Below are 56298 nucleotides of genomic sequence, written 5' to 3' on the forward strand. Positions count from 1 at the left end.
GCCCCCTTCCCGCGGGCTTACACTTCGCGCATCCCCGCCTCTCGAAGAGGGCGAACCGGTCGTTCCGTTTTGCGGGCGGGGTGCGGAGGCCTTGGCGGGCGGGTGTCACGAGCCCTTTCGCCGGGGCGGCCAAGTCTGAGGCGCCGGTCCGGTACACGCCGGGCAGCGGCGGCGTCCGGCGCGTTTGCCGGGCGTGGTCTTCGCCGTGGGGTGGCTGAAAGCAACGGGAACACCCAGGGTCCCTCAGGAAGACGCCGTCAAACCTTCGCGCGCGGGGCGCCGGACGCCATCATGGGCGGTTCGGGCCTTTCCATTCACACTCTTTGCCGGCGCGCCGCCCGTGCGCCGACGCGCCGTGCGTCCCGCGCACCTCTCATTGCCTCGGCCGCGCGCGGCCGGGGCCGCAGGCGTTGCGTGCCGCGACTGGCGATGATCTGCCGGCGACCGTTCGGCCGCCTATTCCGGATAGGCTTCGGCCCCGCTGGCGGAATCCTGATGAAACAGGATGAACACCAGCGGATTGCCGGGCTCGGCCATCGCGTCGCTGCGCTGGCCCGTCACCACGCCGGCGACGCCGCTCGTATACTCCGCGACGGCTTCGCCGAAGCTGTTGCGCTGGATGGCAACCCTCTGGCCGGGCTGCACCCTCTCGTTGAGCTTGACCAGATGCTCGACGAGCCCGCCCTCGGTGGCGAGGATCGGAAAGGCGCTGTTGCCGGTGAAGACGTTCACGTCCTTGCCGGTCCGCCCCATCGGGCCGGGCAGGATGCCGTGATGCTTGAGGACGTTCAGCGTGCCTTCGATGAACAGCGCGATCATGTCCGAGTCGAGCACGCGCGCGGCGCCGATCTCCGGCGTGAAGGCGGGGATGCCCTCGTCCATGAAGGCGTTGTGCAGCACGCCCGGATAGACGTGATTGTCGTAGATCTGGTCGACGGGATAGAGCTCGATCATCGCCTTGACCGCCGGCACATCCATGCCGCCGATATTGAAGGCCGCGACCTCGAAGCCGGTCGTTCCGGTGTGAAAATCGATCGCGGCATCGGCGTTCGGCCGCAGCAGGCGGCCAAACAGCAGCCCGGCATGGCGGCTAGGAGCGGTCAGGCCGTTCTCGTTGCCCGGCCATTCGCGGTTCAAGTCGATCAGGTCGGCGCCCCGGCCGGAATTCGGCCATCGGCGCTGCATGCCTTCGATCGCCGCGCGGGCAATGTCCGTCACGGCCATCACCGTGCCGGACATCGTCGCCGGATCGAGCGCGTTCATCACGGTCTGGACCGTGTGCACCGAGCTCATCTCGTCGCCATGCACGCCGCTGGTCAGCACGATGCGCTTGCCGGGCTTCGCACCCTTCGCGACGATGACCGACACATACCAATGCTGGCCGGTCGGCATCTCGACGCCCTGGAAATAGAAGAGATGCTTCCGCCCCGGCTCGAGATCGCCGACATCGAGGGCGCTGACGACCTTGCGCCCCTGAATGACGTCGCCGGTATAGACCGTGGCCGAGGATGGGCTGGGCGCGGACGTGGCGGTGGCCGTCGCGGCGCTCTCGGCGCCGGCGGAAGGAGCATAGGCGGTGAGCCCGGCCGACGCGCCGATCGTCGCGACGGAAGCGATCATGAAGTCTCGGCGACCGAGGCGCTCGTCCAGCTTGTCAGACATGCCGCAGATCCTTTCCGCCTCACCGGCCCAGCGTTCCGCTGCCGGCCGCATGAACAGTCCCGGCAGAGGCGGTCCGCTGCATCGGCGGCGAAGGTCGTCGCCTCTGCCCGCAGTAAACCGTCGCTACGACGGCAGCATCACCACCTTGGTGCCGACAGGGGTCTTGTCGTAGAGGTCGATCATGTCCTGCGTGAGCAGGCCCGTGCAGCCCGAGGTGACGCCCTTCCCGATCGATTCGGGATGGATCGTCGCGTAAATCGTGTAGAGCGTGTAGACGCCGTCCTGGTAGAGATAGAGCGTGCGCGCGCCGAGCGGATTGCCGAGGCCGCCGGGCATGCCCTTGGCATATTTGGCTGCTTCCGGCTGGCGCGCGATCATCTCCTTCGGCGGCGTCCAGGTCGCCCATTCGCCCTTGCGGCCGACGATGACGTCGCCATTCCAGCGGAAACCGTCGCGGCCCACATTGGCGCCATAGCGCGTCGCCATGCCGCCCTCCTCGATCCGGTAGACATAGTGGTTCTTGGGATCGATGATGATCGTGCCGGGCACTTCCTTGGTCTCGTAGTGCACGGTGCGGCGGTAATATTTCGGGTCCACCTTCTGGATGGCGACCGCCGGTACAGGGAACTTCTCGTTCGGCAGCGGGCCGTAGACGCGCTGCGCTTCGGCCAGGCTCATGCCGCCGGACATGCAGCCGGCGAGCGACAGGGCCGCAAGGCTCGCGCCCGCGCCAATCAGGAGCGAGCGGCGGCTGACGAAGCCGACCGGACGCTGCGAGACGAGGTCCATGGTGCCGGCGTCGGCATTAAGGCCGTTGATGTTCATGCGTATGGACCTTCCGAATCGTGCGAACCGGCGGGAGAATTACTCGAAATTGCGGCCGCTCTGCGTCTTTTCGCGGGCGAGATTGCCGACAGCGAACGCGGCTGGCAAGACGTGAGCGGCGCGGGCATCCGGCTGCGGCCGGCCCGATCAAATTCTGCCATTATTGCCGGCCGATGTCACATGACAGCCTTAAGCCCTTGGTTGTCATCATTGATCTTGAGGCAGCCGTCATCGTGGCCGCGACGGGCCCGATGGCAACGGGGAAGCTGGGGGACGATCATGACGTTGAGAATTGCGATTTCGGCTGTAGCCGGAACGATGGCGGCTGGGCTTTTCGGCCTGTCCGCAGCCAAAGCGGCGGATGTGTCCGCGGCGCCGCCGGGACCGGCGGAGGTCGCGAAGCCGGCTCCGTTGATGCCGAGCGAGGCGTTCTTCGGCGGTCTCGGCCTTGGCCTCGGCTTCCTGTCGGTCACGGACCAGAGCCTCTATGCGCAGGGTGTTTCGCATATGTACGAAGGCGGCGTCCCCTATGCCTATGGCGCGGCGGCCGGCACCACCTATCCGCCTTCCGGCTCGGACGCGACGCTCTCCGGCTTCGCGCAGCTCGGCTATTACAAGCAGTTCTCGGGCACAGACTGGCTCTGGGGCGCCAAGCTCGCTTATGCCTATCTCGGCGCCTCCAGCTCGGCGAATGGCGTCGCCGTGCCGCAGAACGGGCGCTACTACGGCACCACCAACGGCACGGTCAGCGGTCATGTCGTCTTCGGGTCCTACGAGACGGAGGTCAACCAGCAGATCGCGCTGATGCCCTTCATCGGCCGCAGCTTCGGCCGCGGCTTCATCTATGGCGGCGCCGGCCCGTCGCTGTCGCAGACGACCACCAATCTGAACAATGTCGTTGGCCTCGCCCGCATGAGCGGCAAGACTTACGACATGACAGGCCCGGCGGATGACTTCTCCAGCTCGGACTGGGTCTGGGGCGCGTCGCTGACCCTCGGCGGCACCTACTTCCTCACCCGCGACTGGTTCATCGACGCGAGCTATGCGGTGAATTTCACAGAGGGCGCCAGCGGCGACTTCTCCAGCCCCTTCGTTCGCAACGCCTATGGCTGGCAGGAGACGGGGATTCTCAGCGGCGACTTCTCCAATACCATCACGACGCAGACGCTGTCTGTTTCGATCAACCGCGCCTTCTGAGGCCGGCTCACGCCTTGCCTTCGCCATCAGGGACGGCTAGCCGTCTTCGCGTTTGATGAGGGCGCGCGATGGCGGATGGTGAGGTGAGCGGCGAGAACGAAGGGCGGCGCGCGGCGCGTGCGCCGACCCGTGAACCGCTGCTGTGGGTCGCCCTCTATCTGCTCGGCTGCTCGGCCGTGTTTGTCGCCTTCCCAGCGATCGATATGGCGGTGGCCGGCTGGTTCCACGATCAGAGCGGCTTCCCGGCGACGCAGGTCGCCTCGCTGATGGCGCTTCGTCGGCTCGGCGACCAACTGGTCATCCTCATGCTCGTGGTGCTCGCGGCGAGCGTCATCGGAAAACTGGTCTGGCCGACGCGGCCGATCGCAATCCGGCCGCGCTCGACCATCTTCCTGCTCGCGAGCCTCGCGCTTGGCCCCGGCCTCGTGGTCAACGCGCTGTTCAAGACGTATTCGGGGCGGCCGCGCCCCTATCAGACCGATCTCTTCGGCGGCACATGGACCTTCGAGCCGGCCTGGCATTTCGGCGGCGCCTGCATCTCGAACTGCTCGTTCATCTCGGGCGAGGCCTCGACCGCGATCTGGCTGCTCGCGCCCGTGCTGCTGCTGCCGCGGACGCTGCGGCTGCCGGTCGGCATTCCCGTGGCGCTGGTCGGCCTCGCGCTGTCGTTGAACCGCATCGCCTTCGGCGGCCATTACCTCTCCGACGTGATGCTGTCCTGGGGCATCACGCTCGCCATCGTTCTGGTGCTGCACCGCCTCATCGTCGTGAGCCCGCTCGGCGACCGGATCGATGCGGCGATCGAGCCGGCGCTCGGCCGCGGCGGGCGCAAGCTGCGCGGGATCAGCGGGCGGAAATGAGCTGCGGTTGCCGGCCGGAAGCGCGCATATTATAAGCCGGCCAGCGCAAAACCTCCGAAAGCGGCCCGTTCCATGTCCGACATCAAGAAGATCGTGCTCTCCTATTCCGGCGGGCTCGACACCTCGATCATCCTCAAATGGCTTCAGCAGCAATATCAGGCCGAAATCATCACCTTCACGGCCGATCTCGGCCAGGGCGAGGAGCTCGAGCCGGCCCGCAAGAAGGCCGAGATGATGGGCGTCAAGCAGATCTATATCGATGATCTGCGCGAGGAATTCGTGCGCGACTTCGTGTTCCCGATGTTCCGCGCCAACACGCTCTATGAGGGCACCTATCTGCTCGGCACCTCGATCGCGCGGCCGCTGATCGCCAAGCGCCTCGTCGAGATCGCGCATGAGACGGGCGCCGACGCGATCGCCCATGGCGCCACCGGCAAGGGCAACGATCAGGTGCGCTTCGAGCTCGCCGTCGCGGCGCTCGATCCGAAGCTTGAGGTGATCGCGCCCTGGCGCATCTGGGATTTCAAGTCGCGCACCGATCTGATCGATTTCGCCGAAAAGAACCAGATCCCGGTCGCCAAGGACAAGCGCGGCGAAGCGCCGTTCTCGGTCGACGCCAACCTGCTGCACTCGTCATCCGAGGGCAAGGTGCTGGAAGATCCGGCGGTCGAGCCGCCGCCTTACGTCTATATGCGCACCATCGCGCCGGAGGATGCGCCCGACGCCGCCACCTATGTCGAGATCGGCTTCGAGAAGGGTGATCCCGTCTCGATCGACGGCGTGCATCTCTCGCCGGCAGAACTGCTGACCAAGCTCAACGATCTCGGCCGCGACAATGGCATCGGCCGGCTCGATCTCGTCGAAAACCGCTATGTCGGCATGAAGTCGCGCGGCGTCTACGAGACGCCCGGCGGCACGATCCTCATCGCCGCCCACCGCGCGATTGAGAGCCTGACGCTCGACCGCGAGGCGGCGCATCTCAAGGATTCCATCATGCCCCGCTATGCGGAGCTGATCTACTACGGCTTCTGGTTCGCGCCCGAGCGGCTGATGCTGCAGGCGCTGATCGACAAGAGCCAGGAGCATGTCGAGGGCACGGTCCGGCTGAAGCTCTACAAGGGCAATGTCATCGTCGTCGGCCGCGCCTCGCCGAATTCGCTTTATTCGGACACGCTCGTCACCTTCGAGGACGATCGCGGCGCCTATGACCAGAAGGACGCGGCCGGCTTCATCCGCCTGAACGCGCTCCGCCTCCGCACCCTCGCCGCGCGCGACCACAAGCGCGACTAAAGCGTTTCCAAGCGAAGTGGATGCCGGTTCGCGTGAAGGAAACGCGACAAGGCAAAAGCTCTGATCCTTCGCCGGCGCGTCATCGCTTGGTCACGCGCCGGCCAACCCTCTGTCACCGCAAGGCGGCATGCTGGAAGCATTCCAATCGAAGGGGAATGCACCATGGGCCTCCGCCTCACTGAAAACCGCCTGTCCCGACGGGCCTTCCTGCGATCCACGACGGCAACCGGCCTGCTTGCGCTCGGCGGCGGCCTTGCAATGCCTGGCATCAGCCGCGCAGCCGACCGTCCGGTCGCGACGCATGGCGTCCAGTCGGGCGATGTCGCAGCCGATCGTGCGGTGCTCTGGTCGCGGACCGACCGTCCGTCGCGGGCCGTCTTCGAGTGGTCGACGACGGAGAGCTTCGCCAACCCGACGCGCCTGCCGACGCTGACCGCCCTGCCCGAAAACGACTATGCGGTAAAGATCCTCGCCGAGGGCCTGCCCTCGGATCAGGAGATCTTCTATCGCGTGCTGTTCGCGGATCTCGCCGACCCGAACGTCGTCGCCGAGCCGGTCATCGGGCATCTCCGCACCGCGCCGGCCGGCCTTCGCGACGTCTCCTTCGTGTGGTCTGGCGATACTGTCGGCCAGGGCTGGGGCATCAATCCGGATGCTGGCGGCATGAAGGGCTACGCGACCATGCTGAAGCATGATCCGGACTTCTTCATCCATTCCGGCGACAACATCTATGCCGACGGCGTCATCAAGGCCGAGGTCGACCTGCCCGACGGCACCAAGTGGAAGAACGTCACGACGCCAGAGAAATCCAAGGTCGCCGAGACGCTTGACGAGTTCCGCGGCCAATATCGCTACAACTTCATGGACGAGAATGTCCGCGCCATGTATGCGGCCGTCCCCGTCTTCACCCAGTGGGACGACCACGAGGTCAGCAACAACTGGTCGGATTCGAAGGTGCTCGGCGACGCCTATACCGAGAAGAACATCCATGTCCTCGCGGCACGCGCCGCCAAGGCCTTCCATGAATGGATGCCGATCGCCACGACGCTGGCCGAGCCGCAGCGCGTCTATCGCAAGATCCCGTACGGCCCGCTGCTCGACGTCTTCATGCTCGACATGCGCACCTATCGCGGCCCCAATGGCGACAATCTGGAGCCGGTCGAGGGTGGCGTTGCGGCCTTCCTCGGTGCCGAGCAGCTTGCCTGGCTGAAGCGCTCGCTGCTCGAATCCAAGGCGACGTGGAAGGTGATCGCCGCCGACATGCCGCTGTCGATCGTCGTCTGGAACACCTTCACCGACAACAAGGGCAGCGGCTTCGAGGCCGTGTCCAACAACAATGCCGGCAAGCCGCTCGGCCGCGAACTCGAATTCGCCGACCTGCTGCGCTTCATCAAGGCGGCGGGTATCCGCAACACAGTCTGGCTGACCGCCGACGTGCACTATACCGCCGCCCACTATTACAATCCCGACAAGGCGGCCTTCCAGGACTTCGAGCCGTTCTGGGAATTCGTCTCGGGGCCGATCCATGCCGGCACCTTCGGCCCCAATGATCTCGATATGACCTTCGGGCCAGAACTCAAATTCGTGAAGGCGCCGCCAGCCGGGCAGCAGAACCTGCCGCCCTCGGCCGGTCTGCAGTTCTTCGGTCACGTCAAGATTGATGCGCAGTCCCGCGTGATGACCGTGACGCTGATGGACACGGCCGATACCGCGCTCTGGTCGGTCGATCTGGAGCCGAAGCACGCCTGATCCATCGTCAACCGCTAATCCGGACGGCCGCCAGAGCAATCCGGCGGCCGTTTGCGTTTGCCCGTTTCAACGCGGTTGCTAAACCTGCGTAAGAAAGTTAGGTTAGCGCAGATTGGCTCAAACCCGCGCCATAGAGCCCCTGGCTCACGGCCGCGGACAGACAGATGGACGGCTTTTGATGCGTGTGGATCTGGCGAGGCGTGCAATTCGCACCGACAAGAAGGCGTCGGAGGTGCGGACCGTATTGCGCCATGCCGGCCTGCGGCCGACGCGCCAGCGTCTGGCTCTTGCCGAGATCCTGTTCGGCGAGGGACATCGGCATATTTCGGCCGAAGGGCTGCATGAAGAAGCAATGGGCCATCGCGTGCCCGTCTCGCTGGCCACCGTCTACAACACGCTGCACCAATTCACCGAGGCCGGGCTGCTGCGCGAAGTGGCCGTCGACGGCTCGAAGACCTATTTCGACACCAACACCGACGATCACCACCACTTCTTCATCGAAGGCGAGAACCGGATCGTCGATATCCCCTCCTCCGGGCTTCGCGTCGAAGAACTGCCCGATCCGCTCGCCGGCATGGAAATTTCCCGCGTCGATATCATTGTGCGCCTGCGCAGCAAGGAAAGCTGAGCGGCATTAATCGCGCGGTCTCTCGACGAGAGCTGAAGGCGCGGCAAAGCCCATGCCTTTTTCGTCTGTATGGGCGCGAACCGTCGCCAAACCTAACGCCACGCCCATGTCGGTCGTCCGATGCTGAAGCGATAGATCGTCTCGTCGGCGGCATCGATCCGCTCGACGGCTTTCGCGCCCGCCTCCGCAATCGCCTTCGGCCAGAACCGTTGCGCGGGTTCGTTTCGCGACATGATGCCGAGCTCCCAGATGCCGGGATGCATGCGGAAGATCTTCACCGCGGCGTCCCGCCCGCTTCCGGTTCGCCGCGCAACTGGCGCGATAAAGAATTCCGCCATCGCAAAGTCGGTGCCTTTGCCGGATGGCGACCAGGCATTCACGAGGGCGAAGCCGAAGATCACGTCCCCTTGCCGCAGGAGATAGGGCCAGCGGCGCTCGCGCGGGTCCCAATAGGCATCGAGATAGGGATAGGCGAGATCGACCTCGCCATATGCGGCGAGCTCGGAAAGGCAGTCCGTCAGCAGACCCCGCAGCTGTGCCTTATCCTCCGCAGCGGCTGGTGTGATCCGCAGCGCCATGCGGCCCCCTTCGCAACGTGCTGACCGCGCCTCTCTACGCCGAGCGGCTCTTCGTCAGTCGATCGTCTCGTCGGGGTAGACTCCCCAGAGCCGATCCTGGCGGATCCAACCCCGGAAGCGCGGATCGGCGAGCTGGCACCAGCCCGCCTGGCACTCATTCACCTTCGCGACGACCTTCGGCTGCAAATAGGCCGTGATCTCACCGGTATCATCCGGCTGGGCACGGATCGGCAGCGGATCGCCGGACTGCCAGGGGGCGACAACGGCATTGCGTTTCATGCCGAGCAGGCTGTGGAAAACCCAGCCCTCGGTGCCGTCCGAATCGCGGATGCGGCGCCAGTTGTCGAACTCCTGAATCACTTCGACCGGCAGGCCCGAACGGGTGAACACCCAGGCAATGCGGTAATCGTTGCCCGGCCCGACGCGAACATTGACGCGGCCGGCCTTGAGCGAAACGAAGCGCGGCAAGGGCAGGCCGCTCGGGCCGAGCTTCGGCGCCGCGCCCGCTGCGCCCTGCGCATGAGCGTCGCGACTGCCGGAAAGCGGCAGCACGACGAGGGCCATGACCAGCAACGCCGCGGACGCGCCCTTCCAGAAGGCGCGCCGGCCCGCTGCTGCGAAGTCTCGGAGGTCGTGGTGGTACATGTCGATGCTCATCCCGCGCTCGCCGGGGCCCCTCTCTCCGCTGGCCAGCCGTGCGGCGGACTTGTCGTCCGGTCGCGTCGGGTAGAAGCTTCCGCGGAGGATTTGCCGTGCCCGGCTGTCGGGGACAAATGTGATGGGTCCGTGGTTAACGGGCCCTCAACGGGAAGGGATGAGCGATGAAGAAGAGGCCGCATGTTGTCGTGACGCGCCGCCTGCCCGACGCGATCGAAACGCGCATGCGCGAATTATTCGACACCGAGCTCAACATCGACGACACACCAATGTCGGCCGAGGCGCTCGGCGCGGCCATGAAGCGCGCGGACGTGCTCGTGGCGACGGTCACCGATCGCATCGACGCAGCGCTGATCGCGACCGCCGGACCGCAGCTCAAATTGATCGCAAGCTTTTCCAACGGTTTCGATCACATCGATGTCGAGGCGGCCCTGAAGCGCGGGATCACGGTGACCAACACGCCCGGCGTCCTCACCGAGGATACGGCCGACATGACGATGGCGCTCATCCTCGCCGTTCCGCGCCGCCTGGTCGAAGGCGCGCGCGTGCTGAGCCTCGACCACGACTGGGCAGGCTGGACACCGACCTGGATGCTCGGCCGCCGCGTGACCGGAAAGCGGCTCGGCATCGTCGGCATGGGCCGGATCGGCCAGGCTGTCGCCCGGCGCGCCAAGGCGTTCGGTGTCGCGATCCATTATCACAACCGCCACCGCGTCGCGCAGGCGACCGAAGAGGCGCTCGAGGCAACCTATTGGGACAGTCTCGACCAGATGCTGGCCCGGATGGACATCATCTCGATCAATTGCCCGCGCACGCCCGGCACCTATCATCTGCTTTCGGAGCGCCGTCTGAAGCTGATGCGACCGGAGGCCTATCTCGTCAACACGGCGCGCGGTGAAATCGTCGACGAGGCGGCGCTGATTCGCCTCATCGCGGGCGGATCAATCGCGGGGGCCGGTCTCGACGTCTATGAGCACGAACCGATGGTGAACCCGAAGCTCATCCGCCTGGCGGAAACCGGCAAGGTCGTCCTGCTGCCGCATATGGGATCGGCAACCATCGAGGGCAGGCTGGAAATGGGTGAAAAGGTGCTGATCAACATCCGCGCCTTCTTCGACGGCCACAAGCCGCCCGACCGCGTGCTGCCTTCGATGCTTTGAGCGGGCCGGCTAGGGGCAACCGGTCGTGCAAAAAGTCCAGCGACCAGCGGCCAAGTCGATCCTTGGAGGCCGCCGCGCCTGATGTCGGGCGATGTGGCGGAACAGGCCGGACGCCCGCCGGAAACGAACTCAGGTCTGGATAGACTTAGGCGCAACGTCCGGTGCCTAGTCGTTCAGAATCTTCGCCATGGAGGCGCCAATCTGCCCGCCAGCATAGGCGTCGCCATAATCCTTACGGGCCTTCCCCGACAGTTTGGCGAGCGGCGGTAGTGCAGAAACGCGCAGGCAGAGAGCCGCCGTCATCGGCGCTGTGGTCTCGAAAAGATCGTGAATTTTGCTGAAGCGGTCGACCATCGTGGTCCAGAGCGTAGCGGTGATAACATCAGCAAGGCCAGCCGCCTCGCCGCCCAGAATGTGGCCGGCGTCCTTGTCCAAGCCATAACGTCGGCCAGTCTCTTCCCAAATGCTCATCCACTTTGCGAGCCGGGGCTTATACTCTTCCCAGCGCTTGTGGCTCCACATGTGGTCGCCGCCATTCAGCGTGATTTCGTCGATGACGTCATTCGCATCATTGACGATCTTCATCGTCATGGCGCGCAGCTCAGGCGTGTCCGGCATGAGGTCCAGCGTTTCGCCCAGATAGAGGATGATGGCGGGCATTTCCGCCATAGCCATGTCTGCCTTGTGGTCGATCAGGACCGGCGGCCCCATGAACGGCACGGGCATGGCGTCCACTGGACCAGCCAAAAGCCGCGATATTTTCGCATCCCCACCCTCAGTCCAGCTTTTGCCCGCAAAAGCCAGCACAGCGCGCACAAACTGACCGCGGAAAGGCGCGGACCAGTACAGAAGTTCATAGTCAGCCAAGGTTCATCTCCGTCTCGGTTGGTTGAACAGGAAACGTGCCGGCGGCTGATCGGTCGCGAGGCTCTATGCAGATTTTAACAGCCGCAGCGCGCGTCATCTCGGATGAAATCGTCATCCCGCTTGGCGGAAAATGATCAAGGTCATGGTTGCCACCCCGACGACCGGGCAAGTTGGCAATGAAAGCGCTGATACCGCTTCATCGCCAAACCGCGGAGCTTCCCCCGTGCGACGTTTCAGGCCGCTCTTCCTGGCTTTTTGCCTCTCAACTGCGATAGGCGCTCATCCAGGTCCGACTTTCGCCGCCGACCAGAACGGCATTGGATCGATGCTGCAGGGCCTTATTCAGAAGCTCGGCGGCAAGCGCTTGCCGACCGGCATCGCCGCCGCCAATGGCCGCATCGAGGCCGATCAAATTCTCGTCTCGGCGAAATTCGCCGGCCGCGTCGCCGATGTGCTTGTCAGCGAAGGCGACACGGTCGACGCCGGAGCCATCATTGCGCGCATGGATACGACCGAGCTTGAGGCACAGCTCGCCGGCGCAAAGGCGCAGGTACGCCGCGCCGAGACCGCGATCATCTCGGCCGAGGCAGCGATCGAGCAGCGCAAGAGCGAACTGGCTCTCGCCAAGCAGGAGCTCGACCGCGCCGCGCAGCTGAAGGACAAGGGCTTCGGCACGCAGCAGACGCTCGATCTGAAGCGGTCGACGCTGAATGTCGCGATAGCAGCCACGAATGCCGCCAATGCAAGCCGCGACGATGCCGAGGCCGCTGCCGATGTGGCGCGCGCGGATGTGGCGCGCCTCGAGGCGCAACTGGACGACGCGGTGCTGAAGGCGACGCGGCGCGGACGCGTCGAATACAAGCTCGTGCAATCGGGCGAGGTGGTTGCCGCCGGTGCGCCGATCGTAACGCTGCCCGATCTCGAGAGCGTCTACATGACGGTTTTCGTCCCGGCCAAGGTCGCCGGTCTCCTCGCCGTCGGCAGCGCGACGCGCATCGTGCTCGATCCGGCGCCCGACTATGTGGTGCCGGCGACCGTTTCCTTTGTCGCCGGCAGCGCGCAGTTCACGCCGAAGACGGTGGAAACGAGTGACGAGCGCGAGAAACTCATGTTCCGCGTCAAGCTCGCCATCGCGCCGGCGCTGCTGCGCCAATATGAGAGCTATGTGAAAACAGGCGTGCGCGGCGTCGCCTATATGGCAACCGATGCGGGGCTGGTCTGGCCGGCCGAACTCGATGTGAAACTGCCGCAATGAGCGACCCGGCGATCCGTTTCGCCGGGGTCGAGCATCGCTATGGCAAGCGCGTCGCACTTGCCGGCGTCGATCTCGATGTTCCCTCGGGCATCATGGCCGGGCTCATCGGTCCTGATGGCGTTGGCAAGTCGACGCTGCTCGGCATTGTCGCCGGCGCGACGCGCATCCAGTCCGGCGCGGTGACTGTGCTTGGCGTCGACATGCGCAAAAGTTCCGAGCGGCGGCGCACCGGGGCGCGCATCGCCTATATGCCGCAGGGGCTCGGCCGCAATCTTTATCCGACGCTCTCTATCGCCGAAAACCTCGATTTTTTCGGTCGGCTCTTCGGGCAGGACGAGGCCGAGCGCAAGGCGCGCACCGCCGAACTCCTGGCGGCGACCGATCTCGCGCCGTTCAGCGACCGTCCGGCCGGCAAGCTCTCCGGCGGCATGAAGCAAAAGCTCGGCATCTGCGCCGCGCTCATTCACGATCCCGATCTTCTCATTCTCGACGAGCCGACAACCGGCATCGACCCCATGTCGCGTCGCCAGTTCTGGGAGCTCATCGAAGGCATCCGCGCACGCCGTCCGGGCATGAGCGTCATCGTCGCCACAGCCTATATGGACGAGGCGGAGCGCTTCGACTGGCTGGCGGCCATGCATGACGGGCGCATCATCGCCAGCGGCGCGCCGGACGAAATCCGCGCCCGGACCGGCGAGACGACGCTGGAGCGCGCCTTCGTCGTGCTGCTGCCGGAGGACATCCGTGCCGCCGATACGCCGCTGCCCGATCTGCCGCGCATCGCCGACGACGGCACCCCGGCCATCGAGGCGGAAGGGCTAACACGCCGCTTCGGCACCTTCACGGCTGTCGACCATGTCTCCTTCCGCATCGAGCGGGGCGAGATCTTCGGCTTCCTCGGCTCCAACGGCTCGGGCAAGAGCACGACCATGCGCATGCTCACGGGCCTGCTGCCCGCGAGCGAGGGCGAGGCGAAGCTCTTCGGCCAGGTGCTCGATGCCAACGACATGGAGACGAGGCGGCGCGTCGGCTTCATGTCTCAGGCCTTCTCGCTCTATGGCGAACTGACGGTGCGGCAGAACCTGAAGCTCCACGCCGAGCTGTTCCAACTGCCCATGGAGGCGATCGGCCCGCGCGTCGCCGAGATGCTGGCGCGCTTCGCGCTCGTCGATGTCGCCGACCAGCGGCCGGACAGCCTGCCGCTCGGCATGCGCCAGCGGCTCCAGCTCGCGGTCGCGCTCGTGCACCGGCCCGAGATTCTCATTCTCGACGAGCCGACCTCCGGGGTCGACCCCGTGGCCCGCGATGGTTTCTGGCGCATTCTGCTCGACCTCTCGCGGCGGGAAGGCGTCACGATCTTCCTCTCGACCCATTTCATGAACGAGGCGGAGCGCTGCGACCGGATCTCGTTGATGCATGCCGGCAAGGTGCTGGCCGTCGGCAGCCCCGCCGAGCTCAAGACCGCGCGGGGCATGACCTCGCTCGAGGACGTCTTCATCGCCGTGCTCGAAGAGGCCGGCATGGGGCAAGGCGCGGGCCAGGGCGTGGCAGCAGCGGCCCCCGAGACCTTCATCGTGGAAACGCCTCGCCGCTTCGATCTGCGCCGCCTCTCCGCCTATTTCTGGCGTGAGGCGCTGGAGATCGCGCGCGATCCGGCTCGGCTGGTCTTCGCCTTTCTCGGTCCGCTGCTGCTCCTTCTCACGTTCGGTTTCGGCATCTCCTTCGATGTCGAACATCTGCGCTTCGCCGCCTTCGACCAGGACAAGAGCACCGAAAGCCGCCAGTTGCTCGAGAGCTTCCAGGGCTCGCGCTATTTCGACGAGCAGTCGCCGATCACCGCGCCCGAGGGCATCGATCAGCGCCTCAAGAGCGGCGATATCGCGCTCGCCATCGAGATCCCTCCGGATTTCGGCCGGGATCTCGTGCGCGGGCTTTCGCCTGAGGTCGGTATCTGGATCGATGGCGCGATGCCTTTCCGCGCGGAGACGATGCGCGGCTATGTGAACGGCCTCGCGCAATCCTATCTCGCCGATGCGACGACGCGGCAGAAGGGCACCGAGAGCTCGGCCTATCCGATCTCTCTCGAAACACGCTTTCGCTACAACCAGGCCTTCAAGAGCACCAATGCCATCGTGCCGAGCGTCATCGTGCTCGTGCTGGTGCTCATTCCCGCCATCATGACGGCGATCGGTATCGTCAAGGAGAAGGAGACGGGCTCGATCACCAATTTCCAGTCGATGCCGGTCACCAAGGTCGAATTCCTGCTGGGCAAGCAACTACCCTATGTCGTCATCGCCTTCCTGAACTTCCTCATGCTGGTCCTGCTCGCGCGCTTCATCTTCGCCGTGCCCGTGACCGGCTCCTTCGCGATGCTCTCGGCCTCTACGCTCGCCTATGTTTTGGCGACGACCGGGTTCGGGCTCCTCGTCTCGTCCTTTGTCTCGAGCCAGGTGGCGGCGATCTTCGCCACAGCCATCATCGCGATCATTCCGGCCGTCAACTTCTCGGGCCTCCTCGTGCCCGTCTCCTCACTGTCGGGCAGCGGACGCCTCATCGGCCTTGCCTTCCCGGCGGCCTGGTATCAACCGATCAGCGTCGGAGTCGTCGTCAAGGGGCTCGGTTTCGCGGAGCTCTGGCCAAACCTTCTTGTGCTCGTTCTTTCGGCCTCGTCTTCATCGGCGCCTCCATCGTGGCGCTTCGCAAGCAGGGGGCCTGAAATGAAGCTTGCGGCATCACCCCAGCGACGTTCGATGGCGAGCTTTTCGGCGCGTCTTGCGCGGGTGTTCCGCCTCGGCGTGAAGGAACTCTACAGCCTCAAGGCCGATCCGGATCTCGTCTTCCTCATCGTCTATGCCTTCTCCTTCGCCATCTACGCGGTTTCGACCGGCGCGAAGATGGAAGTCGAGAACGCCTCGGTGGCGATTGTCGACGAGGACCAGTCGACCTTGTCGCAACGGCTCACCGACGCGATCCTGCCACCCTATTTCAAGGCGCCGCAGGCGATCAGCGCCTACGAGATCGACGAAGCGATGGACAAGGGCTACTTCGTCTTCGTCATCGAGATCCCGCCGAAGTTCGAGCATGACGCGATCGCAGGACGCAAGCCGGCGCTGCAGATCAATGTCGACGCAACAGCCATGTCGCAGGCCGGCAACGGTGCCTCCTATCTGCAGTCGATCCTGCTCCAAGAGGCGGTGGCGGTGCTCGGCAGCGGCAACATCCAGCCAATCGATCTGGTCGTCAGGGCAAAGTTCAACCCGAACCTGCAATCCGCCTGGTTCACCGCGCTGATGCAAGTCATCAACAATATCACCATGCTATCCGTGATCCTGACGGGGGCTGCGCTCATTCGCGAGCGCGAGCACGGCACGATCGAGCATCTCCTCGTGATGCCGGTGACGCCGGCGGAAATTATGCTCGCCAAGATCTGGGCGAATGGCGCCGTCATCATCGTGGCGGCAGCGCTCTCGCTCTTTGCCGTCGTCGAGCGGCTGCTTGGCGTCCCGGTCGCCGGCTCGATACCGCTCTTCCTCGGTTCGGCAACGCTCTATCTGTTCTCGGTCACGGCCCTCGGCATCCTCATCGCGACGGCTTCCACCTCGATGGCACAGTTCGGCCTCATCGTCATGCCGGTCCTGATCGTCATGAACCTGCTCTCCGGCAGCACGACGCCGCTCGAATCCATGCCACGATGGCTGCAGACCGCGATGCAGGGCTCGCCCTCGACGCATTTCGTGGCGCTGTCGCAAGCAACCCTCTATCGCGGCGCTGGCCTCGACATCATCTGGCCCCGTCTCGCCGCGCTCGTCGCAATCGGTGCTGTGTTCTTCGCGGTCGCGCTGATGCGCTTTCGCAAGGCGCTGCTCGCCGCGGGCTGATCTGCCCCGCTCGCCGCTGATCCGCCACTACCTGCAGCGGTAATGGGCCAGACAGGCGGGATAGGATCGCCCTCCCTTCCACCATCAGTTATGTCGGCAACAAGGTTGAGGAGTAAGATGCCGGCGGCAGACGTCGGTGGTGACGAACACGGCGCGGGTCGGCGCCTCGGGCGCGATCCATCGAGTACGGGGCGGCTGGCCGAGCCATCCCACGGGACTGTCGATCAAGCTTCACGAAGCACGTTTTTAGAGACCCGATTGCGGAGTTTGCGCTGCACCGGCTTTCTGCTTCGGATCTGCACGCATAGCGTGACCGGATGCGTGCGAAGCTGCTAGCGCCAGCGACAGTGCGCAGAATTGTCAGCGATCTTCAGTCGGCTCTCAATGAGGCGGCCCGGACTCAGAGCGCAATGGCGAGGACGATCGTGCAGAGCCAAAGAAGCGGTAGGTGCCGCGTCCAGAAGCGCCGGATAGCGGTGGCGACGAGCAACAGGGCGATCAGCTCCGTCGCGCTCGCCGCCTGTCAGTCATAGTCGTTAGGATACATGCCGAAGGTGATGAAGCGCGCCTTCTCGCCAAGAAGCGCCCAGCAGGCGACCGATCGCGCGGCACAGTCTTTCGCGGTTCCGGTGGATACCCAATCAATGTCTGTCGGAGTTCAGCGGTATCTGCCGGAATCGGCCGGTCTTAACTGGATTGTGCCGGACGACGCTGGATTGCCGTCGTACGGTATGGACACTCCGTCGACCGAGCCCTGAAGCGCGGTCTTGAGTGAAAGCCTCTGGCGAATTCGGGACGGCAGCTTCAAGCTCCGCAAGCCATCGCTAAGCCTTTCGTCCCCGAGGAGACGCCCAATGCTGCATGCGCGGATGCTGCGCTATCTGGACGAGGTCGCCCGTTGTGGCTCGATCCGCAAGGCTGCGGCCAAGCTCAATGTTGCGTCTTCTGCGGTCAACCGGCAGATCATCGCTTTCGAGGAAGAGCTTGGCACGCCGCTCTTCGCACGACTCTCGCATGGCCTGCGCCTAACGGCGGCCGGCGAGATCATGATCGCCCACGTCCGGAAAACGCTGAAGGAATACCAGTGGAGCTCGGAGCGCATCGACCGCCTGCGCGATTATCAATTCCCGGCTGCCTCAATCGCGACCGTTGGTGGACTCGCATGCGACTTGCTCGCCAAAGCACTGATGGAGCTTCGGCTGGAGCGGCCCTTCACACGCCTCTTCGTTAGCGTGATGGACGCCGACGACATCATGGGCGTCGTCGCCTCCGGCGATTTCGATCTTGGGTTTGCCTTCGACCTGCCGGACTTTGGCGGTGTCACCCGCGCTGCATCGCTGAAGACGCGCTACGGCGCCGTGATGGTTCCAGACCATCCGCTGGCGCACGAGCCGGTTCTGCGCCTGAATGCGCTGCAGGAGTATCCGCTCATAGCCCCGCATGTTGGCGTGCTGATACGTGACCAGTTCGACGATGCCTGCCTGCGCAATGGCATCAAGATCGACCCAGTCGTCGAGTCGGACTCCTTCGAGTTCCTTCGGCAGTTCGCCCTTTCCAACAAGGGGGTCGCACTGCTGAACGAACTTGATATCGATGAGGGATTGCGAACGGGCCTGCTGGTCTTCGTACCGATCGTCGAACTTAAGGGTAAGACGCAGACCATCTCCGTCGTCCATCGAACGCGGGGGGCCCTGGATCCGCTTCCGGGATTGATCGTCGAACGCCTTTCGATGCTGCTCGACGACCGCCGAGGCAGCAGCTGATGCCTTTTGGGTCCAGGGCTGCGCTCGAAACGATGCTTTGAGAACGGCCGGGAAGTGCGCACCATTCCTTCGACGGCAATAAGCCGCGGCGGGGATGCAGGGTGCGAACATGACTTTCGAGACACAGCCACCAAGGGTCATCAAGGTAACGGGCGGCGTGTCGATCGGCGGGGCGCCGGTCTCGTACACGGCCTTCATGGCGGCGCTGGTTGCCATCCTCGCTTTTGTCCCTGCATCCATCGTCGTCGGCGGGATGGGCGGAGGCTGGCCGCTTCATGACGTCATTCATCCACTGCTTGGCCTGCTGCTAGGGCCGATCGCCGGCCCGATCGCTTCTGCCATCGGCATCCTGATCGGCGGCGTCATCGCGCCCTACACCAATCTTGGGCCCTGGGCGCCGCTGATGGGCGCCATGAGCGCATTCGCCGTCGGCATGGTCATGCAGCCGAACCGGTCGCTGTGGTTCGTGCCATGGGTCATCACACTGGCCGCCAACCTCATTTATCTCTGGCAGGCGCTTTCCTTCGGCATCAGCTTTCCGCTGTGGCTCAGCAATGTCATCACCATCGATATAGCGCTCATCCTGATCGCCATTCCGCAGATTCGGAATTGGAGCATCGAGCGGATCCGCACAGGCGGTGTTGGCCTCAAGACCTATATCGGCTTCTTCGTCGTGTTCTTCTTCGGGTCGACGGCCGGCATCCAGCTCAACTGGGTGCCATCCTTTGCCACCAATCCTTGGCCGGCTGAAGTCTGGCCGGTGCTGATCCCGATCATCGCGGTCGAGCGCCTCGCCTTCAGCGCGATCGGCGCCCTGATCGGCTTCGGCGTGGTCAGCGCGCTGCGCCGTTCGCCGCTCGCCAAGGCGACGATGGCTGGCTACTGAGCATGACGTTCGGCGGGATCGAACAGAGGAACGAGCGGCATCCGCCGCTCGTCGCCTTCGAGCAGGTCGGCTACGCTTATCCGGGCGCCGACCGTAGGGCGCTGGACGGACTCGATCTGACGATCGCGCGCGGCGCGTTCGTCGGCATTGTCGGGGCTACCGGCGCCGGAAAATCGACCCTTTGCCTCACGCTCAACGGCATCGTGCCGCAATTCTTCGGCGGGTCCTTCTTCGGCACCGTGACGATCGGCGGACACGATACGCTGGAGACAGCCACCAGCCGGCTCGCCGGCACGGTCGGGATGGTGTTCGAGGATCCGGAAACGCAGATCACCGCGACCACCGTCGAGGGGGAAGTCGCCTTTGCGCTTGAGAACCTCAAAGTGCCGACCGCGGATATGCAGGTGCGCGTCGCCGAGGCTTTGCGGGCGGTCGGGCTCGCCGGGCTCGAACGCAAGCATCCGGCCCGCCTCTCCGGCGGACAGAAGCAGCGCCTCGCCATCGCGTCGGCGCTTGCCCTATCTCCCGACCTCATCGTTCTCGACGAGCCGACCTCGCAGCTCGACCCGATCGGGACGAGCGAGGTTTTCGCGCTCCTTTCGCACCTCAACCGTGAGCGCGGCATCACGATCATCGTCGCGAGCCATGCCAGCGAGGAACTGGCGGCTGTGGCGAGCCGTGTCCTGTTACTCTCCGGCGGCCGCATCGTCCGTGACGGAAGTTCGCAGCAGGTTTTGGGTGACGTCGCGCTGCTACAGCGTCATGACGTCAGGCCGCCCGACATCGCCCAGGCTTTCGCAGCCGTCGCGGTGCGGCTCAGCCCCGGCGCGCCGCCGCTGGCACCGGTCACGCTGGCAGAGGCGCCGCGCGCCTTTGCCCGTTTTCGCGAGGCCTTCGCCGCCACTGAAACGGAGCAGCCGGTAATTCTGCCAAGAGGCGGGGCGCCTGTGCTGGAGGCGGTCGGCGTTTCACATGTCTATCCCGACGGGACAGCCGCACTGCGCGGCGTCGACCTTTCGATCCGCCGCGGCGAATTCGTTGCGCTCGGCGGCCGCAATGGCTGCGGCAAGTCCACTCTGATCCGGCATTTCATGCACTTGCTCGCGCCATCATCCGGCACGGTGCGGGTCGACGGCGCCGATGTCGCCGGGTTCAAGATCAGCGATCTTGCCCGCCGCATTGGCTATGTCTCTCAGAATGCGCATCAGCAGCTCTTTTGCGACAGCGTTCGCGAGGAAGTCGCCTTCGCATTGCAGCTGATGAAGCGCCCGAAGGGTGAAGTCGACGCGGCGGTCGATTATGCGCTGGACGCGATGCGGCTCACCGATCTCGCAGACCGCCATCCCGCATCGCTGAGCCGCGGCGATCGGCTCCGTCTCGCGATCGCTGCGACGCTGGCCCCGGGACCCGACATGCTGATCTTCGATGAGCCGACGACCGGTCAGGACTGGGCGGGAGCGCTCGCCATCCTCGATATCTGCCGGGCCCTGAACGCCCGCGGCAAGACCGTGCTACTGGTCACGCATCACCTCTATCTACTTGCGGGCTATGCCGAACGCCTCGTCGTGATGGCGCAAGGGCGCGTCGTGCTCGACGGGCCTCTCGTCGACGTTCTCTATGCGGGACCGGCGTTGGAGGCTGCGTCTCTCGCTCCGCCCCAGACGGTCAGCTTCGCAGCCGGTATCAGCAACCTCGCGGCGGCGGGGCGGCGTCCGCTGTCGCCGGCCTCCCTGGCCGCGTTGGTGGATTCGCGATCCGGAGTCGCTCTGTGATCGCAACGGAGACACTTGTCCAGTTGCCGGCGGGGCGGTTCGCCGGCATCGATTTCCGCGTCAAGCTGGTTCTGCTGCTGCTCGCCAGCACGCTGATCTTCGTCTGGAACAATCTCATCGCCCAAGGGCTATTGTTGGCCTTCGTGGTCGGGCTGATGCTCGCCGCGGGCACGCCGCTCGCGACGCTCTGGCGGCTCGTGAGGATCACCCTGCCGGCTCTGGTGCTCATCGTGGTGATCCAAGGCTTGTGGAGCCCGTTCGGCGTCCATCCGGTCTTCACGCTTCCCCCCAATTTTCCGCTTCTCGGCGGGGCCCATGTCTTCACGGTCGAGGGGCTACTCTTCGGCCTCGTCGTCTCGTGCCGCATCCTCGTGCCGCTGCTTGCGTTCCAGCTCGTCTTCATGACGACGGAGGCCAACGATATCGTCCTCGGGCTCACCCGGCTGCGCGTGCCTTATCGCGTGGCGCTGCTCTTCTCGACAACGTTTCGCTTCGTGCCGCTGCTGCTCGAAGAATTTCAGGCAATCAAGGACGCGCAGCGGCTCCGCGGCATCGATCTCGACAGTTTCGGCATGGTGCGCAAGCTCGTTGCCATGGGGCGCATGCTGGTTCCGCTGATCACCGGCTGCCTCAGCAAGGCCCAGTCGATGGAGATCGCGCTGCAGGCCCGCGCCTTCACCGGCTCGCCGGACCGAACGCAGCTGCATCCTGGACGCGAGAAGCTCACGCTCGCCGAGCGCCTGATGATCGGCCTCGGCCTTCTTTTCTGGTTCGGCGCGATCATCGCGCGGATCGCTTTCGGTATCGGAGGATCGGTTCTTTGATCGAGGATGGTTTCGCTGACCAGGCCGCGCTCCTGGCAATGCTGGAGCGCCAGGCTGACGCCTGGAAGACGGGCGATTTCACGCTCGCGAGTGAGGACTGGCATCCCGACGGCGTGCTCACCGCTCCCGGCAACCGCGTACCCTTTGCCGCTCTCGCAGAGACGATCACCCGCTTCCACGCCGATTTCGTCGACCTCGAGGTGACGATCACCAACGCGTTCGCTTCTGCGGACGGCAAGAAGATTGCCTTCGAATGGTTGTGGACAGTCTCGCGCCGCCGCGACGGCGCCCGCAGCGCGACGCCGGACGCCATCATCGTCGATCTTGCAGATGGCAAGATCCTCGAATGGCGCGAATACTTCGACACCGCGGCGGCGGTGGAGGACTATCACGCCAAGGACGATGACCATGGCGCAGCGGAAGGTTCGCCCAAGCGCGATGCAACCCCGTGAACGTGCTCGTCGTCTATTGTCATCCCTGTAGCGACAGCTTCACGGCCGCAGTGCGCGATACCGTGGTGTCCGCGCTCGGGCAAGCCGGCCATGCCGTTGCGATGATCGATCTCTATGGAGAGCGCTTCGACCCTGTGATGGGGGCAGAGGAGCGTCGCGGTTATCACGACGAGGCAACCAATCTCGTGCCGTTCGAGCACCACGCGCGTCACCTGCGCTGGGCGGAAATGGTTATCTTTGTCTATCCCACATGGTGGTACGGACTACCCGCCATGCTCAAGGGGTGGTTGGAGCGGGTTATGGTGCCTGGCTTTGCCTTCCAGATGCCGACCAAGCATCGCGGCTCACGGCCTAATCTCACAAATATCCAACGCCTTTTGGTCTTCACGACGTGCGGTGCAACGCCCTTTTTGAGCTGGATTATGGGACAGCCGGGCCGGCGCACGCTGTTGCGCGGTTTCCGCTCGGTTTGCCATGTGCGATGCCGAACAGGGTTTAGGGCACTCTACAAGATGGACAGCGCCAGCGAAGAGGCGCGCAAGCGCCACCTCGCGAGGATTCGGAGCGCGGTGCTCGGCATCAGGTCCTGATTGGGTGCTGAGGCGACCGCCTCTGTGCCCGCGAAGCATGCGATCGACGCGTTCAACCGGCGGGGGGCTTCCGACTATGGCCGTCGTGATGCAGGAGCCGGCAGCCGCGGTGCGGGAGGCCTGTGTGCTGCGGCCTTAAGTGATCGGATCGGGCTGCGATGGAGTCACGTGATCGAGGATCAGTACGCCGTCGAGATGGTCGATCTCGTGCTGGATCACCATGGCGAGCATTCCGTCCAGCTCCGTGACACGGTCGACGCCGTTGCGGTCGAGATAGCTCACTTTCACGCGCTCCGGCCGCTTGACGGTCCTCGGCTGGTTGGGAATCGACAGGCAGCCTTCTTCGCGGGCCGTCATTGTCTCGGAGGACCATGTGATGGTCGGATTGACGAAGAAGAGCGGGTTCCTCTCGCCTTGCTTCCAGTCGGTGTCGACGACGGCGACGCGTTGCAGCACGCCGATCTGGACCGCCGCAAGCCCGCGTCCCTCGGCCTGATACATCGTCTCCAGCATGTCATCGAGCAGCGCCAGCGTCGCCTCGGTGACGGCGGGCACAGGGATGGAGATTTCGCGTAGGATCGGATCGGGATGAGTGAGAATGGGGCGGATCATGATCGCTCCGTGCGTGGGTTCGAGGCAGGTAATTGCGAGTGTTGTCTTGCCGGTCAGACCGACTTCTCGGCTCCTGCGCCGCCAATTCGGTGTGCGAGTTCCTCGACAAGCACGGCTTCGGGTAGGAGCTCCATGCCGCCATAGGTCAGCATCATGGCTTGGCCCTCAGCGTCCAGCGTCCGCACCGCCAGCTCGCCATGGCTGGCGAAGCCGTTGGCCTTTCTGATGCGGGCCTCGGTAGGGCTCGTGACGGCGAGCTCGACGGCATCGGTGAACGGGGCCATCAGGTCGGGCATCACGGCATAGACCTTCGAACCGATCGGGACGAGATCGAGAGCCGTCCAGTAGCTCCACCAGCGCCCCTTCCAGTCGGCGACATCGGCACTGGCCGGCCCGCCCTCGGCAAAGCGATGCATGATGGACAGCACCCCCTCGACCCAGGGATTGGCCAGGCCGTCGATGCAGTTGGTGACGATCGAGACGGTGACGCCCCAGTCCGGCACGCAGGCAGTGCGGCTGATGAAGCCCTGGAAAGCACCGGAATGGCCGAACCAGGCATGACCCTCGGTGGTGCCTGCGATCGTGCCGAGCCCATAGTGCCGCCCGAGGCTGTCGTCAGGGACCACCCAGTGGCGGCGCGTCATCTCGCGGCGGCTGGCAGGCGAAAGGACGCTCGACGGTGCAGCCGGGTCGAGGCTGCCGATGAAGCGGGCCAGATCGCCCGCGGTACTGACGAAGCCGGTTGCCGAGGCCAGGGCATTGGTCGGATTGTGCCCTGGGATGGCGACCCGCCGTCCCAACGGCCGCTTGCCGCTATGACCGGTCGCCAGCGGTGCCGGCGAAGGTAACGGCATGTCGGCTGCGGTGGCGTTGAGGCCCGAAGGCGTCACGATCTCGCGTTCGATCCAGCGCCGGTAGGGTTCGCCCGTGACGGCCTCGATGACGAGTCCGGCGAGGCCGAAGCCGACATTCGAATATTTGAAGCGCGTATTGGCCGCGAGGGTGAGAGGCGCGGCCAATTCGGCCCGCAGCGCCGCCTCGTCGAAGAACGGCTGGCGATCCTGCCAGTGCACGGCCCGCAAGCCGTCGCGCAGCAGGCCGGCGCTGTGCGAAAGCAACTGGCTAATCGTAACCGCCACATTGTCGGCGGGCAGGCCCGTAACATAGCGGCCGACAGGATCGTCTAGGTGCAGCAGACCGGCCTCGTGCAGCTTCATGATCGCCGCTGCCGTGAAGGTCTTCGAATGCGAAGCGACGCGGAACCGGTGCGCCGGCGTCAGCGGCGTGCGGCTGGCGAGGTCAGCAATGCCGAACGCGCGTTCCGCCACTACCGCGCCGCCTTCCGCGACCGCCAGGACGCAGCCCGGCTGTTCGCTCGCGCGCATCTGATGGCCGAGCCAGTCTTCGGCATAGGCGATCGCCTCGGGCAGCCAGTCATGCATGGACGTCATCTCCTCGTCTCTGATGGCCGAGGCCGCCGCCTCGTTCGTCACGCCGCGGTCTCAGCCAGGAATTCGCGCAGGACCGCCAGATAGCGACCGGGCTGGTCTCGCCCGACGCCGTGACCGGCGCCGATGAAGCGCTCGTAGCGCACCAGCGCGGGTGGCAGCGCCGCGGCGATATCATCGGAATCGGCAATCGGCGTGACCGGGTCGAGATCGCCGCCGAGGACCAGGGTCGGGCATCGGATCAGCTTCAGCCGGTCACGGAAGTCAAACCGGAATCCCTCGCCGTCGGCGTTGAAGAAATGCTCGAGCATTGCCGGATTGAAGGTCGAACGCTTATCGGTATCGGCCGGCCGCGGCGTCGGATTGTAGAGCGGGAAGCACTCGTCCAAATAAGCCTGCACCTTGCCCACATCGCCCGGATCCGTCCAAAAGGCTTCGGCGACCGAATGGGCTCGGGTGCCGTGCAGCCGCATGAAGGTGTCCAGGCAGCGGTCGAGCCGAAACTTGCCCGCAGTGCTCGAAAGGACCAACCCGGAGAGATGATCGGGGTGGCGCAGCGCGTAGCTCTGGGCGACGAAGCCGCCGAACGAGAGGCCGAGAACGACGGGGCGCTCGATGCCGAGCTGGGCGAACAGTGCCCTGAGGTCGTCGGCCCACTGCGCCAGGGTCCAGTGGGCCGGATCGCTGTAGCCCGAGCGCCCATTGCCGCGATGGTCGACATAGACGATCTGGGCGACGTCCGTGAGCAGGCCGTGCTGCGGCTTGAACGAGGAGTGGTCGAAGCCCGGCCCGCCATGTAGGAGGACCAGCGTCGGCCGTTGCCGCATTACCGGTCCATCCGGCACCAGACCCGCGCCGTCGACGTCAAACCAGATCCGCGTGTTGTTGACGATCGTGTGCATGGAGTTGCCGTCCCGCTTGTTGGTGGCCGCGCAAACAGCGCGGCGCCGGACCGGCAGTCTCACCCACCGCCGCCCGCACGCGAACTAGCAACTTTACTAGTCCCCCAAACGGCCTAGCGGTGATTGCCTGCCTGTTCGAGGGGCGGATCTCCGGCGCCCCGTTCGACTACTAGCCCGACAAAGGACCTTGCCCCATGCCGTCCTGTCTTCGCCAATTGCTCTATGCCTCGACCCTCCTGGCCGGTCTGGCCGGCCCGGCCCTGGCCGATCCCGGCGATATCATCTTCGCCCGCGCCCAGGACGCAGACAGCCTCGACGTGGCGCGCGTCTCGACGACGATCTCGTTCCAGGTGATGACGCAGATCTACGACAATCTGCTGAACCTCAACGACAAGGGTCAGGTCGTCGGCGGGCTCGCCTCGTCCTATACCGCCAGCCCCGACAACATGACCTTCACCTTCACCATGCGGCCGGGCATCAAGTGCCATGACGGCACGATCTTCGACGCCAACGCCGCGAAGTGGAACATCGATCGCGCCATCGACCCGAAGACCGGCAGCTCCAATGCCTCGTCCTATGGCAGCATCACCTCGACAGAAGTAAACGGCGACGTTCTCACGGTGAAGCTGTCCAAGCCCTATTCGCCGCTGCCGACCTTCCTGGCCAGCGCGCAGGCTCTGATGATGTGCCCGGCGACGATCCAGGGCAGCGACGTCAAGCCCGTCGGCACTGGCCCGTGGAAGTTCGTCGAATGGGTGCGCAACGACCGCCTTGTGCTCGCGGCCAACCCCGACTATGTCAACGTCAATCCGCTCGTCGAAAACCCCGGCGCGCCCTATGCCAAGCGGCTGATCTTCCGCGTCATTCCCGAGGGTCCGTCCCGCATGGCGGCGCTCAAGACCGGCGAGGTCACGTTCGCCGAGCCTTCGCTGCAGGATGCGGCCGATCTAGCGCAGGACAAGGACTACACCGTCTATACGGGCGCCGGCCGCACCGGCCAGCTCGCTTATATCGGCTTCACGGCCAAGATCCCTCCGCTCGACGACGCGCGCGTTCGCCGTGCCGTGGGCTATGCGGTCGATCGCGACGCCATGGTCGATATCGGCTTCAACGGTCTTGTCCAGTCCTCGACCTGCCCGGTGGCGCCCGGCCTCCTCGGCTATGACCCGGCGAAATGCGCGGAATGGGCAACGTCCTACGATCCGGAGAAGGCGAAAGCTCTGCTCAAGGAAGTGGGGTACGGACCGGACCATCCGCTCGACCTGATCTTCTCGGTTTCGCCCTTGCAGGGCTGGGACGAGTCGGTCGTGGTCATGCAGCAGCAGCTCGCGGCGGTTGGCATCAACGTCAAGATCGAGCAGCGGCAGTTCGCCACCTGGGTAGACTACATGACGGGCAAGAACAAGGAGACGACCGGCACGCCCGCGATCTGGACCATGGGCATGTCTGGTCCGGACCCCGACTACCTCGTCTTCCTGTTCCAGCCGCCGGGCTATGCAAGCCAGGGCATCGACGATCCCGAGTTGCAGAAGATGCTGGTCGAGCAGCGGGCGCTCTCGGGCGCGGCGCGCGAGGCCAAGATCCTCGACATCCAGAAGTTTCTTCTGACCGAGGCGTATGAAATTCCGCTGTTCACTCCGGGCTGGTTCTGGCTTGCGACGAGCAAGAGCAACGTCACCGGCTTCAAGCAGGGCTACACGGTGATGCCGATCTTCAACGACGTGAAGCTGCCTTGACCCGGCGCAGACCTGGAGGCCCGGCATGACCCGCTTCATCTTGCGCCGCCTCTTCACCGCGCTCGTGACGCTGATCATCTCGAGCTTCCTCGTCTGCATGCTGATCCACCTCATTCCCGGCGATCCCGTGGCGATGATGATGGCTCAAAACTCGGCACCGAGCCCCGAGCAGCTGGCCGCGATGCGGCACATGCTGGGGCTCGACCTGCCCCTGTGGCAGCAATATTTCCACTATATGGGCCGCCTGCTGACCGGCGACCTCGGCCGCTCGATCTTCGGCAGCGAGCCGGTGCTGACGCTGCTGATGGAGCGACTGCCCAACACCTTCGCCCTCGCTTTCGCCGGCCTTGCCATCGCGGTCGGCTTCGGCATGCCGCTCGGCTTCTTCGCCGCCTATCACCGGGGAAGCTGGGCGGATTCCGCTCTGATGGTCTTTGCGGTCGCCGGGGTCTCGCTGCCCAATTTCTGGCTCGGCCTGATGCTCGTTCTGCTGTTTTCGATGACGCTCGGCTGGCTGCCGGTGGCGGGTGAAGACTGGCGCAGCATGGTCCTTCCCGCCATGACGCTCGGCGTCACTTATATGGCGATCATCGCCCGGATGACGCGCTCGGCTATGATCGAGGTTCTCGGCGAAGACTTCATCCGCACCGCGCGTGCCAAGGGACTGCCCGAGGGCATCGTGCTGTTCCGCCACGCGCTGCGCCCGGCGATGATCAGTGTCGTCACCATCATCGGCGTTGTCTTCGGCTATCTGATGGGCGGCGCGGTCGTGGTTGAGAACGTGTTCAGCTGGAATGGCCTGGGCCGGCTCGCGATCCAGGCAATCAGCTACCGCGACTATCCGCTGATCCAAGGCTTCATCCTGCTGTTCGCCACCATCATCGTGGTGATGTCGGTGCTGCTCGACGTCGCCTATGCCTGGCTCGATCCCCGGATTTCCGTCCAATGAGCACACCGATCCCCATCGTCGCCGACACGGTCGATCGCGGAACAGGTATCGCCTCGCCGCGCCGCCAGCTACTGCGCCGCATGCTGCGCTCGCGCTCTCTCGTCATCGGCGGCAGCATCGTCCTCTTCGTCGTGCTGGTGGCGCTCCTTGCTCCCATCATCGCCCCGTTCGATCCCGACCATATCGGCACCGGGCGGCGCCTCGCGGTTCCCGGCGGAAAGTTCCTGCTCGGGACGGACGAATTTGGGCGCGACATTCTCAGCCGCGTCATCTTCGGTGCGCGCTACACGCTCTATATCGGGTTAGTGGCGGTGGGCATCGGCCTCGTCTTCGGGGTCGCGATCGGGGCCGCCGCCGCCTATGCCGGCGGCTGGTTCGGCGGCCTGCTGATGCGGGTCATGGACCTGCTCTACACCTTCCCCGATGTGCTGATCGCCCTCGGCCTTGTCGCGTTTCTCGGGCCCAACCTCACCAATGCGATGATCGCAGTGGGACTCAGCGCCATCCCCTATTATGCGCGGGTCACCTATGCCGTCGTCCTCTCGGAGAGGCAGAAACCCTATGTTGATGCGGCGCAAGTGGTCGGCGCCAGCCATATCCGGGTCGTCGTCCGCCACCTGATGCCCAATGTCCTGCCGCCGATGATCGTGGTGGCGTCGCTGGGCTTCTCCGCCGCCGTCCTCTCCGCCGCGGCGCTCAGCTTTCTCGGCCTCGGCGCCCAGCCGCCGATGCCCGAATGGGGCCTGATGCTGTCGACCGGCCGCAACTACATCACGCGGGCGCCCTGGCTGGTCGTCGGCCCCGGGGTCGCAATCTTCGTGACCGTCATGGCGTTCAACCTGTTCGGCGACGGTGTGCGCGATCTGCTCGACCCGCGCCAGCGCCAGAGGACGCTGTGATGGCCGATGTCGAGAGCCCCATGGCAGGCCTGCTCGCCGTCGAGGATCTCACGGTGGCGTTCGGGCGCGGCAGCTCGGCCGCCGCGGCGCTCCGGGACGTCAGCTTCGCCCTGCGACGCGGCGAAACGCTGGCGCTGGTCGGCGAGTCGGGCAGCGGCAAATCGCTGACCGCGCTATCGATCATGGGGCTGCTGCCCACCGAGGGGCAGGTCTCCGCGGGGCGCGTGCTGCTCGGTGGCGACGACCTGCTGCGCAAGTCTCGCGACGATATGATCCGCACCCGCGGCAGCCGCGTCTCCATGGTGTTCCAGGAACCGATGACGTCGCTGAACCCGGTGCTGACCATCGGTCGCCAACTGACCGAGGGGTTGCAGTTCCACCGCAAGGTCAGCCGTGCAGCGGCCGACGCCAGGGCGCTCGATCTGCTGCGCCTCGTTGGCATGACGAACCCCGAAGCGCGGCTGAAGCAGTATCCGCACCAGCTCTCGGGCGGTATGCGGCAGCGCGTGATGATCGCCATGGCGCTGGCCTGCGAGCCTGACCTCATCATCGCCGACGAGCCGACCACCGCGCTAGATGTCTCGATCCAGGCACAGATCATCGACCTGCTGCTCGACATCAAGGAGCGGCTCGGCACCTCGATCCTGCTCATCACGCATGACCTCGGCGTCGTGGCCGAGATGGCCGACCGGATTGCCGTCCTCTATGCAGGCCGGGTCGTCGAGATCGCCGATTGCCTGCAGCTCTTCGATGCGCCGCGTCATCCCTATACCGAGGGGCTGCTGGCCGCGGTGCCACGGCTGGACCTCCTGGTTGCCGACGGCGCCGATCGCATCCGCCTCGCGGAACTGCCGGGCAGCGTGCCATCGCCGGGCGAACGGCTCAGTGGATGCCCCTTCGCCCCGCGCTGCTCGCTCGCGATCGAGCGTTGCAGCGCCGAGATGCCGCCAATGCGGACGGTCGCCGAGGGCCACACGGCCGCTTGCTGGGTGAGGGCGGCAGCATGAACGCGCCCGCGCCAGCCCTTATCCTCGACGCGGTCAGCAAGGAGTTTGCCCAGCGCCGAAGCCTGTTCGGCCGCCCGGCTGCGCCGGTGCGGGCGGTCGATACTGTCAGCTTCGTCGTCAACCCCGGTGAGACGCTGGGGCTTGTCGGCGAGAGCGGCTGCGGAAAGTCGACGCTCGCCCGTATGATCCTGCGGATGACGCGGCCGACAACGGGCCATGTCCTCGTTGAGGGCAAGCGGGTCGATGCGCTGCTGCCGAGCGAAGTGCTGGCTTATCGGCGTCAGATCCAGATGATTTTCCAGGATCCCTACGCCTCGCTCAATCCGCGCATTCGGGCCGGCGACCTGATCGGCGAGCCGATGGCGATCCATGGCCTTGCGCGCGGGGCGGAGCTTGAGACGCGCGTCGCCGACCTCGCGGCGCAGGTGGGCCTTTCTGCCGCGATGCTCGGGCGCTATCCGCATGAATTCTCGGGCGGTCAGCGCCAGCGCATCGCCATCGCACGCGCTCTCGCCGTTTCGCCGCGGATCATCGTCGCCGACGAGCCGGTATCGGCGCTCGACGTCTCCGTCCGCGCCCAGGTGCTGAACCTGATGGCCGACCTCCAGACTTCGCGTGGCCTGTCCTATGTGTTCATCTCGCATGACATCGGCACGGTTGCCTATCTGAGCCACCGGGTGGCCGTCATGTATCTTGGTGCCATCGTCGAGATCGGCCCGGCCCGCGACGTGCTGCGGCGGCCGCGCCATCCCTATACGCGCCTGTTGCTGGAAGCGGTGCCGGTCGCGCATCCGCGGCTGCGGGTTCGTCGCCGCGAGGTGTTGCCCGGCGAGGTTCCGAATGGAGTGGGCCTCGGCGCCGGGTGCCGGTTCGCTCCGCGCTGCCCCATGGCGCAGGAACGCTGCCGCGTCGAGGCGCCTACGCCGCGCGCCATCGACGGGACGCGGCTCGTTGCCTGCCATTTCGCCGAAGACACCCCCGATTTGCCGAAAGGATTAGCCGCATGACCGAATTCAGCCTGCGCTTCGGCGCTCACCGCCTTGCCGGATACCGCTCCGGCGAGGGCGGAATCCCGCTTCTTGTCGTCCATGGCGGACCGGGCGTCCCCTGCAGCTATGTCTACGAGGCCCACAAGAATTATGCGGCCGAGGGCTTCGACGTTGTCAGCTGGGACCAACTTGGCTGCGGCCGTTCCGACCGGCCGGAGGACGCTTCACTCTGGGTCGTTGACCGTTTTGTCGAGGAAGTGGAGACCGTGCGCGAGCAGCTCGGCTGGGACAGCTTCTTCCTGCTGGGCAACAGCTGGGGCGGCATGCTCGGGATCGAGTATTGCCTCGCCCATCTCGACCGGGTCCGCGCCTTTGTGATCGGCAACAGCGCCGCCAGCATGCCCCGCCTCATCCGCGGCTTCGACCGGTGCAAGCAGGCGCTCGGCTCGGATACGGCGCGGATGATGGCGCTACGCGAGGCGGAGGGGTCGATCGACCATCCCGAATATCTCGCCGCCCGTACGCTGCTGACGTACAGGCACATGTGCCGCATGGACCACTGGCCGGAGCCGCTGGTCGAAGGCATGCGCGCCGAGGGTATTGGCGTCGGCCCGTTCTCGGCCATGTTCGGCCCGCATTTCTATAATTGCTCGGGCAATCTGCGCGACTGGGACCGCATGGCCGACCTGCCGCGCATCGCGGTGCCGACGCTGGTGACGACCAGCGAGTGGGACTATCTGCTGCCGGAATATGCCCGACTGATGTGGGAGCACCTGCCGCAATCCGAGATCGTCATCTTCCGCAACTCCGGCCATCTTCCGTTTTGGGACGCTGCCGATCGCTATCATCCTGCCGTGCTCGGCTTCCTGAAGACCCATGCGGGCCTCGCCGGCTGACTCGGAGGTGGACGGCGCGCCAGATGGCCTCTATCGCGGGCCGATCATCGACACCCATCATCACCTCTGGGACCTTTCGATGAACAGGCATCCTTGGCTCATGCAGTCGTCAGGGCCACTGGCCGCGTTGTCGTCGGTCGCCTCAACCTATCTAGTCGAGGACTTCCTGGAGGATTCGGCCGGCCAGAACGTCGTGGCAACTGTCCATATCGAGGCGCTGTGGGCGGGCGATCCGGCCGAGGAGACGCGCTGGCTTGATGCCCTGGAGAAGGGCGGGGGCGTGGGTTTGCGTTATGTCGCCAATGCCCGGCTCGGCACTCCGGATACAGCAAAACTGATCGCTGCGCAGGCTGCGTCGCCGCGGGTCGCGGGCATTCGCGCCATCCTTAGCTGCCATCCCGATCCGGAGAAGAGCTTCGTCGGAGATCCGCGCCTTGCCTACGCCCCGGACTTCCGCCGAGATGTCGGGCGCGTGCGCGACCACGGGTTGCATCTCGAACTGATGATGTATCCCTATCAAGCCGAGGCCGTCGCCGATCTCGCGGCCGCCTTTCCCGACCTTTCAATCGTGATCAACCACTGCGGCAGCCCGATCGACCGCGACGCGGCGGGGATGAAGCGCTGGCACGACGCAATCGTGACGGTCGCGTCGGCGCCGAACACGATTATCAAGATCTCAAGCCCCGGCGCCTATGACGCCGGCTGGACGCTGGACAGTATTCGTGAGCTTGTTGCGCATTGCCTTGCCAGCTTCGGGCCCGACCGGGCGATGTTCGGTACCGACGCGCCGGTCTGCCGGCTTACCATGTCGGTCGCGGAAATCTGGAATGCCTTGCGCCAGGCCGTGAGACATCTTCCGGCGTCTCAGCAGGCCGCCCTGTTCTTCGACAATGCCCAGCATATCTACCGGCTGGATGAGGTCAGAGCGCCATAGCCCGGTAGCGGGGCATCACAGCAAATTCAGCTCGCGTGCCTTGAAGGCTGCATGCACCTTGTTGGAGGCGTCCAGCTTCGAGGCGGCGCGGCGCAGGTGGAAATCGACTGTCGCCTTGCTGCGCCCGATGATCTGTGCCACTTCCCACGACGTCTTGCCCTGTGTCGTCCAGAGCAGGCAGAGACGTTCGTGCTCCGAGAGCTTGACCGTCGCCTGCGGTCGGCGCTCGGTGCGCCATTGCACGACATGAGCGTGGACCATCTGCGCGACGGCAAGCAGCGCATGAAGCGCCGGCTGCCCGATATCGGCTTCGGGCTGGCGCGCTTCCGGCCCGGCAACGGAGAACACGCCGCTCATATTGCGCGGCCCATGGACGGGGATGGCGATGCCGCTGCTGATACCGAAGTCCTGCGCCTCGAAGAAGATGCGCCGCGCGCTTGGCTCTAGGCCACGCAGATGGCGTTCGTCGCCCCAATTGAACGGGCGCAGGGCATGGCGCCCGTAAAGGATTACCGCGTCGGCAGAGTGATAGTTCCGGCGCCGATAAAGGTTCTGCCAGTCTTCAGGATAAGTGCTGAGCAGCATGCCGATATCGTTGGGCCGGCCCCAGTCTGAGGCCAGCCACGGAAGGCCGTAGGAAAAGTAGGTGAAGCCGAGCGCCCGCACGAGCGTGTCGGCGATGATTTGAGTCTCCTCTTCCCCCTCGCTTAGGTCAAGGCGGCGAAAAAGATTGGCGATCCCGTCTTCAGCCGCGCTGAGGGCGGAAGTCTGTTTCGCGGGGGCCGCTGCGACGATCGGGCTCATGACGCTCCCAATGGACGGAGATGGGACCGCTTCGCGAAGCAAGTCTCGTTCCAGCAAGCGCCTTTGTCCTCGCCGCCCCGTGCAGCCGCCCTACCGCAGTGCGATTGAGCATCGACTTGACCGCATTGGACGCAAAAGGGGCGCCGGAACACGCGCGGAGCGCTCCTTGCGCTCATAGTTCTGCTGATTTCTTTGAAAGATCATCAGACTTGTCGTCGAGACAGTGAAGCGGCGGCTTGCGTCGTGTCTGGAAGGAACATTGACGCTTCGATTTTCGCAGCAGAGTTCTCCTGAACCGCATCGGGTTTGTCGGAGGCCTTTTGGCTTGAGTCACGCCGCCATGGCTGGCTCATCCAGCATCGCGTAGTAGCGTTCCTCGGCCTCGGCCGGCGGGATGTCGCCGATGGGCTTTAGCAGCCGGCGATTGTTGAACCAGTCCACCCAGATCAGCGTGGCGAACTCGACAGATTCGAAGCTCGGCCAGGGTCCACGCCGGTGGATGACCAACACGCATGTGCAGATGATCCCGATCGAGCGGATCCGCGTCTTGAACCCGCGCGTTCGGAACCGGCGCAAGTTCATGGAGGTGGTCGAGAGCATCCGGACAGTCCGCCTGACGCGACCGATCCGAGTGAACACCATCATCGAGCCAGACGGTCATCGATCCTGCGGCCTCGCCTGTAGCCAGGGGCGCATCGAGGCATTCCGCGAATTAGGCCGAACTGAGATCCCTGCCATCGTGATAGAGGCCTCCGAGGAGGAGTGCCTGATCATGAGTCTGGTCGAGAATTGCGCCCGGCGGCAGCACCGATCCATAGACCTGCTCCAGGACGTCTCTACGCTGCGCAAGCGCGGGTACACTGACCGGCGGATCGCGGAAAAGATCGGCACCACACCTGAGTGGGTCAGCATGATGTCTTTGCTGATCGAGAAGGGACAGCAATGCCTCGATGTCTCCAGCGAAAAGATCGCCCGCCCGCTCAGTCTGAACGTCAACAGTGTGAGGCGGAAGGCTAGTTTACTCGACGGTATAGGCCACGAGGTCGTCTCTATGCTGAAGGATACGATGTGCCCCGATGGCGGTATTCGAGATCCTTAAGCGGATGAAGCCGCTGCGGCAGATCGAGGCCACCGAGCTGATGGTTGCGGCGAATAACTACACTTCGGCCTACGCGACCGCACTTCTCGCGGGCACCCCATCCAACGAGCTGACCGGGGAGAGGAAATCGAAGAAGGTGCGCGGCGTCACGCAGGAGGCGATGGCCAGGATGAAGGAGCTCGCGCGCCTCATCGTCACCGATTGAAGGGATCTTCCAAAAAGGCGGCATAGTTGCCGAAGAGGCTGGGGGTTCCCCGGCGCTCAGGCTGTAGACAGCCAGCACTCCCATGGGGGCGACGAAGCCGCCCAGCGAAAGGAACCGAATTGCAGCAGGACGGGAGGGCTGGCGATTTCATGGTGATGCTCAGCCCTTGATCAAACGATCGAATTGCATGGTGCATTCGGCGCGGTGCTCCGCCACGACGCCCCAGTCGAGATAGACCAGCTTTTCCATCGTTTCGTGGGTGAGGTGTGCGGCGAGTCCCGGCGCCAGCTTCACGTCGGAACTGGTCGGGATATACTCGGTCGTGGCATCTGCAGGATGTTCTGTGCGTCTGCCGAGATGGCTGACGATGCCGTTGGGGTTATCGACAAACCCGGTGCGGTTCAAAAGGCCTTTCTACGAACCGACGCTCTCGCCTTTGCGGCCCTCCGCCCTCGGTGCCTTCCGGGTTTAGCCATCTGAACAGGCATACCCTTAGATACAGTTGGTCACTGACACATGATGGAGTTGTTGAGCGACTCGCTACCCTGACCAACTTTCGTAGTATGGTCGAACTTCTCAGCCCTGCGAAACGGCGGTGAAGCTCTCTCCGCCATGATTTGAATTTCAAAAAGGCCGAAATTCTCCAAAGCCGCTCAAGGGGTCGGTGAGTTCACCTATGGCTTTCGAAAGTTGCCTCATGCAATTCGGTGGCTGCGCGATGTCCCGACCTGACGGCACCCTCTATCCAGGCTGAATAGTCCGACGTGTGCTCGCCCGCAAAGTAGATACGACCCTCGGGCGAGGCGATATTCCCTTGCCAGCGGAAGAGATCACCAGGCTGCGGGATTCCATAAGCGCCGCCAGCCCAGGGATCGAGCTGCCACGAATAGCTGGTTGATTCCTGCACATGACGGCTCGCTCCGGGGAAGGCTTTTTCGATCTGTCCCATTGCCCATTGGGCCCGAGCCGGCTCGTCCATTGCGTCCAGTTCGGCGGCCCGCTCACCTTGCTGATAAAACTGAAGTACTCCGCTGCCATCGTCGGCGGACCATCGCGGGCTCCAGATTTCTGCGCCCGTATCGAGCTGGGCGAACCCGCTCAGCTGTTCAGACTCCCAGAAACGGGCTGACATCTTGAACGCCACCTTGGTCGCCTTGGTGTAGCGAATTTCGGCCAGGATCTGTTGCTTTGCGGGGCTAAGCGCTGGCTCGAACCGGACGCGGCCCAGAACTGAGAATGGGACCGTGCAGATGAGTGCATCTGCGGTCATTATGGCCTTCGGCCTTGCCCCTGCGACGGCAATCTCGATGCGGTCGGCGAACTGCACTACGGACCGAACCGGTGAGTTGAGCAAGATCGGGCCGCGTAGTTGTGCGGCAATGGCGGCCGGCAGGCGGTCATTGCCACCCTCGATAACCGACAAGCTTTCACGATCATAGGTCGCGAGGACGCGGGAGAGCATCAGGGGCGAAATGGCGGTCGGGAAAGCGCCGAGGGTAAGCAACTTGATGGCTCCCGGCGACAGACCCTGCGCGGCAAGGTGATCGACGATGCAGAGCCGGTCAAGGTGAGCCAGCGCAGATGGTGGCCATGCGGGCGTGTCGATTACCTCTGCCGCCACGAGCTTTTCAACGTTCTCCAGCACATGCGTCTTGATCAGGCCAGCATATCCCAGCGCCTTCTCCTCCGGCGGCAAATCGACCGTCGCGGCCAAGTCCGTCTTGGAGTCGATGACCCAGCGTTTGCCGTCGATCAGCACGATGTTTTTGAGGCCGGCCGGATAGAGCGGCCTGGTGGCAAGCCCCATCTGATCTATGTAGTCCCACGTCCAGCGATGCGACCGGGGAATTCGACCTGCCCCGGCCTCCGCCATGGGTGCGCCGTCTCGTGCGCGTTGCGTATGAACCCGACCGCCAATCCGACGCCGGGCCTCGACAATCTGGACATGGTGACCGGCCCGCTCAAGCTCGAGCGCCGCCACGAGGCCACTCATACCAGCACCAACGACAATGACCGTCTTAGGGTCTGTTGTCGGGGCTAGCCGTGGAGGTCCCGCTAGCATGGCAACACCCTTCCCAGACCTGGCTGCGTTTGAGACCTAGATGTTGTCTTTCCACGACCCATGGGTATTGGCGCGCTGCGCAGCAGCGAGCATATTATTCCGCAGTCTCGATCGCGTTCCGACCTCATCTCTGCACCGCTCACCATGGCAGGCGATCGTCGCCAAAAAAGAAGCCTCCGGTCGGACCATTCGCCGCGAGGCTGGCGTAGTGAACGGCAATTTCGGCGCCTTCCTGAGCGCTCATATCTGCCTCATCGCCACCCATGTCGGTTCGCAGCCAACCGGGGTGAACCGCGTTTATTTTAATGGATGTGCCCCGCAGCTCTTCCGCCAGAAGAATGGTGAAGGCGTTGAGCGCTGCCTTTGAGGTGTTGTAACCAAGAGTACGGTTGAGATAGACCGGCGAGGCCGGGTCTGACATGTGCGACAGCGATCCCCTAATGCTGGACACATTGACGATCTGGCCGGCCTCCGAGCGCTTGATGAGCGGCAGCAAGGTCTGGGTGAGAAAAACCGGGGCGAAAAAATTGACCTCGAAGATGCCTCGTACCGTCTCGGATCGGGCATCGCTTGGAGGCTGATCCGGGGCCAGGGCGCCCTCGCCGCCGTCGACCAGGATACCGGCATTGTTGATCAGGATATCCAGCCGCCCATGCAGGCTTTCGATAGCTGTGTAGGCCGCTTGGTGGTCAGCCGCGCTGGTAACTTCGAGTTTTAAGGCCGAGACATCGAAGCCTTCCCGAAGCAGGCTCTCTGCGGCTGCTTCAGCCTTGGCGATGTCGCGCGCAGCGATAATGACATGAGCGCCCTTGATGGCGAGCTGGCGACTGGTTTCCAGCCCGAGGCCGCGGGCCCCGCCGGTTACCAAGGCAACATTGCCCACCAGCGATTTGGTTTTGAGGATCCTGGCCATAGTGCTTCCTTTATTTTCTACTCGCGACTGTTCAGCCCGCAGCGGGCACATCTAGGAGTGATTGTTTTTCTTGTCCCACGGATCTGACGTCCCACGGCCCCGCCACGCCGGCGACGATGATCTTCTTCGGGCTCTCCGTCTGCTTAAGCTTTGGGGACAATAACGGCATGGCAGCACTCTTCCCTCGAGCACGTGAAAACGCGCCTCGCGTTTCTCTGATCTTGTTCTGCAAGCCCACCTCTCGGTGCGGACTATCACCGACCGCGGCGTTGCATCTATGCCTTGCTTTTAGCGCGCAACGACCCCAGAAAGGTGCTAAAGATGGAAGTTATGGAGCCAATCTTTGGCAGCATTGGCGTTTTATAGACCGAATAATGGACACTTTGACCAAACCGCTCCTGGACTCGATCGACCTAAGAATTCTCCGGGAGGTCCAGAACGACGCCCGCATTGCCAATATCACTCTCGCCGATCGCGTCGGGCTCTCGCCGTCTCCCTGCTCGCGACGCGTGAAACTGCTTGAGGAGGGAGGCGTTATCGAAGGCTACCGTGCCGTCCTCAACCGTCCCGCCGTCGGACTAGGTCTCACGGTGTTTGCCGGGGTGCGCGTCGAACGTCACGCGCAAGACCAGGCCGACGCCTTTGTAGATGCCGTCCTCTCTATGCCCGAGGTCGTCGCATGCCATTTGATCTCGGGCGACGTCGATTTCCTGATCGAAGTCGTCGTCCCTGACATGGCGACCTATGAGTCAACCATCCTGCGGCAGCTCCTCTCGTTGACTGCTATCCGCGACATCCGCTCGAGTTTTGCCATGCGTAGCTACAGGGCTGGCGGAGCATTGCCCCTGTCGCCCGCGAGACCTTCAAAGACCTGAACTTCGCGCAATCGATTGCAAGGCCGGAGACCGCGTTCGCGCGACTAGCCCTCGGACTGTTGCACCACGCGGGCGGGATTCCCCGGCGAGGACGTGCGTCAATCGTGTCCAGGCGACCTTGGTCACTGCATGAACACAGTAACAGGCCGTAAAACGCCGCTCGGAGTTGCTCTCTCGCGCGGCGTTCTAGATCGCCCCACTACCTGGAAGCAGATCGGACCATGCGCTTAGCCTTCGAGATGCTTCTTGAAGCGCAGCGTGTCGAAATACTCGCTGAAGTAGACGATCTGGCCATCCTTGGCCTCGACCCGGACAATATAGATCTGATCGAAGGACTTGCCGTTGGCGCTCATTTTGCCGGTGGCCACATATTCGGCGACGACCGCATCCCGGCCGGCCAGCTTGTGGACAGTCACTTCGCCGATTCTGAGGTCGTCGATCAGCGACCTGAACCACGTCATGCCGGCGAGGATCGCTTTGCGGCCTTCGCGCTTGGTGGGCGCATCAAAGGTGCCGGCGTAGGGCAGCTCGAAGACGGCGTTTTCGGCGAACAAGGCCGCCCAGGCGTCGAGATCGCGAGGGAGACGGTCGAGCGAACGCAACAGAAGCTCTTCAGCGTTCAGGGTCTTTACGTCGGTCATAGCAGGTTCCTTTCGTTCACGTGCCAGACCGAGATGGCGTGGAAAGAGAGCCCTGTTCAGCTAGATAATCTGGAAACACTGATCATCCCTATGGATAATCAGATGCCAGATCACCCTCTTAATTCGCCGAAATCGATTAATCGCCGACAGCCAGTGCGCGGCGGACATCCACGCGCGCGAAGATCTGGGCGACCCACTCGACGAACACGCGCAGTTTCGCATTGAGGTGGCGGTTCGATGGATAGACGACGTAAAGCGGGTGATAATCGCGCGTCCAGGCATCGAGAAGCGGGACGAGCCGTCCATCATCCAGATAGGGCTGTGCGGCGAAGCGGAAGGTTTGGCCGATGCCGAGACCTGAAAGCAGCGCCGTCAGATGCGCCGTGCTCTCATTGACCGCGACACTGTAGCGGTAGTCGATCTCGATCTTGTCCACGCCCTGCTCGAAACGGAGCGGAAAGACCTTACCCGTCAGCGCGGAAAAGTAGGTCAGGAGCTGGTGGCCCGTTTCCAGTTCGCGAGGGTGCGAGGGAACCGCGCGCTCGGCGAGATAGTCGGGCGAAGCGCAGGTCACATAATCCAGTTCGCAGATGCGCCGGCCGATCAGGGAACTGTCGTCGAGCGCGCCACCCCGGATGACGCAATCGACGGCGTCGCTGACAAGGTCAATCGGCCGGTCGTTCACGCCGAGATAGACTTCGATGTCCGGATAGCGCTGCCGAAACTCGGGCAGCGCCGGAATGAGGATCCGGTTGGCGAGCAGAGAACCGATATCGACGCGCAATTTGCCCTGGGGCTGCGCCTTGGTCCGTCGCGCCGCCTGATCCATGTCGTGCAGCTCGTCGAGCAGGCGAAGGGCACGCTCATAGTACTCAGCGCCATCGGCCGTGACGGTGACGGATCTCGTCGTGCGCTGGATCAGCTTGGTGTCGAGATGATCCTCGAGATCGGAAATGAGCTTGCTGACGGTGGAGCGCGGCAGGCCGAGCAGGTCGGCAGCTCTGGCGAAAGTGCCGGATTCAGCGATCCGAACGAATGTGCGCATCGCGAGAAGCTGATCCATCGTCCCACAGTCCTGCCGCGATTATGCAATAGCGTGGATTAAGAAATCATATTTCGCATCTTTGTGCAAAAATCAGAAGGCGTATCTCCGTGTCACAGCCTAACCCATGGAAGGACACGCTGATGAAAAACGCTACCCAGCTTCTCGAAGCCTATCTCGCGAACATCCAGGATCCGGCCGCTGCGGCACGCCTTTTCGCAGATGACGGCATCCTGGAATTGCCAACCATAAACGCCCGCGCCCAGGGCCCGGAAGCCATCGAGACGTTCATCGCCGGCCTCCTCGTCAGGGTTCCCGACTTCCGGTTCAAGAACATCGACATCTCGATCCGGACCGAAGACCAGGCGTTCGGCGAATATCAGGTCGAAGCCCTCGTACTCGCCACCGGCAAGACTTACAAGCAGACCTATGCTGGCCGGCTCGTCGCCAAGGACGGGAAGATCAAGCTGCTGCGGGAGGCGCTCGATACGCTCGCGGCATCGCAGGCCTTCAGCAAGGATTGAGGGTGCCGAGGCGGGCGAGGTCACCGTTCGCGGACGAGCGCCCGCCTTATCTATATTCTCTCCGATGTAGCCAAACCCAGTTCAAGAAGGGTGTCCGGCTTTTTAGTCAAACAACTCGTAGCGTCTCCTTGACGGAAGGGGGCTCGCGGCACCCCGTCTGTCGCCGGGCGACGCCGTCGTCATGGACAATCTTGGCAGTCACGAGGGCCGCCGCATGCTTGGCGCGAGCGATGGGTTGGACGATGGTGCGATGTCCAAGAAGTGGCGGCCGCTTGGGATGACGTGTGAGCGGCTGCTTTCGCTACTTTGTAAATTCCCCTCGATAGTTGCCTTCGGCCGAACCGCTGTTGAAGGGCAGCTATCGCGCCTCGCGGTTCTAAAAGCAGATAGTCTACTTCCGGCCCCCAAAGCGACTTTCACGTCACGCGTGCGGATGGCCGCTTCGCGCCCTCAATGTCGGTGGCTACCACTTACATCTCGGCACAAGCAGACGTTCGTATTCGCGCCCAGGCCCCCTCGATCGCCACCTGTCACTTTGCGGACAGGCGGGCGCGGAGGCTGTCGCTCGCCCGAATGTTCGGCGCCAGCCTAGCGGGGCTCCCCACACCCTATTTCTGCTTGCCGGCCAGTTTCTCCAGTTGCGGCACAGCCGCACGGATCACAGTGAGCGTGTCTTGCGCGGCGAGCGCGGTGATCTCCGCGCCGAGCTTGCCGCGCACCTTTGTCGCGTGCGACGCAATCTGGCTGGCGTTGAGCAGTTGTGTGATCAGCGGGTCCCACGGCCCTACCGGCCCGTGATCGGTGAGACCACCCCCGTCCTGGATCACACCGAAAATAATCCGAACCGCCTCCGCGAAATCCCGTCCCAGATGCGGCGGCTTGGGGAAGCTACCTTGCTGGTAAATGGCGATGGCAATGCCATCGGTTCCCGCCGGCACATGCAGCGTCGAGTTGCCCACCGGCATGATGCTGTCGTTGAGCACCCATTGCGAGAACGGCTCGGGCACCGAGAGCACATGCCCCTTGGCAACCAACGTCTGTGCCGAAGCGGTCGGCACCACGCCGATGACGTTGGCGTCGGCGGTGAGCGAGGGATCGCTGATGACGTCGACGAAGGTGTCGTCGATGAAGGTGCCGAGATTGGCAGAGAAGGCGTCGTCGATGATCGCCGACCCGCCGTCGATCCCGCCTGGGCCACTGATCGGGAAATACCAGCCGGTCACCGTCCGCGCGTTCGCCGAGGAAGGGATGTCGAAGGCCACGGGCGGCCGTACCACACCGGTTGTGCCGTCGGTGTCACTCCAAAACAGCAACTTGGCCATGCCGTTGCCGCCGCTGTTCGGCAGCGTGTAGGGCAGCTCCGGAAAGTAAGGCGGGCTGTAGGGCGTGTCGCCGCCAGAAGAAGGCGCCAGCGAAAGCTCGGCGTTGGCGTTGCGCGGTTGGCGATGATGGCCGGCCGGCAGGTACATTTTATAGTTTGCTGTAATATGAGCCATGGAACCTCTCCCGTTCGGATCCTGCATAGATCTTCATCGAAAACGAAGTTTTCCAGTCGCAGATGACGCGATACCGAGAAACCCGGCCCGTCAATAAAAATCGATTGATCTCAAGTTAAATCTTGACATGGCCGGCGTCAATTGCATGTGCCGATGTCAATGTAAATGGTTGTATTTGATACGTTATCTATTTTTTCAAGATAAGTTCTGGTCAATATCGGTGCATATTCGATCAAATATGAGATGAATCTTGACGCAACCGCCTGCAACGCAGGATCCCGTCAATTTCGAGCCGATCAGCTCTGCTGAGGCGAATTAGTCGAAATTACCCGCGTTTTCAGCAGGATCATCAATCGCCTGAGTTTGATGTCGGCTCTCCAAAGGAGCGTCCCTAAACTGCAGTTCCGCTCGCGGTCACATACTGGATGCTTAGGCGCGCTCTTAACCGGATCTCCCTTTGGCGCGAAAACGACGACCTCAATCCCGCTTTAGTTGTCCGCAAGACTACCCGTTGCTGAAATGGACGTCACTTCGCATTGCGCCTTGATTGGTCCGCTGTTGGCCCCAGGACAGTAAATTCGCCCCGCCGCCTGTTTGGCAGTTGCCTTTTCAAATCGGTCGTCGTCGAGACGGTGGTCCTTGGCGAAGGCAGACCTTCCGCTAAACGTGGTGTCGTGTGTTCGTCAATTCGCAGCGACGGGGGCGGTTGTACTCAAGGCGCGGATGAAGCGGTCGCGGAATTCGCTCATCGGCCAGACAGGGGCGTTCCCCGCAGGGAGAAGTCCGACGGTCCAGCCCCAGTCGTCGAAATCCGCCACGAGGTCGAGTGGTCCGATCAGGTGCACGGGCACGTCGCGGCTGTCGATGCCGGCCACGAAGGGCGCCGGCTGGTGATCGCCGAGAATCACCATGAGGGGCGGCCGGCCAGACTGGCGCTCGGCATAGGAGAGGATCACCTGCAGCGAATAATCGATCGCCTGCCGGTACTGTTCACGCACGCGATCATGGTCGCGCCAGACGGTCTCGGGCGTATCGCCCGTGGTCGCCCATCGATCGAAGACGGTGCCCTCGCCGACATCGCTCCACGGGATCAGTTGTGGCACCGGCACCCACGGCGCATGCGAGGAGAGGAGCACGATCTGGGCGAAGAGCGGACCGGCATTGGGTCCGCGGGGGATGAGCCGATCGAAGGCGGCCAGCGTATATTGGTCCGGCATCGTCACGAAGTTGAACGGCTGGCCGCGATAGCCGAGATCGGCGGCCGCCAGGATGGTCTCGAAGCCCTGAGCCGGCCCCTCCGGCCACGCCATCGTAATGCCCGGCATGATCGCGGCGGTGCGAAAGCCCGAGGCGGCGGCGAGGTCATAGAGGCTCTCGCGGCGGCTGGCGAGCAGCGCGCGGTAGCGTGTCTGATTGGAGATCGTCAGGCCGGATTCGAGCGTGCTGTGCGCGAGCCAGCTTTGGCCGCCCTCGACGGGTGAGGTCAGCCAACCCGACCGCATGGCGAGCCCGGCCGCGGTCAGGCGCGGCTCAGCGGCCCGCAGCGTCGCGCGATGGGTCGGGGCATAGAGCGGGTTGTCGAAGCTGGAGCGGCCATAGCTTTCGATGAAGACGATGAACACGTCGCGGCCGTCAAGTCGGTCGAAGAGGCCATTGGCCCCGGCAAAGGGATCGGACGCTGCCGCGACGCGGAAGCGGACGAGATCGGCACGCGTCTCTGCATACGTGTCGATATGATCGGCCATGACCCGTATGGCATAGGCCTTGAAAGGCATACGATCCGGGAGCACACCGGCGATATCGGCCGCCACGACGAGGACTGCAAGACAGGCCGCCATCAGGGCGATGCGTCCGGCAGCAAGGCCCGCCCAGCATCCGCTGGCCCACCAAAGGACGGCAGTCAAGCCTCCGATGGCCAGCACGGCAAAGGCCGTGGCCAACAGCACCAGCGGCAGGCCTGCGGCGCTGATTGCGAGCCGGATACCAGCCTCGACGAGATGGAGATCGACGGCCGGGTTGAACGGGCGGGCGAAGGCGGTGAAGGTCCCGAGATCGGCGAGCTTCAGCACGGTGATGAGAACGAGCGCCGCGACCAGCGCCGCGCGCAGCAACCGCGTTCCGACCGAGCGTCCCGGAAGCGCGGCGAGCACCAGCAGGAGGACCGGCAGTTCCAGCGGCAGCCGCACGACTGCCCAAGGGGTGAGGTCCGACGGTGTGTTCGGCGCGACCAGCACCAGCAGGAAGACGAGGGCGGCGAGGACGAGGGCCGGCGCGCGGAGGCGGCGGGCCGGCCTCACGAGTGGCGTCTCCGGGCGAGCCACAGGATATCGATCGCGAAGGACCAGCCGAGCGCTAGCGTGGCTGCGGCCGCGATGACAATCGCCGTCACGCCGCTGACGGCCGGCGCGTTGAGTGCGATCAGCGCCGCAATCTGAACGACGCAGATCGCCTTCCGGCGATAGGCTTCTGGTAGGGGGCCGTTTAGCCAAGGCAGTGCGAGGCCCGCCGCGACATAGACATAGCGCATCGACCCGAGCGCAAGCACCCATGGCCCGAGCTTGCCCGACGCGAGCACCAGGAGGGCGAGAATAAGCCCGAGCGCCGCGTCAACCTCCATGTCGAAGCGGGCGCCGAACGGCGAGGCGAGGCCGTCTCGGCGCGCCAGCCATCCGTCCACGGCGTCGAGCGCGAGCGCGATCGTCGCCACCGCCACGACGAGCCATGCCGTGTCATCGGAGATCGGATCCGGCCCAGCGAGCGGCGCGACCAGGGAAGACGTTAGGGCGGCGCGGCCGAGGGTCACCATGTTGCAGAGGCCGAGGCGCGGATGGGTGTAGGCGTTGCGCAGCCCGGCGACCGTCAGGGCGGCCATGACCGCGAAAAGACTCGTCGCGAGCAGCACGCCGTCGGGAGCAAGGCCTTTGGCGATCGACGCCGTGAGCATCGCCAATGGCAGCGCCCATGCAAACAAGCGCACAGCCGCTCCTGATGGAGAGGGTGCGTCGAGGACCCGGCGCAGCCGTGATAGCCGGTCGTGGGCGGCCGTGGCGAAGCTCATCAGGCGATGAGTTAGTGCGCCAATGGCAATGTCAAGCAAGGCGATCGCGGTTGCGTCTTGCCAAACGTCGCGCAGTTGGCGACGCGCACTGCCATCCCGTCAGCGGGCGCGCTTCAGGGATTGGCACGCCGCGGGATTATCCATCCGCCAATGTCACCGGCAGCGTCGGTCTGCGAGCCGTTGTATTACGGATCCTGTAACTTCAAATGGTCGGTATGGGCGCGAACGCCCCAAATTGGCGGCAGCCGTTCCCTGCCGATGCATCTTCACCGCTATCACTTGCGGTGTAGGTAGCGACGGCTTTCCTCGAGTTCTTGGAGGTGTCTCAGCGGGCAGCACAACGATCGCGAGGTGACGATGCCGTCTCCAGCCCGAACAGGCCGTGCCCTGCAACTCCAGCACGACGTCAGATCGTCCGCGGACGAACGTCATAGGTCGAGCGCGACTATGTTGGGTCGCCTAACCCGCCAGCCCGAATTTCGACGCTTCGGATATCTCCAGGCGCCGCGTCCGCCAGACGCTGTAAAAAGGAGCATCGGCCATCCGCACGTGTTCGTACAAGCTGGACCGTGTTTATTTGACGGTTATTTGACAAACCATCAGTGAAATTGACTAAGCCATTGATTTGATTGGTGGAGCCGAGGGGAATCGAACCCCTGACCTCTGCAGTGCGATTGCAGCGCTCTCCCATCTGAGCTACGGCCCCGTCGCTGAGCGACGGGCGCCATTTAGGGTGTCGTAGCGGGGGCTGTCAAGCTGCGGCGACTAGCCGGGCGGGTTGCGGGGGAGGCAGTCGACGGCTACATGATGGGCGGCCCAAAAACCATCGCTCCGCCTCATTCGGGAAACCAATGCGCGCCATCCTCGACGTCGTCATGATCGCCCTGAACCTCTACTGGTACATCATCATTGCCAGTGCGATCTTCAGCTGGCTTTTCGCCTTCGGCGTGGTCAATCCGCGCAACCAGATCGTCTCGGCGATCGGCAACTTCCTTTACCAGGCGACGGAGCCTGCGCTGCGTCCGATCCGGCGGGTCGTCCCGACGCTTGGCGCCATCGATATTTCGCCGGTCGTCCTCCTGCTTGGCATCATCCTGATCCAGCAGGTGATCATCCGCTACGTCTATCCAAACGTGTTTTGAGCGGGGCTGCCTTCGCGCGGACCGAGGCAGGCGGCATCCTTCTCGACATCCGCCTGACGCCGCGCGGTGGCCGCGATGCCATAGACGGCGTCGCCAGCCTTGCTGACGGACGGATCGTGCTGCTGGCGCGGGTGCGGGCGGTGCCTGAAAAGGGCGCTGCCAATACAGCTCTGGCGACGTTGGTCGCTGATCTCTTCGATCTGCCGAAATCCGCTGTCACCGTCGCGAGCGGCCATACCGCGCGGCTGAAGACGCTGCGGATCGCGGGCGAGCCGGCAGCGCTCATGGCGCGTGCGGCCGAACTCTCCGCCTGAGCCGCGCTCAGTGGCTGTAGAGGCCCCGCAGCGTGCCTTCCGGCCAAAGGATGTCGTCGATGCGCCAGCCGGCCGGCGTCTCGACGAGCACGAGGTCGATCGCCTTCGGTTCGCCAGAATTCGTGAAGGCCGCATGGCCCATCATCCGCCCGCCGGGCGCGTCGGATACCGTAACCGTGATGTCGCCGATATCGCCGTCCTGCGCGTCGATGAAGGGATCGGCGTCAAGGTTGGGCACCTCCCCGTCCGCCGCCGCGCGCGCGTCATCGTCCGAAATGATGCCGGCGAGCTCCGGCGTGAAATAGCGCTTGAGGACCGCATCGTCGCTGCGATCGATGCCGGCACCGTTGTTGCGGTAGGTCCCGTAGATCGATTCGAGAAATTCCTGCGCGGTCGCGGGCGACTGTTGCGCATGTCCAGGCGATGGCAGGCTGGCGGCGAGCAGAGCGCCCACCGCCAGCATGAAACCGCGACGATGAAGCCCGGTGGCGGTCGCGGCTGTCATGCTCAGGCCTTCTTGGCGCGCTCGATGGCGTCGAGGATCAGCTGCTCGGCCTCGGCCTTGTCGCCCCAGCCCGAGATCTCGACCCACTTGTCCTTCTCGAGATCCTTGTAGTGCTGGAAGAAGTGCTCGATCTGACGGAGCGTGATCTCGGGCAGATCCTTGTAGCTCTCGATCTTCTCGTAGCGACGGGTGAGCTTGGTCGAGGGAACCGCGATCACCTTCTCGTCCTCGCCGCCTTCGTCGCGCATGCGAAGCACGCCGACCGGGCGACAATTCATGATAGCGCCCGGAATGATCGCGCGCTGATTGGTGACCAGCACGTCGATCGGATCGCCGTCGCCACAGAGCGTATGCGGCACGAAGCCGTAATTGCCCGGATAGCGCATCGGCGTGTAGAGGAAGCGGTCGACGTAGAGCGCGCCGGCTTCCTTGTCCATTTCATACTTGATCGGCTCGCCGCCAACCGGCACCTCGATGATCACGTTGATGTCGTGCGGAGGGTTCTTGCCGATCGGCACTGCGTCGATGCGCATGGAAACATCCCTGGTGCGGTGTTGAGGGCACGGAAGCCGACAGCCGCACTGAGGCGCAGCCGGGCGATCCGCTCATAGCGACCCGCTCATAAGCGGACGGCCGCCCGCCCGCAAGGCCGATCTCGCAATTGCGTCATCCGCGTGCGAATGCGAAGGCAACCTTGGCGAGAGTCACATCGCCGAAGCGCTCGCTGCCACGCGCAATCTTGCGGCCGCCGGCATTCTTGTAGAAGCGGCAGGCGCCGTCATTGTCGGCAAGGGCCCAGACGACAGCTGAATCGAAGCCGTGCCGGACCAGTTCGCGGCGCGCCGCGAGGAACAGCCGCGTGCCCAAGCCGACACCCTGATATTCGGGACGCAGATAGATCTCATAGATCTCGCCGCGTTGGACGAGATTGCGAGCGCGATTGGGACCATAGGTGGCATAGCCCGCGACCGTACCGCCGACCTCGAGCACGAGGATGCCGGTGCCTCGGCGAATCGCGCGGCCCCACCAGGACTGGCCGCGTCGCGCGATCATCCGGCTCAGCTCGCGCGCCGGAATCAAACCGTCATATGCCTGGCGCCAAGCGCTGTCATGAACCGCGGTGATCTCCACCGCGTCACTCGCTTCAGCCCGGCGGACACCGATCGACAGAGTGCTCATGTCGATCAGGATAGGTCGGGTTTCGCGAACGGGGAAGCCCTTTTTCATGGGGCCCTCGCGGCAGCGACAGGGAAGCTGGCCTCCCTGTCGCAATGCGGTAGACGCGCAGCGTGAACGCGCGCCGTCCGGCTCAGGCGGAAGCCTTGCTCGAACGGTCGGCGCGCTTGCGCTCGGTCGGATCGAGGATCGTCTTGCGCAGACGGATCGACTTCGGCGTCACTTCAACCAGCTCGTCGTCCGAGATCCAGGACAGCGAGCGCTCCAGCGTCATGCGAATCGGCGGCGTCAGCCGAACCGCTTCGTCCTTGCCGGCCGAACGGACGTTCGACAGCTTCTTGCCCTTGAGGACGTTCACTTCGAGGTCGTTGTCGCGCGTGTGCTCGCCGACGATCATCCCCTCATAAACCTTCCAGCCCGGCTCGATCATCATCGGCCCACGATCTTCGAGGTTCCACAGGGCGAAAGCGACGGCCTCGCCGGACTCGTTGGCGATCAGCACGCCGTTGCGGCGTCCGGCGATCACGCCCTTGTAGGGCTGATAGGAATGGAACAGGCGATTCATGATCGCCGTTCCGCGCGTATCGGTCAGCAGCTCGCCCTGATAGCCAATCAGGCCGCGGGTCGGCGCCCGGAAGACGAGACGCAGGCGATCGCCGCCCGAGGGGCGCATCTCGATCATCTCGGCCTTGCGCTCGGCCATCTTCTGCACGACGACGCCGGAATGCTCCTCGTCGACGTCGATGATGACCTCTTCGATCGGCTCCTCGATCTGGCCGTTCTCGTCTTTCTGGAAGACGACGCGCGGACGCGAAACGCCGAGCTCGTAGCCTTCGCGGCGCATGTTCTCGATGAGGATAGCCAGCAGAAGTTCGCCACGACCGGAGACGATGAAGGCGTCCTTGCCCGAGGATTCCTCGATCTTCAGCGCGACATTGCCCTCGGCCTCCTTGAACAGGCGGTCGCGGATCATGCGGCTCGTGACCTTGTCGCCTTCGGTGCCGGCGAGCGGGCTGTCATTGACCATGAAGGTCATGGAGACGGTCGGCGGGTCGATCGGCTGTGCCTTGATCGCCTCGGTGATCGCGGGATCGCAGAACGTATCGGCGACTGTGCCCTTGGTCATGCCGGCGATGGCGACGATGTCGCCCGGAACGCCCTCCTCGATCGGCTGGCGCTCGATGCCGCGGAAGGCGAGGATCTTGGAAACGCGGAAGTTCTCGACGGTCGAGCCGTCCTGCGACAGCACCTTCAGCATCTGGGTCGGCTTGACCGTACCCGAGGTGATGCGGCCCGTGATGAGGCGTCCGAGATAGGGGTTGGCTTCGAGGAGCGTGCCCAGCATGCGGAACGGGCCGTCCTCGACATGCGGCTCCGGCACGTGTTCGAGCACGAGATCGAACAGCGGCGCCATGCCTTCGTCATGCGAGGCGTCGGGCGCGCGGCCCATCCAGCCCTGCTTGGCTGAACCATAGAGGATCGGGAAATCGAGCTGCTCGTCGGTGGCGTCGAGCGCGGCGAAGAGGTCGAACACCTCATTCACGACTTCTTCGATGCGCGCATCCGGCTTGTCGACCTTATTGATGGCGACGATCGGCTTCAGGCCGACCTTGAGTGCCTTGCCGACCACGAATTTGGTCTGCGGCATCGGGCCCTCGGCGGCGTCGACCAGCACGATGACGCCGTCGACCATGTTGAGGATGCGCTCGACCTCGCCGCCGAAATCGGCATGGCCCGGCGTATCGACGATGTTGATGCGCGTATCCTTCCAGACGATCGAGGTCGCCTTGGCCAGGATAGTGATGCCGCGCTCCTTCTCGATGTCATTCGAGTCCATCACGCGCTCGGCGACGCGCTGGTTGTCGCGGAAGGAGCCCGACTGCTGCAGCAGCTTGTCGACGAGCGTGGTCTTGCCATGATCGACGTGCGCGATGATGGCGATGTTGCGAAGTGACATTTCTCAATCCAAAAAGGCAGCGACACCCCAGGCGGCATCCTCGCGGCAGTGCCCGTGGACGCGACCTTGGGTGCAACAACGCCACCGGGCCATTTTGCGGCGCAAAATGCTTGAAACGGCCTGAAAAGGCAACCACGATCGAGAAATCGTCTGAACTGCGACGATCGGCGCATGGCGCAGAGGGCGCCAAAAATCGCAACATTTGACTTAAAGCACAAATCTGTTTATTATATGGTAAACATATAATATGCTGCAGGGAGTACAGTTTTGGCCGCTACGGTTGAAGATCCGCTTGGGTTCGTCCTGGTCGACGTTGCGCGACTTCTCCGTCGTCGCTTCGAGAAAGCTCTCGAAAATGCCGGGCTCGGGCTGACGGTCGCCGAGGCGCGCACGCTGGCTTTCGTCAGCCGGCGGCCCGGACTTCGCCAGTCGACGCTTGCCGAGGAGCTCTGCGTCGAGCCCATGACGCTTGTCGGTTTCCTTGACCGGCTCGAGGCGGCCAGCCTTGTGGAACGCATCCCCGACCCTGCCGATCGCCGCGCCAAGCTGATCCGGCTGACGCCCTCGGCGGCCAATATTGTCCGCCGTATCCGCGCGATCGGCAAGGCCGTTCGCGAAGATGCAGAGCGCGGCGTCGACGCCGACGTGCTGGAAACCATGCGCCTCACGCTGCTCAAGATGCAGGACAACATCATGAAGGCGCCGGAAGTCGTCTCCTGAAGAGAGCCGGCATCCCGCCCCTCGGGCTGATGCCGAACACGTGATGATGTCCCGCCCTATCGGCATCGCGGCCGGGCGGGACAAGGCGCCGCTTGCGTGGCGAGCCGTGTCGGCTAGGTTGTCGGAACAGACAAGCGAGGCGACGAATGGCGAGCGTAACGGTCATCAACCATCCCCTGGTACAGCATAAGCTGACCATCATGCGGGATAGGCACACTTCGACGGCCGGGTTCCGTCAGCTCCTGCGCGAGATCGCGACCCTGCTCTGCTATGAGGTCACCCGCGACCTCGAAATGACAACTACGACGATCGAAACGCCGCTCGCCGAGATGAAGGCGCCAACGCTTGCCGGCAAGAAGCTGGTCTTCGCCTCGGTGCTGCGCGCTGGCAATGGCCTGCTCGAGGGCATGCTCGACCTCGTGCCTGCGGCGCGCGTGGCGCATGTCGGCCTTTATCGTGACCCGAAGACGCTGCAGGCGGTCGAATATTACTTCAAGGCGCCCGACGACCTCGACGAACGGCTGACGATCGTCGTCGATCCCATGCTCGCAACCGCGAATTCCGCCATCGCCGCCGTCGACCGACTGCAGGAGCGCGGCGCCAAGGACATCCGCTTCGTCTGCCTGCTCGCCGCGCCCGAGGGCATCGACAAGTTTCACGGCACACATCCTGACGTCCCGATCTTCACCGCCTCGATCGACAAATATCTGAACGACAAAGGCTATATCGTCCCGGGCCTCGGCGACGCCGGCGACCGGATGTACGGCACCAAATGACGGCTAGCCGTCAGACGGGACGAGGATGAGCTTCACGCCGGACGAGATCGAGCGTTACGCCCGCCATCTTGTGCTTGCCGAGGTCGGGGGACCGGGCCAGCAGAGATTGAAGGCGGCGCGGGTGCTTGTCATCGGCGCCGGCGGGCTCGGCTCCCCGGTCATCCAATATCTGGCCGCCGCAGGAATCGGCACGATCGGCGTCGTCGACGACGATATCGTCTCGCTGTCCAACCTGCAGCGCCAGGTTCTGCATGACGGAGCGTCGATCGGGACCGCCAAGGTGGCGAGCGCCGCGCTCTCCGTTGCGAGGCTCAACCCGCATGTCACGGTTGAAAGCCACGCGGTGCGGCTGACCGCCGATAATGCCGATGCGCTGATCGAAGCCTTCGACATCATCGTCGACGGATCCGACAATTTCGCAACGCGCTTCCTGGTGGCGGACCGCGCTGCCGCCCTGCACCGGCCGCTGGTAGCGGCGGCGGTCGGGCGCTTCGATGGCTCGCTCACCGTGCTGAAGCCATTCGAGGAGACCGACGGCCGCCCGAATCCGGGCTATCGCGATCTCTTTCCAGAGCCCCCGCCGGCCGGCCTCGTCCCGACCTGCGCAGAGGCCGGGATCCTCGGCGCCGTCGTCGGTGTTCTCGGGACGCTGCAGGCGGCCGAGGTTCTGAAGCTGATCCTTGGCATCGGCGAACCGCTTGTCGGCCGGCTGCTGCTCGTCGACATGCTTTCGATGCGCTTCGAGACCATCAGCTATCGGCGGCGTTCATGACGGGCAGTTGGGCTGGCGCCGAGTGTCAGATGCCCGGCTCCATAAGCAAATCCAAGGATGGCTGCCGTCACCCTGTCGAGCGAAAGGCGGCCACGGATCAGCGGCGGGTCGGCTTGACGCGGCTCTTGTTCCTCGAAATGGTCGCGGTAAATGCTGCGAAACAGATAGCTTGCGGGGATCATGGTGTGCTCCCATGGCGGATTGAAGCGGTTCAAAACACGTTGATGAATGCTTGAACCGATTCAAAAATAACATTTGCCATTCTGATGTCAAGGATTGATTGAACCGATCCAAGAACGAGATAGAGTACGGAAAAGAACGGAGCTGCAGGCTTGAGTCAGGTCATCAGGCTGTCCGATGTCGCCAAGGCCGCCGGCGTGTCGCAAGGCACCGCGTCCAACGTGTTCAATCGGCCGGATATCGTGCGCAAGGAAGTGCGCGAGCGCGTCGAGGCCGCCGCCCGTGCGCTTGGCTATTCCGGCCCGGACCCCCGCGGGCGTTTGTTGCGTGCCGGCAAGGTCAATGCGATCGGCATCGCGACCGCCGAGCCGCTGTCCTATTTCTTTGACGATCCTTATGCGCGCGTTCTGATGACGGGTGTCAGTCGGGCCTGCGACCTACAGGGTGCTGGCATCTCGCTGGTTTCGGCCGCGAATGAAGAGAAGCTCGCCTGGAACATCCAGAGCGCGATCGTCGATGGCTTCGTGCTGCTCTGCATCGAGGGCGGCACCCGCCTCGTGGAACTGACGCGCGAGCGCAAGCTGCCCTTCGTGGCGCTGGGGCTCGAACATGACGACGAGACGATCTCGATGATCGGCATCGACGATCGTGCCGGCGCGCGCACCATCGCCGCCCATGTCGCAGCTCTCGGCCATCGGCGGTTTGCGATCCTGTCGCTGCAGCTCGTCGACGGCCATGTCGGCCGGGTCGACGATGCCGCGATCGCGCGCGCGATCTACAAGAGTTCGCGCGAGCGCATCGAAGGCTATCGCGCGGCGCTCAGCGACCACGGCATCGACATCGCGACGGTTCCCGTGTTCGAGACCGAGAACGAACCAACAAGCGTCGAGGCGGCGCTCGTCGAACTTTTTGGCGGCGCCGAGCCGCCGACCGCGCTTCTTGCGATGTCCGACCGGATCGCCCTGATTGCGCTCGAATGGCTGGCGGCCCGTGGCATCGCGGTGCCGGCGGATGTCTCCGTCGTGGGCTTCGACGGTGTGCCGGAAGGCGCCCATTCCGAGCCGCCGCTCACCACGATGACGCAGCCGATCGAGGAGATCGGGCGCACGGCGGTGGAACTGATCTTCAATGACGCAGACGGTCCACGCCGCCTGTCGGTCGCGGTTGACTTGACCATCCGCGAGTCGGTGGGGCCGCCGCCCGCTGGCAATGCCTGATATCGCCGGCGCCCGTCAGCCATGGGCCGCCGCTTACCGGAGCTTGCGTGGATCGGGGCGCACGCGCGGCCAGAGCGAACCGGCAGTCTCAGGCTCTTACGGGGACATTAAGCTCTGGGCGCGATGAGTTCCATCTGAATATTCCATTGGAATGCTGGAAGCGGCTCGACCATTGTGCCGATGACGCTCGGTGGGCGGCTGATGGCCAGCCTGAGGACACCCTGCACGCCCCACGAAGAGACGGCGATCGCCTGAGCCCCGCACCAGCCGGCGGCTCGTCGTTTTCCACTTGCCCCCGCCGGTCGCGGTGATCGCGCCGAACCGGCCCCCCGCATGGAGACTGAACATGGAATATCGCAAGCTCGGCAACAGCGGCACGGTCGTGACCGCCTACTGCCTCGGCACGATGACCTTCGGCGCCGAGTCCGATGAGGCCACCTCGTTCGCGCTGCTCGACGACTATGTCGCCGGCGGCGGCAATTTCATCGACACGGCCGACGTCTATAGCGCGGGCGAATCCGAATCGATCATCGGCCGCTGGCTCAAGACCAAGCCGTCCGCTGCCAACGACCTCGTCATCGCCACCAAGGGACGCTTCCCGATGGGCAGCGGTCCCAACCATATCGGCCTGTCTCGCAAGCATCTCGGCGCGGCGCTCGACGCATCGCTGAAGCGGCTCGGCATCGAGCAGATCGATCTCTACCAGATGCACGCCTGGGACGCGCTGACGCCGCTCGAGGAAACGCTGCGCTTCCTCGACGATTCGGTCAGCAACGGCAAGATCGCCTATTACGGCTTCTCGAACTTCCTCGGCTGGCATCTGTCCAAGGCCGTCTGGATGGCCAAGGCCAACGGCTATGCGGCCCCGGTCACGCTGCAGCCGCAATATAATCTGCTGGTTCGCGACATCGAACACGAAATCGTACCGGCCTCGCTCGATGCCAACATCGGTCTCCTGCCCTGGTCGCCGCTCGGCGGCGGCTGGCTTTCGGGCAAGTACAAGCGCGACCAGATGCCGACCGGCGCAACCCGCCTCGGCGAAAATCCGAAGCGCGGCATGGAGGCCTTCGATGCCCGCAATGCCAATCCGGTCACCTGGAATGTGATCGGCAAGGTGCAGGACATCGCTGAGGCCCACGGTGTCAGCATGGCTCAGGTGGCGCTCGCCTGGGTCGCCGCGCAGCCGGCCGTCACATCCGTCATTCTCGGCGCCCGCACGCGGGAACAGCTCGCTGATAATCTCGGCGCAGCCAGCCTCGTCCTGACCGACGAGGAAATCCAGGCGCTGAACGCGGTGAGCAAGCCGCAGATGTCCGAATATCCCTACGGCACCGCCGGCATCGGCCAGCGCAACCGCAAGATGGAAGGCGGCCGCTAGCCGCAGGCCCGATACACTGCGCGGTCGGAGCCCAGCGCTCCGGCCGCGCGAACTTCTCGACCGCTAGAATTCTGCGGCGATGGCGTCGATTTCGAACAGCCAGCGCGGGTCCGCCAGCCCATGCACGAAGAGAAATGTCGAGGTCGGCCTGTGGCTGCCGAAGAAGCCGGTGCGGAT

At 64.2% G+C, this 56298-nt stretch carries 55 protein-coding genes, 1 tRNA gene and 2 pseudogenes (1 of these 58 only partly in view); 33 read left to right on the top strand and 25 right to left on the bottom strand.

Annotated elements, in window-relative coordinates:
• Positions 1-456: 456 nt before the first annotated feature.
• Together LB518_RS23355 and LB518_RS23360 are read right to left on the bottom strand one after the other, a co-directional pair.
• Entirely contained in the window at positions 457-1662 is a 1206-nt protein-coding gene (locus LB518_RS23355) for a M14 family metallopeptidase (protein WP_224580238.1), read from the bottom strand.
• 123 nt (positions 1663-1785) lie between these two features.
• Complete coding sequence (locus LB518_RS23360; protein ID WP_224580239.1) at positions 1786-2487, bottom strand: L,D-transpeptidase; 702 nt, start codon at positions 2485-2487, stop codon at positions 1786-1788.
• Between the two features lie 279 nt (positions 2488-2766).
• On the opposite strand from LB518_RS23360, the gene LB518_RS23365 reads away from it, so the two are divergent.
• The 5 genes from LB518_RS23365 to irrA all read left to right on the top strand — a co-directional run bounded on the left by LB518_RS23365 (position 2767) and on the right by irrA (position 8211).
• A complete protein-coding gene (locus tag LB518_RS23365; RefSeq protein WP_224580240.1) occupies positions 2767-3684 on the top strand; it encodes an outer membrane protein in 918 nt (305 codons plus the stop codon).
• Positions 3685-3752: 68 nt separating this feature from the next.
• Positions 3753-4544: a phosphatase PAP2 family protein gene (locus LB518_RS23370; RefSeq protein ID WP_224580241.1), complete on the top strand. Its 792-nt coding sequence runs from the start codon at positions 3753-3755 to the stop codon at positions 4542-4544.
• A gap of 72 nt (positions 4545-4616) precedes the next feature.
• Positions 4617-5834, top strand: coding sequence for an argininosuccinate synthase (locus tag LB518_RS23375; RefSeq protein ID WP_224580242.1), 1218 nt, complete (start codon positions 4617-4619; stop codon positions 5832-5834).
• Between the two features lie 162 nt (positions 5835-5996).
• Complete coding sequence (locus LB518_RS23380) at positions 5997-7583, top strand: alkaline phosphatase D family protein (protein WP_224580243.1); 1587 nt, start codon at positions 5997-5999, stop codon at positions 7581-7583.
• Positions 7584-7761: 178 nt separating this feature from the next.
• Complete coding sequence (gene irrA, locus LB518_RS23385; protein WP_224580244.1) at positions 7762-8211, top strand: iron response transcriptional regulator IrrA; 450 nt, start codon at positions 7762-7764, stop codon at positions 8209-8211.
• A gap of 92 nt (positions 8212-8303) precedes the next feature.
• On the opposite strand, the gene LB518_RS23390 is transcribed toward irrA, so the two are convergent.
• Together LB518_RS23390 and LB518_RS23395 are read right to left on the bottom strand one after the other, a co-directional pair.
• Positions 8304-8789 (bottom strand): acetyltransferase, encoded by a 486-nt coding sequence (locus LB518_RS23390; protein WP_224580245.1) that lies wholly within the window; start codon positions 8787-8789, stop codon positions 8304-8306.
• 54 nt (positions 8790-8843) lie between these two features.
• Entirely contained in the window at positions 8844-9353 is a 510-nt protein-coding gene (locus LB518_RS23395; RefSeq protein WP_502845878.1) for an SH3 domain-containing protein, read from the bottom strand.
• A 257-nt stretch (positions 9354-9610) separates the two neighbouring features.
• Between LB518_RS23395 and LB518_RS23400 the strand changes: the two genes are divergently transcribed.
• Complete coding sequence (locus LB518_RS23400) at positions 9611-10606, top strand: 2-hydroxyacid dehydrogenase (RefSeq protein ID WP_224580247.1); 996 nt, start codon at positions 9611-9613, stop codon at positions 10604-10606.
• 165 nt (positions 10607-10771) lie between these two features.
• On the opposite strand, the gene gst is transcribed toward LB518_RS23400, so the two are convergent.
• Positions 10772-11473, bottom strand: coding sequence for a glutathione transferase, Atu5508 family (gene gst, locus LB518_RS23405; protein WP_224580248.1), 702 nt, complete (start codon positions 11471-11473; stop codon positions 10772-10774).
• Positions 11474-11696: 223 nt separating this feature from the next.
• Here gst and LB518_RS23410 point away from each other — a divergent pair, with 223 nt between their 5' ends.
• The 9 genes and pseudogenes from LB518_RS23410 to LB518_RS23450 all read left to right on the top strand — a co-directional run bounded on the left by LB518_RS23410 (position 11697) and on the right by LB518_RS23450 (position 22893).
• Positions 11697-12728: an HlyD family secretion protein gene (locus LB518_RS23410; RefSeq protein WP_502845877.1), complete on the top strand. Its 1032-nt coding sequence runs from the start codon at positions 11697-11699 to the stop codon at positions 12726-12728.
• Positions 12725-15444 (top strand): annotated as a pseudogene (gene rbbA, locus LB518_RS23415) (ribosome-associated ATPase/putative transporter RbbA). The gene LB518_RS23410 and the pseudogene rbbA overlap by 4 nt, the downstream one beginning before the upstream one ends.
• A gap of 34 nt (positions 15445-15478) precedes the next feature.
• Positions 15479-16606 (top strand): ABC transporter permease, encoded by a 1128-nt coding sequence (locus tag LB518_RS23420; RefSeq protein ID WP_224580296.1) that lies wholly within the window; start codon positions 15479-15481, stop codon positions 16604-16606.
• A gap of 854 nt (positions 16607-17460) precedes the next feature.
• Positions 17461-18369 (top strand): LysR family transcriptional regulator, encoded by a 909-nt coding sequence (locus LB518_RS23425; protein WP_224580249.1) that lies wholly within the window; start codon positions 17461-17463, stop codon positions 18367-18369.
• A 109-nt stretch (positions 18370-18478) separates the two neighbouring features.
• Entirely contained in the window at positions 18479-19255 is a 777-nt protein-coding gene (locus LB518_RS23430) for a hypothetical protein (RefSeq protein WP_224580250.1), read from the top strand.
• 2 nt (positions 19256-19257) lie between these two features.
• The gene (locus LB518_RS23435; protein ID WP_224580251.1) at positions 19258-21027 is read left to right on the top strand and encodes an ABC transporter ATP-binding protein; all 1770 of its coding nucleotides are present in this window, start codon (positions 19258-19260) and stop codon (positions 21025-21027) included.
• A complete protein-coding gene (locus LB518_RS23440; RefSeq protein ID WP_224580252.1) occupies positions 21024-21851 on the top strand; it encodes an energy-coupling factor transporter transmembrane component T family protein in 828 nt (275 codons plus the stop codon). Before LB518_RS23435 ends, LB518_RS23440 begins: the two co-directional genes overlap by 4 nt.
• On the top strand, positions 21848-22303 hold the full coding sequence (locus LB518_RS23445; protein WP_224580253.1) for a nuclear transport factor 2 family protein: 456 nt from the start codon (positions 21848-21850) through the stop codon (positions 22301-22303). Before LB518_RS23440 ends, LB518_RS23445 begins: the two co-directional genes overlap by 4 nt.
• The gene (locus LB518_RS23450) at positions 22300-22893 is read left to right on the top strand and encodes an NAD(P)H-dependent oxidoreductase (protein ID WP_224580254.1); all 594 of its coding nucleotides are present in this window, start codon (positions 22300-22302) and stop codon (positions 22891-22893) included. The genes LB518_RS23445 and LB518_RS23450 overlap by 4 nt, the downstream gene beginning before the upstream one ends.
• 135 nt (positions 22894-23028) lie before the next feature.
• Here the strand turns inward: LB518_RS23450 and def are convergent, their stop codons facing one another.
• The 3 genes from def to LB518_RS23465 are packed head-to-tail and all read right to left on the bottom strand — an operon-like array spanning position 23029 to position 25855.
• Positions 23029-23505: a peptide deformylase gene (gene def, locus LB518_RS23455; RefSeq protein ID WP_224580255.1), complete on the bottom strand. Its 477-nt coding sequence runs from the start codon at positions 23503-23505 to the stop codon at positions 23029-23031.
• A gap of 53 nt (positions 23506-23558) precedes the next feature.
• Complete coding sequence (locus LB518_RS23460) at positions 23559-24947, bottom strand: serine hydrolase domain-containing protein (RefSeq protein WP_224580256.1); 1389 nt, start codon at positions 24945-24947, stop codon at positions 23559-23561.
• A gap of 47 nt (positions 24948-24994) precedes the next feature.
• Positions 24995-25855 carry an alpha/beta fold hydrolase gene (locus LB518_RS23465; RefSeq protein ID WP_224580257.1) on the bottom strand — a complete coding sequence of 287 codons (861 nt, stop codon included), beginning with the start codon at positions 25853-25855 and terminating at the stop codon, positions 24995-24997.
• Positions 25856-26049: 194 nt separating this feature from the next.
• Here LB518_RS23465 and LB518_RS23470 point away from each other — a divergent pair, with 194 nt between their 5' ends.
• Genes LB518_RS23470 through LB518_RS23500 form a run of 7 tightly spaced genes read left to right on the top strand, consistent with a single transcriptional unit; the run spans position 26050 to position 33265 of the window.
• Complete coding sequence (locus LB518_RS23470) at positions 26050-27591, top strand: ABC transporter substrate-binding protein (RefSeq protein WP_224580258.1); 1542 nt, start codon at positions 26050-26052, stop codon at positions 27589-27591.
• A gap of 25 nt (positions 27592-27616) precedes the next feature.
• On the top strand, positions 27617-28540 hold the full coding sequence (locus tag LB518_RS23475) for an ABC transporter permease (protein WP_224580259.1): 924 nt from the start codon (positions 27617-27619) through the stop codon (positions 28538-28540).
• Entirely contained in the window at positions 28537-29439 is a 903-nt protein-coding gene (locus tag LB518_RS23480; protein ID WP_224580260.1) for an ABC transporter permease, read from the top strand. The genes LB518_RS23475 and LB518_RS23480 overlap by 4 nt, the downstream gene beginning before the upstream one ends.
• Entirely contained in the window at positions 29439-30446 is a 1008-nt protein-coding gene (locus LB518_RS23485; RefSeq protein ID WP_224580261.1) for an ABC transporter ATP-binding protein, read from the top strand. The genes LB518_RS23480 and LB518_RS23485 overlap by 1 nt, the downstream gene beginning before the upstream one ends.
• Positions 30443-31453 (top strand): ABC transporter ATP-binding protein, encoded by a 1011-nt coding sequence (locus LB518_RS23490; RefSeq protein ID WP_224580262.1) that lies wholly within the window; start codon positions 30443-30445, stop codon positions 31451-31453. The genes LB518_RS23485 and LB518_RS23490 overlap by 4 nt, the downstream gene beginning before the upstream one ends.
• The gene (locus LB518_RS23495) at positions 31450-32331 is read left to right on the top strand and encodes a proline iminopeptidase-family hydrolase (RefSeq protein WP_224580263.1); all 882 of its coding nucleotides are present in this window, start codon (positions 31450-31452) and stop codon (positions 32329-32331) included. The genes LB518_RS23490 and LB518_RS23495 overlap by 4 nt, the downstream gene beginning before the upstream one ends.
• The gene (locus LB518_RS23500) at positions 32312-33265 is read left to right on the top strand and encodes an amidohydrolase family protein (RefSeq protein ID WP_224580264.1); all 954 of its coding nucleotides are present in this window, start codon (positions 32312-32314) and stop codon (positions 33263-33265) included. The genes LB518_RS23495 and LB518_RS23500 overlap by 20 nt, the downstream gene beginning before the upstream one ends.
• A gap of 15 nt (positions 33266-33280) precedes the next feature.
• On the opposite strand, the gene LB518_RS23505 is transcribed toward LB518_RS23500, so the two are convergent.
• Both LB518_RS23505 and LB518_RS23510 read right to left on the bottom strand, forming a co-directional pair.
• Positions 33281-34069: a helix-turn-helix transcriptional regulator gene (locus tag LB518_RS23505; RefSeq protein ID WP_224580265.1), complete on the bottom strand. Its 789-nt coding sequence runs from the start codon at positions 34067-34069 to the stop codon at positions 33281-33283.
• A 330-nt stretch (positions 34070-34399) separates the two neighbouring features.
• Positions 34400-34573: pseudogene (locus LB518_RS23510) on the bottom strand (IS3 family transposase); the annotation flags it as partial.
• Positions 34574-34589: 16 nt separating this feature from the next.
• On the opposite strand from LB518_RS23510, the gene LB518_RS23515 reads away from it, so the two are divergent.
• Together LB518_RS23515 and LB518_RS23520 are read left to right on the top strand one after the other, a co-directional pair.
• Positions 34590-35168, top strand: a complete 579-nt coding sequence (locus LB518_RS23515; RefSeq protein WP_224580297.1) for a ParB N-terminal domain-containing protein — start codon at positions 34590-34592, stop codon at positions 35166-35168.
• Complete coding sequence (locus tag LB518_RS23520) at positions 35146-35373, top strand: plasmid partitioning protein RepB C-terminal domain-containing protein (protein ID WP_224580266.1); 228 nt, start codon at positions 35146-35148, stop codon at positions 35371-35373. The genes LB518_RS23515 and LB518_RS23520 overlap by 23 nt, the downstream gene beginning before the upstream one ends.
• A 159-nt stretch (positions 35374-35532) precedes the next feature.
• On the opposite strand, the gene LB518_RS23525 is transcribed toward LB518_RS23520, so the two are convergent.
• The 3 genes from LB518_RS23525 to LB518_RS23535 all read right to left on the bottom strand — a co-directional run bounded on the left by LB518_RS23525 (position 35533) and on the right by LB518_RS23535 (position 38348).
• Complete coding sequence (locus LB518_RS23525) at positions 35533-35778, bottom strand: hypothetical protein (protein ID WP_224580267.1); 246 nt, start codon at positions 35776-35778, stop codon at positions 35533-35535.
• 265 nt (positions 35779-36043) lie between these two features.
• Positions 36044-37435 (bottom strand): flavin monoamine oxidase family protein, encoded by a 1392-nt coding sequence (locus LB518_RS23530; protein WP_224580269.1) that lies wholly within the window; start codon positions 37433-37435, stop codon positions 36044-36046.
• A gap of 139 nt (positions 37436-37574) precedes the next feature.
• Positions 37575-38348: an SDR family oxidoreductase gene (locus LB518_RS23535; RefSeq protein WP_224580270.1), complete on the bottom strand. Its 774-nt coding sequence runs from the start codon at positions 38346-38348 to the stop codon at positions 37575-37577.
• 374 nt (positions 38349-38722) lie between these two features.
• Here LB518_RS23535 and LB518_RS23540 point away from each other — a divergent pair, with 374 nt between their 5' ends.
• A complete protein-coding gene (locus LB518_RS23540) occupies positions 38723-39223 on the top strand; it encodes an Lrp/AsnC family transcriptional regulator (RefSeq protein WP_224580271.1) in 501 nt (166 codons plus the stop codon).
• Between the two features lie 227 nt (positions 39224-39450).
• Here LB518_RS23540 and LB518_RS23545 read toward each other — a convergent pair whose 3' ends face one another.
• Together LB518_RS23545 and LB518_RS23550 are read right to left on the bottom strand one after the other, a co-directional pair.
• Positions 39451-39864, bottom strand: coding sequence for a nuclear transport factor 2 family protein (locus LB518_RS23545; RefSeq protein ID WP_224580272.1), 414 nt, complete (start codon positions 39862-39864; stop codon positions 39451-39453).
• 136 nt (positions 39865-40000) lie between these two features.
• On the bottom strand, positions 40001-40927 hold the full coding sequence (locus LB518_RS23550; RefSeq protein WP_224580273.1) for a LysR family transcriptional regulator: 927 nt from the start codon (positions 40925-40927) through the stop codon (positions 40001-40003).
• A 122-nt stretch (positions 40928-41049) separates the two neighbouring features.
• Between LB518_RS23550 and LB518_RS23555 the strand changes: the two genes are divergently transcribed.
• Complete coding sequence (locus LB518_RS23555; RefSeq protein ID WP_224580274.1) at positions 41050-41430, top strand: nuclear transport factor 2 family protein; 381 nt, start codon at positions 41050-41052, stop codon at positions 41428-41430.
• Between the two features lie 608 nt (positions 41431-42038).
• Here LB518_RS23555 and LB518_RS23560 read toward each other — a convergent pair.
• From LB518_RS23560 to LB518_RS23575, 4 genes are all read right to left on the bottom strand, one after another.
• Positions 42039-42926, bottom strand: a complete 888-nt coding sequence (locus LB518_RS23560; RefSeq protein ID WP_224580275.1) for a hypothetical protein — start codon at positions 42924-42926, stop codon at positions 42039-42041.
• A 683-nt stretch (positions 42927-43609) separates the two neighbouring features.
• Complete coding sequence (locus tag LB518_RS23565) at positions 43610-45223, bottom strand: sulfatase-like hydrolase/transferase (protein ID WP_224580276.1); 1614 nt, start codon at positions 45221-45223, stop codon at positions 43610-43612.
• Positions 45220-45903 (bottom strand): CDP-alcohol phosphatidyltransferase family protein, encoded by a 684-nt coding sequence (locus LB518_RS23570; RefSeq protein ID WP_224580277.1) that lies wholly within the window; start codon positions 45901-45903, stop codon positions 45220-45222. The genes LB518_RS23565 and LB518_RS23570 overlap by 4 nt, the downstream gene beginning before the upstream one ends.
• A 711-nt stretch (positions 45904-46614) precedes the next feature.
• Positions 46615-46690 (bottom strand) — tRNA-Ala (locus tag LB518_RS23575).
• A 145-nt stretch (positions 46691-46835) separates the two neighbouring features.
• Here LB518_RS23575 and LB518_RS23580 point away from each other — a divergent pair.
• Positions 46836-47126, top strand: a complete 291-nt coding sequence (locus LB518_RS23580) for a YggT family protein (protein ID WP_224580278.1) — start codon at positions 46836-46838, stop codon at positions 47124-47126.
• On the top strand, positions 47123-47440 hold the full coding sequence (locus tag LB518_RS23585) for a DUF167 family protein (protein ID WP_224580279.1): 318 nt from the start codon (positions 47123-47125) through the stop codon (positions 47438-47440). The genes LB518_RS23580 and LB518_RS23585 overlap by 4 nt, the downstream gene beginning before the upstream one ends.
• A gap of 7 nt (positions 47441-47447) precedes the next feature.
• On the opposite strand, the gene LB518_RS23590 is transcribed toward LB518_RS23585, so the two are convergent.
• From LB518_RS23590 to typA, 4 genes are all read right to left on the bottom strand, one after another.
• A complete protein-coding gene (locus LB518_RS23590; RefSeq protein WP_224580280.1) occupies positions 47448-47945 on the bottom strand; it encodes a YqhG/Tai3 family protein in 498 nt (165 codons plus the stop codon).
• A 2-nt stretch (positions 47946-47947) separates the two neighbouring features.
• Positions 47948-48478 (bottom strand): inorganic diphosphatase, encoded by a 531-nt coding sequence (gene ppa / locus LB518_RS23595; RefSeq protein ID WP_224580281.1) that lies wholly within the window; start codon positions 48476-48478, stop codon positions 47948-47950.
• 133 nt (positions 48479-48611) lie between these two features.
• Positions 48612-49124 (bottom strand): GNAT family N-acetyltransferase, encoded by a 513-nt coding sequence (locus LB518_RS23600; RefSeq protein WP_224580298.1) that lies wholly within the window; start codon positions 49122-49124, stop codon positions 48612-48614.
• 130 nt (positions 49125-49254) lie between these two features.
• Positions 49255-51078 carry a translational GTPase TypA gene (gene typA / locus LB518_RS23605; protein WP_224580283.1) on the bottom strand — a complete coding sequence of 608 codons (1824 nt, stop codon included), beginning with the start codon at positions 51076-51078 and terminating at the stop codon, positions 49255-49257.
• Between the two features lie 267 nt (positions 51079-51345).
• On the opposite strand from typA, the gene LB518_RS23610 reads away from it, so the two are divergent.
• The 3 genes from LB518_RS23610 to moeB all read left to right on the top strand — a co-directional run bounded on the left by LB518_RS23610 (position 51346) and on the right by moeB (position 53346).
• Positions 51346-51798, top strand: a complete 453-nt coding sequence (locus tag LB518_RS23610; RefSeq protein ID WP_224580284.1) for a MarR family winged helix-turn-helix transcriptional regulator — start codon at positions 51346-51348, stop codon at positions 51796-51798.
• Between the two features lie 146 nt (positions 51799-51944).
• Positions 51945-52574 carry a uracil phosphoribosyltransferase gene (gene upp / locus LB518_RS23615; RefSeq protein WP_224580285.1) on the top strand — a complete coding sequence of 210 codons (630 nt, stop codon included), beginning with the start codon at positions 51945-51947 and terminating at the stop codon, positions 52572-52574.
• Between the two features lie 25 nt (positions 52575-52599).
• Positions 52600-53346 carry a molybdopterin-synthase adenylyltransferase MoeB gene (gene moeB / locus LB518_RS23620; RefSeq protein ID WP_224580286.1) on the top strand — a complete coding sequence of 249 codons (747 nt, stop codon included), beginning with the start codon at positions 52600-52602 and terminating at the stop codon, positions 53344-53346.
• Here moeB and LB518_RS23625 read toward each other — a convergent pair.
• The gene (locus LB518_RS23625; RefSeq protein ID WP_224580287.1) at positions 53328-53528 is read right to left on the bottom strand and encodes a hypothetical protein; all 201 of its coding nucleotides are present in this window, start codon (positions 53526-53528) and stop codon (positions 53328-53330) included. The two genes, moeB and LB518_RS23625, sit on opposite strands and share 19 nt — an antisense overlap.
• Before the next feature lie 150 nt (positions 53529-53678).
• Between LB518_RS23625 and LB518_RS23630 the strand changes: the two genes are divergently transcribed.
• A complete protein-coding gene (locus LB518_RS23630) occupies positions 53679-54743 on the top strand; it encodes a LacI family DNA-binding transcriptional regulator (RefSeq protein WP_224580289.1) in 1065 nt (354 codons plus the stop codon).
• 346 nt (positions 54744-55089) lie between these two features.
• Positions 55090-56121 (top strand): aldo/keto reductase, encoded by a 1032-nt coding sequence (locus LB518_RS23635; RefSeq protein ID WP_224580291.1) that lies wholly within the window; start codon positions 55090-55092, stop codon positions 56119-56121.
• A 63-nt stretch (positions 56122-56184) separates the two neighbouring features.
• On the opposite strand, the gene LB518_RS23640 is transcribed toward LB518_RS23635, so the two are convergent.
• Positions 56185-56298: part of a RidA family protein coding region (locus LB518_RS23640; RefSeq protein ID WP_224580293.1), annotated on the bottom strand (this coding region is incomplete at its 5' end). The annotated region continues 160 nt past the right edge of the window; the window shows 114 of its 274 annotated nt.

Source organism: Mesorhizobium sp. BR1-1-16 (assembly GCF_020165495.1).
In the GTDB taxonomy this organism is placed as follows: domain Bacteria; phylum Pseudomonadota; class Alphaproteobacteria; order Rhizobiales; family Kaistiaceae; genus Kaistia.

Bases quoted from the DNA above. Each gene is read 5' to 3' on its own strand.
- LB518_RS23535 (WP_224580270.1), bottom strand. From the start codon at position 38,348: ATGGCCAGGATCCTCAAAACCAAATCGCTGGTGGGCAATGTTGCCTTG.
- LB518_RS23435 (WP_224580251.1), top strand. From the start codon at position 19,258: ATGACGTTCGGCGGGATCGAACAGAGGAACGAGCGGCATCCGCCGCTC.
- LB518_RS23390 (WP_224580245.1), bottom strand. From the start codon at position 8,789: ATGGCGCTGCGGATCACACCAGCCGCTGCGGAGGATAAGGCACAGCTG.
- LB518_RS23400 (WP_224580247.1), top strand. From the start codon at position 9,611: ATGAAGAAGAGGCCGCATGTTGTCGTGACGCGCCGCCTGCCCGACGCG.
- LB518_RS23485 (WP_224580261.1), top strand. From the start codon at position 29,439: ATGGCCGATGTCGAGAGCCCCATGGCAGGCCTGCTCGCCGTCGAGGAT.
- LB518_RS23475 (WP_224580259.1), top strand. From the start codon at position 27,617: ATGACCCGCTTCATCTTGCGCCGCCTCTTCACCGCGCTCGTGACGCTG.
- LB518_RS23365 (WP_224580240.1), top strand. From the start codon at position 2,767: ATGACGTTGAGAATTGCGATTTCGGCTGTAGCCGGAACGATGGCGGCT.
- LB518_RS23495 (WP_224580263.1), top strand. From the start codon at position 31,450: ATGACCGAATTCAGCCTGCGCTTCGGCGCTCACCGCCTTGCCGGATAC.
- LB518_RS23520 (WP_224580266.1), top strand. From the start codon at position 35,146: ATGGCGGTATTCGAGATCCTTAAGCGGATGAAGCCGCTGCGGCAGATC.
- LB518_RS23625 (WP_224580287.1), bottom strand. From the start codon at position 53,528: ATGATCCCCGCAAGCTATCTGTTTCGCAGCATTTACCGCGACCATTTC.
- def (WP_224580255.1), bottom strand. From the start codon at position 23,505: ATGATCCGCCCCATTCTCACTCATCCCGATCCGATCCTACGCGAAATC.
- LB518_RS23380 (WP_224580243.1), top strand. From the start codon at position 5,997: ATGGGCCTCCGCCTCACTGAAAACCGCCTGTCCCGACGGGCCTTCCTG.
- LB518_RS23505 (WP_224580265.1), bottom strand. From the start codon at position 34,069: ATGAGCCCGATCGTCGCAGCGGCCCCCGCGAAACAGACTTCCGCCCTC.
- upp (WP_224580285.1), top strand. From the start codon at position 51,945: ATGGCGAGCGTAACGGTCATCAACCATCCCCTGGTACAGCATAAGCTG.
- LB518_RS23360 (WP_224580239.1), bottom strand. From the start codon at position 2,487: ATGAACATCAACGGCCTTAATGCCGACGCCGGCACCATGGACCTCGTC.
- irrA (WP_224580244.1), top strand. From the start codon at position 7,762: ATGCGTGTGGATCTGGCGAGGCGTGCAATTCGCACCGACAAGAAGGCG.
- LB518_RS23375 (WP_224580242.1), top strand. From the start codon at position 4,617: ATGTCCGACATCAAGAAGATCGTGCTCTCCTATTCCGGCGGGCTCGAC.
- LB518_RS23470 (WP_224580258.1), top strand. From the start codon at position 26,050: ATGCCGTCCTGTCTTCGCCAATTGCTCTATGCCTCGACCCTCCTGGCC.
- LB518_RS23530 (WP_224580269.1), bottom strand. From the start codon at position 37,435: ATGCTAGCGGGACCTCCACGGCTAGCCCCGACAACAGACCCTAAGACG.
- LB518_RS23550 (WP_224580273.1), bottom strand. From the start codon at position 40,927: ATGGATCAGCTTCTCGCGATGCGCACATTCGTTCGGATCGCTGAATCC.
- moeB (WP_224580286.1), top strand. From the start codon at position 52,600: ATGAGCTTCACGCCGGACGAGATCGAGCGTTACGCCCGCCATCTTGTG.
- LB518_RS23480 (WP_224580260.1), top strand. From the start codon at position 28,537: ATGAGCACACCGATCCCCATCGTCGCCGACACGGTCGATCGCGGAACA.
- LB518_RS23355 (WP_224580238.1), bottom strand. From the start codon at position 1,662: ATGTCTGACAAGCTGGACGAGCGCCTCGGTCGCCGAGACTTCATGATC.
- LB518_RS23580 (WP_224580278.1), top strand. From the start codon at position 46,836: ATGCGCGCCATCCTCGACGTCGTCATGATCGCCCTGAACCTCTACTGG.
- LB518_RS23425 (WP_224580249.1), top strand. From the start codon at position 17,461: ATGCTGCATGCGCGGATGCTGCGCTATCTGGACGAGGTCGCCCGTTGT.
- LB518_RS23540 (WP_224580271.1), top strand. From the start codon at position 38,723: ATGGACACTTTGACCAAACCGCTCCTGGACTCGATCGACCTAAGAATT.
- LB518_RS23430 (WP_224580250.1), top strand. From the start codon at position 18,479: ATGACTTTCGAGACACAGCCACCAAGGGTCATCAAGGTAACGGGCGGC.
- LB518_RS23500 (WP_224580264.1), top strand. From the start codon at position 32,312: ATGCGGGCCTCGCCGGCTGACTCGGAGGTGGACGGCGCGCCAGATGGC.
- LB518_RS23590 (WP_224580280.1), bottom strand. From the start codon at position 47,945: ATGACAGCCGCGACCGCCACCGGGCTTCATCGTCGCGGTTTCATGCTG.
- ppa (WP_224580281.1), bottom strand. From the start codon at position 48,478: ATGCGCATCGACGCAGTGCCGATCGGCAAGAACCCTCCGCACGACATC.
- LB518_RS23490 (WP_224580262.1), top strand. From the start codon at position 30,443: ATGAACGCGCCCGCGCCAGCCCTTATCCTCGACGCGGTCAGCAAGGAG.
- LB518_RS23465 (WP_224580257.1), bottom strand. From the start codon at position 25,855: ATGCACACGATCGTCAACAACACGCGGATCTGGTTTGACGTCGACGGC.
- LB518_RS23515 (WP_224580297.1), top strand. From the start codon at position 34,590: ATGATCCCGATCGAGCGGATCCGCGTCTTGAACCCGCGCGTTCGGAAC.
- LB518_RS23420 (WP_224580296.1), top strand. From the start codon at position 15,479: ATGGCGAGCTTTTCGGCGCGTCTTGCGCGGGTGTTCCGCCTCGGCGTG.
- LB518_RS23545 (WP_224580272.1), bottom strand. From the start codon at position 39,864: ATGACCGACGTAAAGACCCTGAACGCTGAAGAGCTTCTGTTGCGTTCG.
- LB518_RS23560 (WP_224580275.1), bottom strand. From the start codon at position 42,926: ATGGCTCATATTACAGCAAACTATAAAATGTACCTGCCGGCCGGCCAT.
- LB518_RS23395 (WP_502845878.1), bottom strand. From the start codon at position 9,353: ATGGCCCTCGTCGTGCTGCCGCTTTCCGGCAGTCGCGACGCTCATGCG.
- LB518_RS23460 (WP_224580256.1), bottom strand. From the start codon at position 24,947: ATGCATGACTGGCTGCCCGAGGCGATCGCCTATGCCGAAGACTGGCTC.
- LB518_RS23555 (WP_224580274.1), top strand. From the start codon at position 41,050: ATGAAAAACGCTACCCAGCTTCTCGAAGCCTATCTCGCGAACATCCAG.
- LB518_RS23635 (WP_224580291.1), top strand. From the start codon at position 55,090: ATGGAATATCGCAAGCTCGGCAACAGCGGCACGGTCGTGACCGCCTAC.
- LB518_RS23370 (WP_224580241.1), top strand. From the start codon at position 3,753: ATGGCGGATGGTGAGGTGAGCGGCGAGAACGAAGGGCGGCGCGCGGCG.
- typA (WP_224580283.1), bottom strand. From the start codon at position 51,078: ATGTCACTTCGCAACATCGCCATCATCGCGCACGTCGATCATGGCAAG.
- LB518_RS23600 (WP_224580298.1), bottom strand. From the start codon at position 49,124: ATGAGCACTCTGTCGATCGGTGTCCGCCGGGCTGAAGCGAGTGACGCG.